This window comes from Bacillus sp. AFS055030, assembly GCF_002574545.1.
Classification (GTDB): domain Bacteria; phylum Bacillota; class Bacilli; order Bacillales; family Bacillaceae_G; genus Gottfriedia.
Genome location: NZ_NUGT01000023.1, coordinates 1 through 51,513 on the forward strand (window position 1 = coordinate 1; position 51,513 = coordinate 51,513).

At 33.6% G+C, this 51,513-nt stretch carries 47 protein-coding genes, 16 tRNA genes, 1 pseudogene and 1 riboswitch; of the genes and pseudogenes, 51 read left to right on the forward strand and 13 right to left on the reverse strand.

Annotated features, from left to right (window positions below; genetic code table 11):
* Positions 1-30 precede the first annotated feature (30 nt).
* From CN925_RS10725 to CN925_RS10795, 15 genes are all read left to right on the forward strand, one after another.
* A tRNA-Asn gene (locus CN925_RS10725) sits at positions 31-105 on the forward strand.
* A 13-nt stretch (positions 106-118) separates the two neighbouring features.
* A tRNA-Thr gene (locus CN925_RS10730) sits at positions 119-191 on the forward strand.
* Between the two features lie 16 nt (positions 192-207).
* Positions 208-282, forward strand: a tRNA-Glu gene (locus tag CN925_RS10735).
* 9 nt (positions 283-291) lie between these two features.
* Positions 292-367 (forward strand) — tRNA-Val (locus CN925_RS10740).
* Positions 368-385: 18 nt separating this feature from the next.
* Positions 386-470, forward strand: a tRNA-Tyr gene (locus CN925_RS10745).
* A gap of 8 nt (positions 471-478) precedes the next feature.
* Positions 479-553 (forward strand) — tRNA-Gln (locus CN925_RS10750).
* 27 nt (positions 554-580) lie between these two features.
* Positions 581-653: transfer RNA gene (locus CN925_RS10755), tRNA-Lys, on the forward strand.
* A gap of 16 nt (positions 654-669) precedes the next feature.
* Positions 670-744, forward strand: a tRNA-Gly gene (locus CN925_RS10760).
* A gap of 20 nt (positions 745-764) precedes the next feature.
* A tRNA-Ala gene (locus tag CN925_RS10765) sits at positions 765-840 on the forward strand.
* A gap of 240 nt (positions 841-1,080) precedes the next feature.
* Entirely contained in the window at positions 1,081-1,980 is a 900-nt protein-coding gene (gene rocF / locus CN925_RS10770; protein WP_098846246.1) for an arginase, read from the forward strand.
* Positions 1,981-2,312: 332 nt separating this feature from the next.
* Positions 2,313-3,131: a diadenylate cyclase CdaA gene (gene cdaA / locus CN925_RS10775; RefSeq protein ID WP_098846247.1), complete on the forward strand. Its 819-nt coding sequence runs from the start codon at positions 2,313-2,315 to the stop codon at positions 3,129-3,131.
* Entirely contained in the window at positions 3,124-4,419 is a 1,296-nt protein-coding gene (locus CN925_RS10780; RefSeq protein WP_098846248.1) for a CdaR family protein, read from the forward strand. Before cdaA ends, CN925_RS10780 begins: the two co-directional genes overlap by 8 nt.
* Before the next feature lie 13 nt (positions 4,420-4,432).
* Positions 4,433-5,776 (forward strand): phosphoglucosamine mutase, encoded by a 1,344-nt coding sequence (gene glmM / locus CN925_RS10785; protein WP_098846249.1) that lies wholly within the window; start codon positions 4,433-4,435, stop codon positions 5,774-5,776.
* Between the two features lie 536 nt (positions 5,777-6,312).
* Positions 6,313-8,115 carry a glutamine--fructose-6-phosphate transaminase (isomerizing) gene (gene glmS / locus CN925_RS10790; protein ID WP_098846250.1) on the forward strand — a complete coding sequence of 601 codons (1,803 nt, stop codon included), beginning with the start codon at positions 6,313-6,315 and terminating at the stop codon, positions 8,113-8,115.
* A gap of 411 nt (positions 8,116-8,526) precedes the next feature.
* Positions 8,527-9,105 (forward strand): TetR/AcrR family transcriptional regulator, encoded by a 579-nt coding sequence (locus CN925_RS10795; protein ID WP_098846251.1) that lies wholly within the window; start codon positions 8,527-8,529, stop codon positions 9,103-9,105.
* Between the two features lie 168 nt (positions 9,106-9,273).
* Here CN925_RS10795 and CN925_RS10800 read toward each other — a convergent pair whose 3' ends face one another.
* The 5 genes from CN925_RS10800 to CN925_RS10820 form a co-directional block, all read right to left on the reverse strand.
* Positions 9,274-10,374, reverse strand: coding sequence for a Ger(x)C family spore germination protein (locus CN925_RS10800; protein ID WP_098846252.1), 1,101 nt, complete (start codon positions 10,372-10,374; stop codon positions 9,274-9,276).
* Complete coding sequence (locus tag CN925_RS10805) at positions 10,364-11,488, reverse strand: GerAB/ArcD/ProY family transporter (protein WP_098846253.1); 1,125 nt, start codon at positions 11,486-11,488, stop codon at positions 10,364-10,366. Before CN925_RS10805 ends, CN925_RS10800 begins: the two co-directional genes overlap by 11 nt.
* The gene (locus tag CN925_RS10810; RefSeq protein WP_098846254.1) at positions 11,469-12,959 is read right to left on the reverse strand and encodes a spore germination protein; all 1,491 of its coding nucleotides are present in this window, start codon (positions 12,957-12,959) and stop codon (positions 11,469-11,471) included. The genes CN925_RS10805 and CN925_RS10810 overlap by 20 nt, the downstream gene beginning before the upstream one ends.
* Positions 12,960-13,122: 163 nt before the next feature.
* Entirely contained in the window at positions 13,123-13,671 is a 549-nt protein-coding gene (locus tag CN925_RS10815; protein ID WP_483295187.1) for a pyridoxamine 5'-phosphate oxidase family protein, read from the reverse strand.
* Between the two features lie 130 nt (positions 13,672-13,801).
* Positions 13,802-15,001: an epoxide hydrolase family protein gene (locus CN925_RS10820; protein ID WP_098846256.1), complete on the reverse strand. Its 1,200-nt coding sequence runs from the start codon at positions 14,999-15,001 to the stop codon at positions 13,802-13,804.
* 962 nt (positions 15,002-15,963) lie between these two features.
* Here CN925_RS10820 and CN925_RS10825 point away from each other — a divergent pair.
* The 4 genes from CN925_RS10825 (at position 15,964) to CN925_RS21310 (ending at position 18,328) form a co-directional block, all read left to right on the forward strand.
* Positions 15,964-16,863 carry a LysR family transcriptional regulator gene (locus tag CN925_RS10825; RefSeq protein ID WP_098846257.1) on the forward strand — a complete coding sequence of 300 codons (900 nt, stop codon included), beginning with the start codon at positions 15,964-15,966 and terminating at the stop codon, positions 16,861-16,863.
* Positions 16,864-17,009: 146 nt separating this feature from the next.
* Complete coding sequence (locus CN925_RS10830; RefSeq protein WP_098846258.1) at positions 17,010-17,174, forward strand: aspartyl-phosphate phosphatase Spo0E family protein; 165 nt, start codon at positions 17,010-17,012, stop codon at positions 17,172-17,174.
* A 483-nt stretch (positions 17,175-17,657) separates the two neighbouring features.
* On the forward strand, positions 17,658-18,110 hold the full coding sequence (mgsA, locus tag CN925_RS10835) for a methylglyoxal synthase (RefSeq protein WP_098846286.1): 453 nt from the start codon (positions 17,658-17,660) through the stop codon (positions 18,108-18,110).
* 53 nt (positions 18,111-18,163) lie between these two features.
* Complete coding sequence (locus tag CN925_RS21310) at positions 18,164-18,328, forward strand: hypothetical protein (protein WP_180232932.1); 165 nt, start codon at positions 18,164-18,166, stop codon at positions 18,326-18,328.
* A 46-nt stretch (positions 18,329-18,374) separates the two neighbouring features.
* On the opposite strand, the gene CN925_RS10840 is transcribed toward CN925_RS21310, so the two are convergent.
* Together CN925_RS10840 and CN925_RS10845 are read right to left on the reverse strand one after the other, a co-directional pair.
* Positions 18,375-19,457: a copper resistance D family protein gene (locus CN925_RS10840; protein ID WP_098846259.1), complete on the reverse strand. Its 1,083-nt coding sequence runs from the start codon at positions 19,455-19,457 to the stop codon at positions 18,375-18,377.
* Positions 19,454-19,996 (reverse strand): copper resistance CopC family protein, encoded by a 543-nt coding sequence (locus CN925_RS10845; RefSeq protein ID WP_098846260.1) that lies wholly within the window; start codon positions 19,994-19,996, stop codon positions 19,454-19,456. The genes CN925_RS10840 and CN925_RS10845 overlap by 4 nt, the downstream gene beginning before the upstream one ends.
* Positions 19,997-20,288: 292 nt before the next feature.
* On the opposite strand from CN925_RS10845, the gene CN925_RS10850 reads away from it, so the two are divergent.
* On the forward strand, positions 20,289-21,677 hold the full coding sequence (locus tag CN925_RS10850) for an alkaline phosphatase (RefSeq protein ID WP_098846261.1): 1,389 nt from the start codon (positions 20,289-20,291) through the stop codon (positions 21,675-21,677).
* A 28-nt stretch (positions 21,678-21,705) separates the two neighbouring features.
* Positions 21,706-22,377: a DUF4352 domain-containing protein gene (locus CN925_RS10855; RefSeq protein WP_098846262.1), complete on the forward strand. Its 672-nt coding sequence runs from the start codon at positions 21,706-21,708 to the stop codon at positions 22,375-22,377.
* A gap of 51 nt (positions 22,378-22,428) precedes the next feature.
* Here CN925_RS10855 and CN925_RS10860 read toward each other — a convergent pair whose 3' ends face one another.
* Positions 22,429-22,794 (reverse strand): winged helix-turn-helix transcriptional regulator, encoded by a 366-nt coding sequence (locus CN925_RS10860; RefSeq protein WP_098846263.1) that lies wholly within the window; start codon positions 22,792-22,794, stop codon positions 22,429-22,431.
* A 398-nt stretch (positions 22,795-23,192) separates the two neighbouring features.
* Here CN925_RS10860 and CN925_RS10865 point away from each other — a divergent pair, with 398 nt between their 5' ends.
* From CN925_RS10865 to CN925_RS10875, 3 genes are all read left to right on the forward strand, one after another.
* Positions 23,193-24,395: an MFS transporter gene (locus CN925_RS10865; RefSeq protein WP_353616069.1), complete on the forward strand. Its 1,203-nt coding sequence runs from the start codon at positions 23,193-23,195 to the stop codon at positions 24,393-24,395.
* A gap of 44 nt (positions 24,396-24,439) precedes the next feature.
* A complete protein-coding gene (locus CN925_RS10870; RefSeq protein WP_098846265.1) occupies positions 24,440-25,270 on the forward strand; it encodes an aldo/keto reductase in 831 nt (276 codons plus the stop codon).
* A gap of 293 nt (positions 25,271-25,563) precedes the next feature.
* The gene (locus tag CN925_RS10875) at positions 25,564-26,445 is read left to right on the forward strand and encodes a TVP38/TMEM64 family protein (RefSeq protein WP_286138325.1); all 882 of its coding nucleotides are present in this window, start codon (positions 25,564-25,566) and stop codon (positions 26,443-26,445) included.
* A 112-nt stretch (positions 26,446-26,557) separates the two neighbouring features.
* On the opposite strand, the gene CN925_RS10880 is transcribed toward CN925_RS10875, so the two are convergent.
* Together CN925_RS10880 and CN925_RS10885 are read right to left on the reverse strand one after the other, a co-directional pair.
* Positions 26,558-26,866, reverse strand: coding sequence for a magnetosome magnetite crystal formation protein family (locus tag CN925_RS10880; RefSeq protein WP_098846266.1), 309 nt, complete (start codon positions 26,864-26,866; stop codon positions 26,558-26,560).
* Between the two features lie 110 nt (positions 26,867-26,976).
* Positions 26,977-27,621 (reverse strand): TVP38/TMEM64 family protein, encoded by a 645-nt coding sequence (locus CN925_RS10885; protein ID WP_098846267.1) that lies wholly within the window; start codon positions 27,619-27,621, stop codon positions 26,977-26,979.
* Positions 27,622-27,798: 177 nt separating this feature from the next.
* Here CN925_RS10885 and CN925_RS10890 point away from each other — a divergent pair, with 177 nt between their 5' ends.
* From CN925_RS10890 to CN925_RS10900, 3 genes are all read left to right on the forward strand, one after another.
* Positions 27,799-28,185 carry a DoxX family protein gene (locus CN925_RS10890; protein ID WP_098846268.1) on the forward strand — a complete coding sequence of 129 codons (387 nt, stop codon included), beginning with the start codon at positions 27,799-27,801 and terminating at the stop codon, positions 28,183-28,185.
* A 129-nt stretch (positions 28,186-28,314) separates the two neighbouring features.
* Positions 28,315-28,782: a DinB family protein gene (locus CN925_RS10895; protein WP_098846269.1), complete on the forward strand. Its 468-nt coding sequence runs from the start codon at positions 28,315-28,317 to the stop codon at positions 28,780-28,782.
* Between the two features lie 206 nt (positions 28,783-28,988).
* A complete protein-coding gene (locus CN925_RS10900; protein ID WP_098846270.1) occupies positions 28,989-29,645 on the forward strand; it encodes a VC0807 family protein in 657 nt (218 codons plus the stop codon).
* Positions 29,646-29,717: 72 nt separating this feature from the next.
* On the opposite strand, the gene CN925_RS10905 is transcribed toward CN925_RS10900, so the two are convergent.
* Positions 29,718-30,656, reverse strand: a complete 939-nt coding sequence (locus CN925_RS10905) for a cation diffusion facilitator family transporter (RefSeq protein ID WP_098846271.1) — start codon at positions 30,654-30,656, stop codon at positions 29,718-29,720.
* A gap of 306 nt (positions 30,657-30,962) precedes the next feature.
* Positions 30,963-31,136: riboswitch (Lysine riboswitch) on the forward strand.
* A 134-nt stretch (positions 31,137-31,270) separates the two neighbouring features.
* Here CN925_RS10905 and lysA point away from each other — a divergent pair.
* Positions 31,271-32,590, forward strand: a complete 1,320-nt coding sequence (gene lysA, locus CN925_RS10910; RefSeq protein WP_098846272.1) for a diaminopimelate decarboxylase — start codon at positions 31,271-31,273, stop codon at positions 32,588-32,590.
* A gap of 207 nt (positions 32,591-32,797) precedes the next feature.
* The gene (locus tag CN925_RS10915) at positions 32,798-34,006 is read left to right on the forward strand and encodes a C40 family peptidase (protein WP_098846273.1); all 1,209 of its coding nucleotides are present in this window, start codon (positions 32,798-32,800) and stop codon (positions 34,004-34,006) included.
* Positions 34,007-34,088: 82 nt separating this feature from the next.
* On the opposite strand, the gene mscL is transcribed toward CN925_RS10915, so the two are convergent.
* Entirely contained in the window at positions 34,089-34,490 is a 402-nt protein-coding gene (mscL, locus tag CN925_RS10920) for a large conductance mechanosensitive channel protein MscL (protein ID WP_098846274.1), read from the reverse strand.
* A 150-nt stretch (positions 34,491-34,640) separates the two neighbouring features.
* On the opposite strand from mscL, the pseudogene msrA reads away from it, so the two are divergent.
* The 14 genes and pseudogenes from msrA to CN925_RS10985 form a co-directional block, all read left to right on the forward strand.
* Positions 34,641-35,156, forward strand: a pseudogene (gene msrA, locus CN925_RS21570) (peptide-methionine (S)-S-oxide reductase MsrA); the annotation flags it as partial.
* Entirely contained in the window at positions 35,142-35,588 is a 447-nt protein-coding gene (gene msrB, locus CN925_RS21575; protein WP_483295188.1) for a peptide-methionine (R)-S-oxide reductase MsrB, read from the forward strand. The pseudogene msrA and the gene msrB, both read left to right, overlap by 15 nt.
* 264 nt (positions 35,589-35,852) lie before the next feature.
* Entirely contained in the window at positions 35,853-36,080 is a 228-nt protein-coding gene (locus tag CN925_RS10930; RefSeq protein ID WP_098846276.1) for a hypothetical protein, read from the forward strand.
* A gap of 168 nt (positions 36,081-36,248) precedes the next feature.
* The gene (locus CN925_RS10935) at positions 36,249-37,520 is read left to right on the forward strand and encodes an MDR family MFS transporter (protein WP_098846277.1); all 1,272 of its coding nucleotides are present in this window, start codon (positions 36,249-36,251) and stop codon (positions 37,518-37,520) included.
* 225 nt (positions 37,521-37,745) lie between these two features.
* Positions 37,746-38,846, forward strand: coding sequence for a D-alanine--D-alanine ligase (locus CN925_RS10940; protein ID WP_142339220.1), 1,101 nt, complete (start codon positions 37,746-37,748; stop codon positions 38,844-38,846).
* 79 nt (positions 38,847-38,925) lie between these two features.
* Positions 38,926-40,308, forward strand: a complete 1,383-nt coding sequence (locus tag CN925_RS10945) for a UDP-N-acetylmuramoyl-tripeptide--D-alanyl-D-alanine ligase (RefSeq protein ID WP_098846279.1) — start codon at positions 38,926-38,928, stop codon at positions 40,306-40,308.
* A 419-nt stretch (positions 40,309-40,727) separates the two neighbouring features.
* Positions 40,728-42,269, forward strand: coding sequence for a degradosome RNA helicase CshA (gene cshA, locus CN925_RS10950; RefSeq protein ID WP_098846280.1), 1,542 nt, complete (start codon positions 40,728-40,730; stop codon positions 42,267-42,269).
* A gap of 111 nt (positions 42,270-42,380) precedes the next feature.
* Positions 42,381-43,346, forward strand: a complete 966-nt coding sequence (uvsE, locus tag CN925_RS10955; RefSeq protein ID WP_098846281.1) for a UV DNA damage repair endonuclease UvsE — start codon at positions 42,381-42,383, stop codon at positions 43,344-43,346.
* 26 nt (positions 43,347-43,372) lie between these two features.
* Positions 43,373-43,726, forward strand: coding sequence for a holo-ACP synthase (gene acpS, locus CN925_RS10960; protein WP_097978941.1), 354 nt, complete (start codon positions 43,373-43,375; stop codon positions 43,724-43,726).
* A 339-nt stretch (positions 43,727-44,065) separates the two neighbouring features.
* Positions 44,066-45,085: a LolA family protein gene (locus CN925_RS10965; protein ID WP_098846282.1), complete on the forward strand. Its 1,020-nt coding sequence runs from the start codon at positions 44,066-44,068 to the stop codon at positions 45,083-45,085.
* A gap of 167 nt (positions 45,086-45,252) precedes the next feature.
* The gene (gene alr, locus CN925_RS10970; RefSeq protein WP_098846283.1) at positions 45,253-46,419 is read left to right on the forward strand and encodes an alanine racemase; all 1,167 of its coding nucleotides are present in this window, start codon (positions 45,253-45,255) and stop codon (positions 46,417-46,419) included.
* Between the two features lie 144 nt (positions 46,420-46,563).
* A complete protein-coding gene (locus CN925_RS10975; RefSeq protein ID WP_069033898.1) occupies positions 46,564-46,845 on the forward strand; it encodes a CopG family ribbon-helix-helix protein in 282 nt (93 codons plus the stop codon).
* A gap of 4 nt (positions 46,846-46,849) precedes the next feature.
* Positions 46,850-47,200 (forward strand): type II toxin-antitoxin system endoribonuclease NdoA, encoded by a 351-nt coding sequence (gene ndoA, locus CN925_RS10980; protein WP_056476047.1) that lies wholly within the window; start codon positions 46,850-46,852, stop codon positions 47,198-47,200.
* Positions 47,201-47,317: 117 nt separating this feature from the next.
* The gene (locus tag CN925_RS10985; protein ID WP_098846284.1) at positions 47,318-49,516 is read left to right on the forward strand and encodes a Tex family protein; all 2,199 of its coding nucleotides are present in this window, start codon (positions 47,318-47,320) and stop codon (positions 49,514-49,516) included.
* Here the strand turns inward: CN925_RS10985 and cmpA are convergent.
* Positions 49,506-49,616, reverse strand: coding sequence for a cortex morphogenetic protein CmpA (cmpA, locus tag CN925_RS10990; protein WP_088014579.1), 111 nt, complete (start codon positions 49,614-49,616; stop codon positions 49,506-49,508). The two genes, CN925_RS10985 and cmpA, sit on opposite strands and share 11 nt — an antisense overlap.
* Positions 49,617-49,918: 302 nt before the next feature.
* On the opposite strand from cmpA, the gene CN925_RS10995 reads away from it, so the two are divergent.
* The 8 genes from CN925_RS10995 (at position 49,919) to CN925_RS11030 (ending at position 51,374) form a co-directional block, all read left to right on the forward strand.
* Entirely contained in the window at positions 49,919-50,371 is a 453-nt protein-coding gene (locus tag CN925_RS10995; RefSeq protein ID WP_098846285.1) for a SprT family protein, read from the forward strand.
* A gap of 84 nt (positions 50,372-50,455) precedes the next feature.
* Positions 50,456-50,530 (forward strand) — tRNA-Asn (locus tag CN925_RS11000).
* A gap of 7 nt (positions 50,531-50,537) precedes the next feature.
* Positions 50,538-50,628: transfer RNA gene (locus tag CN925_RS11005), tRNA-Ser, on the forward strand.
* Positions 50,629-50,638: 10 nt separating this feature from the next.
* A tRNA-Glu gene (locus tag CN925_RS11010) sits at positions 50,639-50,713 on the forward strand.
* A 10-nt stretch (positions 50,714-50,723) separates the two neighbouring features.
* Positions 50,724-50,799, forward strand: a tRNA-Val gene (locus CN925_RS11015).
* 12 nt (positions 50,800-50,811) lie between these two features.
* Positions 50,812-50,887 (forward strand) — tRNA-Asp (locus CN925_RS11020).
* A 195-nt stretch (positions 50,888-51,082) separates the two neighbouring features.
* Positions 51,083-51,157, forward strand: a tRNA-Gln gene (locus CN925_RS11025).
* A 142-nt stretch (positions 51,158-51,299) separates the two neighbouring features.
* Positions 51,300-51,374, forward strand: a tRNA-Gln gene (locus tag CN925_RS11030).
* Positions 51,375-51,513: the final 139 nt, after the last annotated feature.

Genomic DNA, 51,513 nt, shown 5'->3' on the forward strand with positions numbered 1-51,513 from the left:
GAGTAGAACGTCGCTTGGTTCTAAGATTATTCCGCAGTAGCTCAGTGGTAGAGCACTCGGCTGTTAACCGAGTGGTCGTAGGTTCGAACCCTACCTGCGGAGCCATTTTTAACTTAATGCTTCCATAGCTCAGCAGGCAGAGTACTTCCATGGTAAGGAAGAGGTCACCGGTTCGAGCCCGGTTGGAAGCTTAGGAAAAGTTGTACTGGCCCGTTGGTCAAGCGGTTAAGACACCGCCCTTTCACGGCGGTAACACGGGTTCGAGTCCCGTACGGGTCACCATTTTATTACGGAGGATTAGCTCAGCTGGGAGAGCACCTGCCTTACAAGCAGGGGGTCGGCGGTTCGAGCCCGTCATCCTCCACCATCTAATTTAATAAATACCGGAGGGGTAGCGAAGTGGCTAAACGCGGCGGACTGTAAATCCGCTCCCTGTGGGTTCGGCGGTTCGAATCCGTCCCCCTCCACCATTTATTGTTGGGCTATAGCCAAGCGGTAAGGCAACGGATTTTGATTCCGTCATGCCCTGGTTCGAATCCAGGTAGCCCAGCCATTTTTTTATTTTATCGTAATTTATTACGAGCCATTAGCTCAGTAGGTAGAGCATCTGACTTTTAATCAGAGGGTCGAAGGTTCGAATCCTTCATGGCTCACTCTTTTTTTTTATGTGCGGAAGTAGTTCAGTGGTAGAATACAACCTTGCCAAGGCTGGGGTCGCGGGTTCGAGCCCCGTCTTCCGCTCCATTCGCATATACTTAAATAGTGGGGCCTTAGCTCAGCTGGGAGAGCGCCTGCCTTGCACGCAGGAGGTCAGCGGTTCGATCCCGCTAGGCTCCACCAATATACATAAAGTTAAACCTTAGTCATTTGACTAAGGTTTTTTGTTGTATATAATCATATAATATAGCAATTTAAAAGCTAAAAATGCATATGTATACAAAAAAATGTTGAGTTGACCCATTTGATTCAAAAGATTTAAACTATTAATATAATTAATAACTTTAATAGTCGAAAAGTTATATTTTTTCAAACTAAAGTAAGCGTTTACTTTTATGAATTTAGTTGATGGGGGAAATAAAAATGTTAAAAGATATTTCAATTATTGGGGTACCATTAGATTTAGGACAAACTAGACGTGGAGTAGACATGGGGCCAAGTGCAATTAGATATGCACAACTACACGAACGTATTGAAAGAATGTCTTATCAAGTAGAAGACTTAGGCGACATCTTAGTAGAACGTACACCAGTTAAAGAAGATAATTCAGAACATAACTTAAAAAACTTAAAATCAGTAAAAGAAACATGTGAAAAGCTTGCAGTAGAAGTGGATGAAGTTATTAAAAGAAACAGAATGCCACTAGTACTTGGTGGAGATCATAGTATTGCGATTGGTACACTAGCAGGTGTATCAAAACATTATAATAATTTAGGATTAATCTGGTTTGATGCACATGGTGATTTAAATACTGCTGAAACATCTCCTTCTGGTAATATTCATGGTATGTCTTTAGCTGTTTCTTTAGGACATGGTCACGATTTATTAACGAAAATAGGTGGTTACTTCCCTAAAGTAAAACCTGAGAACGTAATCATTATTGGAGCACGTGATCTTGATGAAGGCGAAAGAGCAATTATTAAAGAATTAGGAATTAAAGTTTATACAATGCATGAAATTGATAAATTAGGAATGACGAAAGTAATGGAAGAAAGCATTGACCACTTGAAAGAGTGTGATGGTGTACACTTATCATTAGATCTTGATGGTCTAGATCCAATTCACGTTCCTGGAGTTGGTACACCTGTTCCTGGAGGAATTACTTATAGAGAAGGTCATTTAGCGATGGAAATGTTATCTGATGCTGATATTATTACTTCAATTGAATTCGTAGAAGTTAATCCAATATTAGATGAAAGAAATAGAACAGCTATCGTAGCTGTTGCATTGATCGGCTCATTATTAGGAGAAAAGTTACTATAAAATAAAATTCACTTTAAGAGAGTAAATTTAAGTCGTTTAGTTGAAATCCTTTTTTTCATCTACTGAAGCTAGCATGTGCTAGCTTCTTTTTTTATCAATAAACTTTGAAGAATTGTCATTGAGAAAACTTCAAAATCACATAAAAATTTAGGTCATTCCTTCTATTATTATAGAGAGTCAACGTAAATAGTACTGTAATGATGTTTAATCTAACTAAAATAGACGTTAAAGTATTGTTAATATATTTAATAACTCATAAATTTTGTGTATTGCAAAAATATGGTATAATACTCAAGATACAGTTTTATTCTATAGAATTTGGAGGGTAAAAGATGCCTTCTTTAAATATAAATTTTTTACAGTATTTACAGAATGGATTAGATATACTAATAGTTTGGTTTGTTATATATAGATTAATTATCATTATTCAAGGGACGAAGGCTGTCCAACTTTTAAAGGGTGTCACAATCATTATTGTCGTAAAAGTATTAAGTAGCCTATTTGGACTGCATACTTTACAATTTTTAATGGATCAAGCACTAACATGGGGATTCTTAGCGGTTATTATTATCTTTCAACCAGAATTAAGGAGAGCACTAGAACAACTTGGACGTGGTCGATTCTTCTCTAGAACAACAGGTAACGGGTTTAATGACCGAAATGATATTGTTGAGAATATTGCAAAAGCCACTGAATACATGGCTAAACGAAGAATCGGTGCACTTATTTCATTTGAGAGACAAACAGGTATGGGTGACTATATAGAGTCCGGTATTAGAATGAATGCTAATTTATCATCAGAATTATTGATTAATATTTTTATTCCAAATACACCTTTACATGACGGGGCGGTAATTATACAAGGTGAAAAGATTACGGCAGCAGCCTGTTATTTACCTTTGTCTGAGAGTGCATTTATTTCAAAGGAATTAGGAACGAGGCATCGAGCTGCAGTTGGTATTAGTGAAGTTACTGACAGTATTACAATTGTAGTTTCCGAGGAAACAGGTGCGGTTTCAGTAGCGAGGAATGGAAATCTATACAGAGAATTATCAAAAGACGAGCTTATAAATTTATTAAATACTGAGCTGAAATCACCAGAAGAGTCCACTACATCTAAATGGAATTGGAAGGTGAAGCGTAATGGATAACTTTATGGATAATCGTTGGATTTTAAGAGGGATCGCTTTATTAGTAACATTATTACTTTTTATGTCTGTCAATCTTGTTCCACAATCAAGTACTTCGGGATTAGGAGACATACCGTTTGTTAATAATAAAGAATTAGTAAAAGAAGTACCTGTAACACCTATTTATGATCAGCGCAATCTAATTGTAACTGGTGTTCCAAAAGATGTTTCTGTGCAATTAGATGGACCTAATAGTATTGTAAAATCTGCTGAAATGAAGAAGGATTTCGAAGTGTATTTGGATCTAACTTCTTACGCTTTAGGTACATATGAAGTTCCTTTAAAAATTAGAAATATTTCAGATAAAATAAAAGCAACGATTAAACCAAGAACAGTTAGGGTCACAATTAATGAAAAAATTGAAAAATCAGTTTCAGTTAAAGTTGCTTATTTAAATGAAAAAGAGATTAAACATGGATATAAAGCAGAGAATGCTATTGTTAAACCAGGTTTAGTTACAATAGTAGGATCCAGAGATGAAGTATCACAAGTGTCATATGCAAGCGTTGGTGTGGATGTTACTGATGCAAATCAGACATTTAGTCAGGTGTTACCTGTTAAATTATTCAATAAAAAAGGTGTTCAACTTCCGTTTGTTACAAATCCAAGAAAAGTTGAAGTAACTGTCCCAATTGTTTCCGAAAGTGCTAGCTTCCCGATTAAGTTAGTGCAAACAGGAACACTTAAGGATGGTTTAAAGCTAAGTAGTCTTACTAGTAAAGTTGATTCACTTAGAATTTATGCATCTAAAGATTGGTTGGACAAGTTTAGTGGACCTATAGTAGTGCCAGTAGACGTATCTTCATTTGATAAAAGTGGCACATATGAAGTTAATGTACCTACTCCAAATGGAGCATTTAGAGTTGAATCAAGCACGATTAATGTAGACGTAAATTTTGATGAAGAAATAGAAAAGAAATTTAGTAATATCCCTATTAAATTAGTGGGTGAAAATAATCAATATGAGTATAAGTTTATAAAGCCCTCTTTAGGTAAAGTAGAAGTTACAGCTAAAGGATTTAAAGAAGACTTGGATGCAATTGATCCAAGTGACTTGAACATTACTGCAAAAGTGAATGGACTGGATCCAGGAACCAGAGATGTAGCGCTTACTATTACCGGTCCAAAGGGAGTTAAATATAGTTTAGAGTTTGATACAATAACGATTGAAATTACTGATAAAAAATCTGCTCAAGCTGATGAAAATGAAAATGAGAATTCAGGCGATGTAGGACAGTCATCGAATTAGAAGGAGAGTTAAAATGGGTAAATATTTTGGTACAGATGGTGTACGAGGAGTTGCAAATAAAGAGTTAACTCCTGAATTAGCATATAAAATTGGACGCTGTGGCGGTTATGTTTTAACAAAAAATAATGTCAAACCTAAAATTATTGTTGGGCGTGACACACGTGTTTCAGGACATATGCTTGAAGGAGCACTAGTTGCAGGTTTATTATCAATTGGTGCTGAAGTTATGAGATTAGGTGTAATTTCTACTCCAGGTGTTGCCTATTTAACAAGAGCTCTTGGAGCACAAGCTGGTGTTATGATTTCAGCTTCACATAATCCTGTTGCAGATAATGGGATTAAGTTTTTTGGTCCAGACGGTTTTAAATTGTTGGATGAGCAAGAAGATGAAATTGAAGAACTAATGGATGCAGAAGTAGATCGTCTACCAAGACCAACTGGAAATGATTTATGTCAAGTTAGTGATTATTTTGAAGGTGGGCAAAAATACCTACAATTCCTGAAAAATACAATTGATGAAGATTTCTCAGGTCTATTAGTAGCTCTAGATTGTGCACACGGTGCCACTTCTTCATTAGCGCCATATTTATTCGCAGATTTAGAAGCAGATATTGTTACAATGGGAACGAATCCTAATGGATTTAATATAAATGATGGTGTAGGTTCTACACACCCAGAAGCTTTAGCAGCTCTTGTAAAAGAAAAAGGTGCTGACATCGGTTTATCATTTGATGGAGACGGAGATCGTCTAATTGCAATTGATGAAAATGGTGAAATCGTTGACGGTGACCAAATAATGTATATTTGTGCAAAATACTTAAATGAAAAAGGCCGTTTAAAACAAAATACAATCGTATCAACTGTTATGAGTAACTTAGGCTTCTATAAAGCAGTAGAAATGAATGGGATGAAAAGTGCAGTTACAGGTGTTGGGGACCGTTACGTAATGGAAGAGATGAGAAAAAATGGCTTCAATCTTGGCGGCGAGCAATCTGGACACATCATCTTTTTAGATCATATTACGACTGGTGACGGCATGTTAAGTGCTATTCAGCTTGTAAGCATTGTTAAAGAATCAGGTAAAACTTTATCACAATTAGCTGGAGAAATGAAAAAGTATCCACAATTATTAATTAATGTTCGCGTTACAGATAAAAATGAAGCACTAAATAACGAGCGCATTAAAGCAACCATTTCAGAAGTAGAGGAAGAAATGAACGGCAATGGTCGTATTTTAGTTCGTCCTTCTGGTACTGAGCCTCTTATTCGTGTAATGGCTGAGGCTCCTTCTGAGGCAGAATGTAAACAATATGTAGAACGTATTGTTGCTGTTGTAAAAGAAGAAGTTGGCGAATAAAATAAATTAAAAAAATATGCATTGATGAGCACTTTTGTGTAAGTCTATGCATATTTTTGTTATATACAGCTATTCTATATTTTTTTTCATCATATTCTTGTTGACCATTTTTAATACAGTATAGTATAGTTGTTTTATTGTTTTCCTAACAGGAAAGGAGTATAGAAATAATAAAGTATTAAAAAAGCGCCAGAACTACACTAGACGTGAATGTGTAGTTGACGAGGTGGAGTTTTATCGAAGTTTCGGCGGATGACTCCCGGTTGCTGTATCACAACCGAAATTATTTATGAAAAACACATGGGTGACTGTGTGCACAAACGTAAATAATCTGATACACCGTTTAAAACAAAAAAATGAACTCGCTAATGAGCGGAATATGAAAGGTAGGTGGATATTGCTTGTAAGTCCTCTACCATTATGAAACATGACGAGGGAATAGAAAATTAAATAGTAGTTAAACGGTTAGGAAAACAGCGTTCCATTCCTATACATTTTGTATGTCTTGTTTTTGGACTTACTAAGCAATAGTAATTATGTGTGGAATCGTTGGATATATTGGAAATGATAATGCGAAAGAAATTTTATTAAAAGGTTTAGAGAAATTAGAGTATCGTGGTTACGATTCTGCTGGGATTTCTCTTTTAACTGACAATGGTGTAGAAGTTTATAAAGAAAAAGGTAGAATTGCTGTATTACGTAAGTCAATTCCTTCAAAAGCGGACGGAAATGTTGGTATTGGTCATACTAGATGGGCGACGCATGGTGCGCCAAGTAAACGTAATGCACATCCTCATCAGAGCTCTACTGAACGTTTTACACTTGTTCACAATGGCGTTATCGAGAACGATGTACAATTAAAAAACGATTATTTAAATGATATTGAATTTACAAGTGATACAGATACTGAAGTTATTGTTCAGTTAGTTGAACTTAATATTAAAAAAGGATTATCTGTACTTGATGCTTTCAGAGAAACACTTAAGCTTCTTAAAGGTTCTTATGCAATTGCATTATTAGATAAACAAAACGATGACGTAATTTATGTAGCAAAAAACAAAAGTCCATTACTAGTTGGTGTTGGTGAAGAGTTTAATGTTATTGCATCGGATGCAATGGCAATGTTACAAATTACTGATCAATTTATTGAATTAATGGATAAAGAGGTTATTGTCGTTACGAAAGATCATGTTCAATTAATGGACCTTAACGGAAATATTAAAGAACGTTCTCCATATACAGCAGAAATTGATGCTAGCGATATCGAAAAAGGAACTTATCCTCATTTCATGTTAAAAGAAACAGATGAGCAACCTTTAGTAATCCGTAATATTATCCAAAAGTACCAAGATGAAAACGGAGAGCTTGTAATCAACTCAGAAATTAAAGCAGCATTAGCAGAAGCTGACAGATTATATATTGTTGCTTGTGGAACTAGTTATCATGCTGGCCTTGTAGGAAAACAGTTTATTGAAAAAATGGCGGGAGTTCCTGTAGAAGTACATGTTGCAAGTGAATTCTCTTACAATATGCCATTACTTTCAGAAAAACCATTATTTATTTATATTTCACAAAGTGGTGAAACTGCTGATAGCCGAGCTTGTTTAGTTCAAACAAATAAATTAGGTCATAAAGCAATTACAATTACAAACGTTCCTGGATCAACATTATCACGTGAGGCTGAGTTCACTCTTGCTTTACACGCAGGTCCTGAAATCGCTGTTGCATCAACGAAAGCTTACACTGCACAATTAGCAGTACTTGCAATTGTTGCAAATGCTCTTGCAAAAGAAAAAGGAAAAACAGTTAACTTTAACCTAGTTAAAGAACTTGGAATTGTAGCAAATGCAATGGAATCAATTACAAACCAAAAAGACGAGTTTGAAAAAATTGCTACAGAATATTTAGCTACAACTCGCAATGCATTCTTCATCGGCCGTAACGTAGATTACTTCGTTTGCCTAGAAGGCGCATTAAAACTAAAAGAAATTTCTTACATCCAAGCAGAAGGATTTGCTGGTGGAGAGTTAAAACATGGTACAATTGCTCTAATCGAAGAAGGAACTCCAATCTTCGCATTAGCAACACAAGAATCAGTAAACTTAAACATTCGTGGAAATGTGAAAGAGGTTGTTGCTCGCGGTGCTAACCCTTGTATCATTTCAATGGAAGGATTAAACATGGAAGGCGATCGCTTCATTTTACCAAGAGTACAAGAAGAATTATCTCCAATCCTTTCAGTAGTACCATTACAATTAATTTCTTACTATGCTGCACTACATCGTGGTTGTGATGTTGATAAACCTCGTAATCTTGCAAAATCAGTTACAGTTGAATAATCAAATTAGTAATCTATTAAATACTAAAATAAAGATTTGAAAATAAACTGAGCAGGGAGTGTAAAACGGTGATCAAATTTAACGATGAAAATAGGATTCCTACAAAAGATGATTTTCATGTAAGTGAAATTGATGAACGTGTTGTAATAAGAAAGCCGATTAAATAAACTAATTTAAAAATAATTAAGGGCTGATGGATTCCATTAGTCCTTTTCTTTTATTTATAGCTACTGTATTTTATCCATATATATGAAATAATTACAAATATTGGGTATAATACTAGATGGATTTAGAAATGGCAAAATAAGAATAGTCCAATCTTAAGTAGTTTTAAATCAACACACTTATAATAAAGAAATTATCGATTCTCATATTTAGTTTATTTTTAAATTAAGGAGGTTGAATAGTAAAATGGCAAGGTCAAAGGAATTTGAAGTAGATGCTGTTCTACTTAAAGCTATGCGGTTATTTTGGGAACAAGGTTACGAAAAGACATCTATGCAAGATCTTGTCTCGCATATGGGCATACACAAAGGGAGTATGTATGACACTTTTGGCGATAAACAATCATTATATTTTAAATCATTAGAGCGTTATATTGAGTTTTCGCAGCAAACGCTTATAAAGGAGCTAGCTAATACCCGTTCGGCCAAAGAAGCGATCCAAGTATTTTTCGAATTGTCAATTGACAAACAGGAAGAATTACCTACTGGATGTTTAATAGTGAATACTGCGGTTGAGTTAGCAAAACATGATTTAGAAGCAAGAGATTGGGTTCTTCAAAGTTGGGGTTTTACAGAGCAGTTAATACATGACATTATACTAGAAGGTCAAAGAATGGGAGAACTTTCTAAGAAATTAGATGCAAAAGAATTATCTTATTATTTTATTAATGCAATAATTGGATTTCGTGTAATGGTTAAGACTGATCCTGACCGAGAAAAATTACGCAAAATAATGGAAATAAATTTGTCAGTACTTGATAATTAGTGTGGGACTTTTTGCTTGCCAAACCAATTTAGTGAGCACAGGTCTGTGTTTGAGAGCCAACAAAGACCTGACCAAAGTAATAAAATAAAAAGACTACCCAATCCGTCTAGCAGATCATAATTTCGAAGTCACAAAAAACCGGCCCCAAACTTCGGAGCCGTTTTTGTTTTATTTAGATTTCCCTGTATTCGTCATATCTACTTTTACATTTACTTTGTAATCTATGTTTTTGTATACCTTATTCCAATCCATCTTGTTCCATCTTTCATATGATACGTGATTACGTACTAATGTTCCCATTCCAATCGGGTCTGTCTGTTCTTTTTGTAATATTTTTAGAAGTTTTTTTGAATTGGTTTTTAAGTAATTTTCGACTTGTTTCTCCAATTTTTTTTGATTTTTTTCTTTACTCAAATCCATTGTTCCTGTGTATTCAAGGATACTTCCTTTTAAATATAAATTGATTACAACTGTTGTATTTGTAAATTTGTTGATGTTTACTTTTTTATCATTTTTAGAATTTATATTGCTTAACATTAACTGATCGATTTTTCCTGAATCTTTTATGTTAATCATTAAACTTCCATTATTAATATCGTCATTTATAAAATTTAGTATTTGTGCTTCACTTAATGGAAGTAACCTAACATATTGATCGCCTCTAAAAGTGCCTAATCCTTTTAATGCTATGTTTTCACCTTCATATGAAAAAACAGGTAAAACTGGATCGATTCCGTCATCGTAATAATCCCTTAAAAAACGATATTTATCAGTATTTAAAATTTTGTTTTGCTTACCTAATTTATCAATGAATGTATATAAATATTCAGACACATCTGGAACCGAAGCTATTTTCTTTTTTAGAAGTTCTTCTCCTTTGCCTTCCACAATAGCAAATTTAACTCGGGTTCCGAATTCAGGATCCCTTGTAAAGGATTTAACGATATTTATCAGTCCTTTTTTTGCCAATTTTTCTCCGAATATGATCGATCCTTGTCCTCCGACTAACTTCAAGTTCGTTAGATTTTGAAGTTTGATAAAAGTATCATGTGATGACTTTCCGGATACAGTTAGCGTTTGAGTACCGAATTTTCCTTCTTTTGAAACTGTAGGAAAAAGGACTGTTGTTATGATAGGATTTTCTTCGTTCTCCGACAAATCGTAAGCGCCAGCTTGTAGTATTGCTAAATCTTCAATAACGTTACTAGTTCCACAACTTGTTAAAAATAAACAGCATATTGCGATTAATACAGTAATTTTATTTTGCATTAGCTGTCTCCCGATTAATTAGGTTTCTAATAATCTCAATAAAAAGGATAAACAATACAATGATAGGTAAGAGCCATGCTATGCCAATTCCACAATAACTCAACCAATTTAACCACTGTTCAACATCTATTACTGAATCCGGCAACAACGCAAGTATAAAACCACTTGCTAAGATTACTAAAATCCAAATAGTGGGCTTCAATTTTTTGAACATATTTCCTAAAAATTGTTGTGAGCCCCAGTAATATATGACTACAGTTGATAATATTTTAAAGGCAAAAACAGAAAAGCATAGATTCTCGGCTCTTGAAAGAAAAGAAACCTCAGTATATTCAAACAGTGTCATTACAGGATAAATATCATTTAATATTTGATCAAAGCTAAAAAACCCAAAACTAACAAATAGGATAATGACATAGATTAACATCGACATAAAGTTTCCAATAAAAAGGGCCTTTGTCCATTTTTTTTCTACCATTGGAAAAAAAAGAATTGAAACTTCAATACCTAAAAACGCTGAGTAAACTTGAAGTGATCCTTTGAGAAAATCAGTCTGACCTTTAAAAAAGAAAGTAGTAAAACGTGAAAAATTAAATTCTGGAAAAAGGTAGAAAATTAAAAAAATCATCGGTATTACAAAGCAAAATAAAAGTGCTATGGCTTTAGTGAATTTGTAAATTCCACCCCGTAATAATTGAAAACTTAATAAAGTAAAAAGAATGATAAAGATCGAAACTGGTAAAGCGGGAAAGAACATCATTTTAAAAATATTGATATATAATCTCATCACCATGCTTGCTATTCCAACCCAAACGCCAATAATAAACAAATAGATGGGGAACATAATCCATTTTGGAACAGTTGCCTCAATGATTTCAAATACGGAACGACCTTTTCCTAGTTTATAAATCATCACAATCATAAAAATATTAAAATTTACGAGTATAAATATAAAAAAGATACTTATCCACCCGTTGGTCCCAAAGTATTCTGCCATTACTCGAGGTAAGCTATATAGGACAAGTCCATTTTGCATCATGTAAATTAAGATAGATAGTTGAAGTGGATGAAGTCGTTCCTTCATATGATCACCATCAATTCCTTTCTCGATCACCTTTGTAATGCATCTTTGTTTGAGCTTTCCTTATTTTGTAAAAAGGCCCTCTCACAATACTATCCATCCAATCTTTGACAAAGGTTGGTGAAATTGGCATAAAATAAGGCGACTTTAAATTTGTCAAACCTGTTAAATGAATGGTCAGTATTCCTAAAACGAAGAAAATTCCAATATTCCCTAAAAACCCAGCCATTAATATAAATAAAAACCTTACGATTCGTATCGAAGCACTCATAATATAACTAGGGACGATGAACGAAGCAATGGCTGATATAGCAACAACAATAATTAAGATATTACTTGTAATTCCAGCTTCTACAGCTGCTTGTCCAATAACAATACCGCCAACGATTCCAATTGTTTGCCCTATTTTTGTAGGAAGCCTTGCACCAGCCTCCCTAAGCAGTTCAATAACAATTTCTAGAAATATTGCTTCGACTAAAGGAGGAAAGGGAACTCTACTTCTAGATTGCATAATGCTCTGAAGTAGGGATTGTGGGATCATTTCGTAATGAAATGTACAGATTGAAACATAAAATGCTGTAAGAATTAATGTAATAAATAAAGCCATATATCGCAAAATCCTAACCATAGTCCCCATGATCCAACGCTGGTTATAGTCATCTGTTGATTCAAAAAAATCAAAGAATGTAGAAGGGGTGCAAAAAATATTCGGACTATCATCTACAAGTCCAATGATCTTCCCAGCATATAATTTTGATACGGCTACATCTGGTCTTTCAGTCGTATAAAATTGAGGAAATGGTGAATTTTGATAATCATCTATTATTTGAATTAATACATTAGAGTCAGTAATGGAATCAACTTTGAGCGATTTAATTCTTTCTTTAAGATGATTCACTTTATCTAAATCAGCAATACCATCTATATACATCAAAAGAACTTTCGTTTTAGAAATCTCTCCAACACATAGATTAATCATTTTCAAACGAGGACTTCTTACTCTTCTTCTTATTAATGATACATTCGTATTTAAAGCTTCATTAAACGAATCATGTGGCCCATTTATAACAGTTTCCGTTTCAGACTGGGCAATGGCACGTTCCTCTAGTCCGGATACATTGATTAGATATGTATCCTCTCCATTAAACAAGGCAACATTACCGTCTAAAATTCCATTGATTACTTCTTTCTGATTATTTTCTATTCTAAACAATGATTGTTGAAATAGTTTTTCATAATTATAAAATGCTATTTCTCTTAAAGGAGAAAGTACCTCTTTCTCTAGCGTATTGGAGTCAACTAGAGAGTTTAAATAAATAATTTTAATATCATTTTGATTAAATGAACGATGGACAAGATCAAAACTTTCATCAAAATAATTTAGTGTTGTTTCATAAGTAGCTTCTGAAATTGTATTCTCCTCAGAATCTAATTCAGTATTATGAGAACTAACAAAACCTTTTTGTAAGAAAATCTTTTTATCTTTTGTTCGAAAGCGACTCATTCAAGTACCTTCCTTTTAAACCAATATACCTTATAATATTTACCAAGAATTGTACAAGTATGTATTCAAATACTACATAGAACAGTGACCTAAATAGAAAAAACTGCCAGGAAACAAAACCATGGCAGTTTAGATATGATTTAAAAAGGTATGAACTTTACTTTTATGACCGTTGGGGAAGTACGGTCATTCCATCTTGGAACATACGATTTGTGATTTCTTCTTTTTCTTTAGCTGAAACTGAGCTAGCAACTAACTTATAGATACCCGTTTTACCACCTAATGGGGAAACATATCGCTCTACATGACTACTACTTAATGGGCGACTATAATAGCCTGGCACATATTTATCCAACATTACTTGCATAGCAGCCGTTGCCTCATTTAAATCATAGACGGGTTTTATTGATCCTTCTATGATTACACTCATATAAGCTGTGTCCGTCCCGGCTGGTATAGGACTAGTAATTGTACCATAGCTCGTTCCTATCGTGAAACAAGCTAAAGCATTGTTCTCCATGTAAGTGACTTTTCTTCCTTCAGATGCACCATGAAAATAAATGGCGTTATTCAGCCAAACGAAGTTAAGTGGAATGACATATGGAACGTTTTCGGAAGATAAACCTAAAAAACCAGTTTGTGCATCTTCTAGAAAGTGTTTAATTTTTACTGGGTCAGTACAAATACGGTCATAATTACGAAGTGAAAACAAAGAAACCATCTCCCTCTTAGTTGATTATTCATAGAGTGCAAAAAATATAGGCTGGAATGATTGATTTAATGTTTTTCATACTCGTCTTAAAATAGCTATTTATAAAGCAGCCCAAGGGGACTGCTTTAATTTAGCGTTGTGATTTGAAAGCTGTACGAAGTTCTGATGTTATATATTCTGGTTGTTCCCATGCTGCAAAATGTCCACCTTTTGGAAGTCTGTTATAGTGGAACAGGTTCGGGTATGCTTTTTCTGCCCAACTCTTTGGTGCTTCATATAATTCATCAGGAAAGACGCTTACAGCAACAGGGATTTTTACACCTTTCACTCCAAAGAATGAAATTCCAGCTTTACCGTTTTCCCAGTATAGACGTGAAGCAGATATAGCAGAGTTCGTTAACCAAAAAAGTGTGATATTGTCTAATACATCGTCACGCGTTAGACCTTCTTTAACCCCTTCAAAAGATCTAGTGATTAGGGCAAGGCTTTTCCAATCATGATCAAGCATAAATGCTGCCAAACCTACAGGGGAGTCCACTAATCCAGTAAGCGTTTGTGGGCGAGTACCCATCAGAGATGCGTATGCGAATTTATTTTCAAGAACTTGAGAGACTGCTTTTTTCTCCTCATCTGAAAGACCTGACGGCAGCGGGTTTCCAGACCAAATCGCCGCATCAACTTCAGGAGGAATTACGCCAGCCATGTTAGTGTGAATTGCAACTAAGCCATCTGGCTCCTGAGCACCCATGAAATCTACAACAATTGCACCCCAGTCGCCACCTTGTGCTACATACTTCTTATAACCTAAGCGAGTCATCAACTCTCCATATGCACGTGCAATACGTTTAGGATCCCATCCAGTTGAAGTTGGTTTTCCTGAGAATCCATATCCAGGCATTGATGGAATGATTACATGGAAAGCATCTGATGCACTACCACCGTGCGCTGTAGGATTAGTAAGTGGTTCTATTAGTTTCATTTGCTCAATAATTGAACCAGGCCAACCGTGTGCAATGATAATCGGCATAGCATCTTCATGCTTCGAACGAACGTGAATAAAGTGAATATCTAGTCCGTCAATTTCAGTAATATAATTCGGTACGGCATTTAACTTAGACTCAACCTTGCGCCAATCATACTCATTTGCCCAATATCGTGCAAGCTCTTGTATTGTTGCAAGTTGTGTACCTTGAGATTGATCAGAAACAGTTTCCTTCTCTGGCCATCTAGTAGCATTGATGCGTCTACGTAATTCAATTAATTCCTCTTCTGGTACATTCACATGAAATGGACGAATTGCATTTTTTTCTAAAGTTTTATTTTGAGTCATTTATATCTCTCCCTATTATTGATTTATTTGTCGTGCTTCAGGGTACTAAAATTAACATCTTGTTTATGAATATAATTCAAACATCAAAACTAAACTTTTATATTCTACAGTGTTATAGTCAGGGTTTATTTTTTATTTAAGCAGAAGACATCAATTCTATTTAATCCAACTATGCGAGACCAGTTCATAATGGACGCTTTTATGATAAAAAAACCATTGAATAAGCTACTAAAACGATTTTATTTTTCCTGCTTGCGATGTAACCTCCTTTCGAGAACAAATTTAGCACATTAAAGAACGTTCGGTCAAGAATTATTTTTGACCGTTCGTTCTTTAATAGGGATAATAAATGGAAAACCCATATAAAAAATTTATTTAGCCAGTTTTAGGACTTATAAAGATAGTTATAGTCATAACTTGAAACCATTTGCTCAATGAAGAAAAAGAAAAAATTGGAACCAACCTATTCTTGACCATTCGTTCTAAAAAATATATGGTTATATCAAGATAATAAGAAATATCAAAAAAGTGATTAAATTTTTACTTTAATTCATTTGTCCTATTTTTCAATAAAATAGTTAGTTTAAATGACATAGAAAAATTGTAGTTAATAAAGTTTTTTATCATTCAAAAATAATTATGATCAATAACAATGGATGATGAATCATTAGAACACTTTTGTATTTATAAGACTAAATTAATCAAGTGGAAAGTTTGAAAACCACTAATTCAAATGACCCAGATATTTATAAAAGGGCATTCGGATTGAGTTCATTTATTAATTAAATCATTTTAATTGAAAATCCTGTATTGTTAATAAAACACAATACTTTTAATATTAAGCCTAGTCTAATAAAAATGTTAAAGGCAATTAACTTAGAAAATGTTTAGTTATTTATTATGGTAGGCATCTTTAGACAAATGTTCTTTATGTTGAAATAAAATAAAAGGTGGTGAATAACATGGAGTTGAAACAATTAGAATATTTTGTGGCGATTTGTGAAGAGATGCATTTTACTAAGACTGCAGATAAACTTGGGATAGGACAACCTACCTTAAGCTATCAAATTAAAGGATTAGAAGATGAGCTTGGCGTCAGATTATTTGACAGATTAGGCAAAAAAATAGCTCTTACCGAAGCGGGTAAGATTTTATTAGAACACTCACATCAAATTTTTAATACAATCAAAGGTGCGAATGAACAATTACAAGAACTACAAAAACTAGATAGAGGTAAGTTAGTAATTGGTGCACCATCAGGAGAATTAAGCCAAATTGCGTTACTAGCATTACTTGAGTTTCATTCCATGTATCCCCATATACAGATACAGTTTTTTGTTTTAGATAATGTTGTCGAAAAAATAAGACAAAACGAATTCGATTTAGCATTAACAATAATGCCAATAGATGATGATGGACTAAAGATTATCCCATTATATGAAGAGGAATACTATCTAGTTGTCCATTCTGAACATATACTAGCTGATGTAAACTTACTCGAAATCACTAATCTTAAAGATATACCATTTATAATAAACCAAAAAGATCATTGCCTTAGAAAATGGATTGATTCTATATGTGGAAATTTGGGTATAATGATTCAACCAATTATTGAAACTTCTGATGCAACGTCGATTGTTAACTTAGTTAAGGAGGGGTTAGGAGCCACAATTTTATCAAAGACACTTTATAATCTAGTGGATAACGGCCAATTAATGGCAATAAAGTTAAACCCTTCGCTTCAAAGAAATGTAGTAATGATTCATCATAAGGAAAAGTTTATCGGTTCAGCAATGAATATTTTTAGAAATTTATTGAATTCACATGTAGAGAAATTTAGTAGAAAGAAAGTCATTGTGTAAAGATAAATAAAAAGTGAAGAAAGGAAACTAGGGTTCAAACCTGGCCGCCTTGGTATTTGTTAACTGTAGGGAACTAAACTGTTTTTTCATCAAGAATAGAATTTAATTTATTAATAAAAGTCCAGGGATAAAGAGGGATCTTGGGGATGTGTAAAGAAAATAAATTACTTGAAGAAATTGAAAATCTAAGAATGCGTATGGTTAAATTAACAATTCAAAAATCCTTTTCGTATCCAGAAGTATTAAAAATTAGTCAAAACTTAGATAGCTTATTAAATAGGTATGATAAAAGTGTAATGAAAAAGATATAAGAATGAATCACGCAAAAAGAGTCATCATAATATTAACAACCTTTAAAATAATGAAGATTGGGAGTGTTTCATGATGAGTAAAATTAATAATGAAAACTTCATTCCAACAAAGGATGATTTTTATGTTAGTGAAGTTGATGAGCGTGTTGTAATCAAAAAACCGAATCAGGATGAAATACAATAAGTAATGAGGCTATTTTCGTATATTAATTACGATAGCCTCTTTTTTATTAGTTAAGATTCTTCTCCCTATTTTATTAGGAAATGAGATAATGGAACTAAACGAGAAGACTATGCTAGAATATTTGACTTGTTTTTAGATCCAATAAAGCAAGATTAAGACGAATTGGAAGCCAAAGATTAGGCTTGGTAATTGCAAAATGGATTGTAGAAATACATAATAGTACTATTCAAGTATTCATATTAGGTGTTGTTTTTAGTACAAAAAATAATGTGTTTTCCAAAAAGAAAGGAATGTTGACCTTGAAAATTGCTTTCATTGCACATGATCAAAAGAAAAATGACTTAGTAAATTTTGCGATGGCATATGAATCTATTTTATCTAAACACGAATTATATTCTACAGGAACAACTGGAACAAGAATAATGGAAAATACAAATTTAAACATACATCGTTTTAATTCTGGACCACTGGGTGGAGATCAGGAAATCGGTGCTTTAATAGCGAAGAATTTGATGGATATTGTTATCTTCTTTCGGGATCCACTTACAGCACAACCACATGAACCGGATATTTTAGCTTTAATTCGTCTATGTGATGTTTACTCAATTCCTTTAGCCACAAACATGGGTACTGCAGAAATATTAATCCATGGTCTAGAGCGAGGGGATTTAAAGTGGAGAAACATTGTACATGGTAAACAAAATAAAGAAAATATAAGCAAAAATCTTAAAATAGATGAAGGAATCGAATAATAAACTTTGATGAAGGAAATAGTAATTCTAGTTCGTTTATAAGGAGGTTTATGATGGATAATCAAGGAATTGGACATACACATGATACAGGTGAAACAGTCAAGATTTCTGGCTATTATACTGACCAAGACGGAGAGCATATTGAATTACAAGCAGGACAAAAATTCCCTAACTGCCCTTCATCAGGAAAGCCAACGAAATGGAGACACGGACGTTAATAGCAGAAGTTCAGTAAAAAAAGATTGTACGATGTACAATCTTTTTTTACTGAATAGATACGCTATACATTACTCCAAGATACATTGTAATCACAAAGCATAGACTAAATGCAATTGATAGCATGATTTTTGTCTTTTTAATAAAACTGATGACTAATAACCCTAAGAAGATGATTGCCATGCTTATTAACATTGTACCTTCTACCGTAAAAGTAACAGCTATTCTAATAGGTAAGGTAAGGTCAATCCCCATAATCCATTCAATCCATTTAGACGGACCCTCGTTTTGCAAAGTTAAGTTAATATTATGCGGTGGAGATTTAGTGCCCATTATAGCCGTAAAACAGAATACTAGCGTAATTGTAATATACTCTGCCTTTAACCAACTACGAATAGTACTTGAAGGACCTTCAGTGGACTTTCGCATTAGTACACCATTGAAAAAAGCAAAAAACAATACTGGTATGATACTAATGTGCTTTAAAAGTAACATTTGTCCATAAGGAAGTAACCAAGCATTCGAATAGTCTTCTAATTTAACGACTTCTAGCATTAACACTAAACCACTTATGAAAATAATAACGACACATATGATGGCTAAAGGTGTAAACCATTTTAAGAATCTACCATAGTTTTTATAATCCTTAGCTAGCCATGTAACATTAAATAGAATTCCACTCCAGATAGAAACCATTAGAAAATGACTACTTTGAAAGATAAAACCCGTCCAAAAGTTCATAGAGGTAATATGACCTGCATAACCGATACTTAAGATCATCATGAATAACCAAAAGAAATTAAAAAACGTTTTACCATCGCTATAAATATTAATGACAAGCATAATGGCAAACATACTCAAGTAAATCCATGCATTACCTACAGCTGTTTTTATGAATACAGAATAAATGGCTGTTTTAAGATGAACATCATCTAGGAAAAAAGTAATAATTTGTAGAGCAGGAAATAGTGAAAAGAAAAGTATGCCGACAATAACTAAATAAACTGTACCTTTTGTAATGTTGATTGTTGGTTTTTTGTCTGACGGAACAAAATCTAATACAAACTTTCCTGCTAATATTGAATAAAGAATATATGTTATGAACTCAGTGATTGGAATGGTATAACTCATTTTCTATTCCAAAGAACAACTCCACCAACCATTAATGCGATTCCAAAAAGACCGATTGCAATTAGTGGAATAAAATATTTAGATCTTTCTTTTTTAGGAGTAGCTTCTTTTTGTTTTTGTTTAGTTGGGGTTTGATCCTTCACTGCTTTGTCAGTTGTTTTAGTATCTGCTGTCGTTTTAGTTTCAGCCTGCTTTAATTCTACTTTGAAAGGAATCTGACCTGTTATTGGATGGCCATCTTCACTTAATACTTTCCACTCAATCTTATAGTCGCCATTTTCTAACCCATTTGGTAGATCAGCAATTAATTTATTACCTTTAATAGAAACATTTGTGACTGTCGTAGCTTTTCCAGCTTTATATAATTTGATTGTACCTAATTGCTCAAGAGCTTCTTCAAATTCAAGTGTGATTTGTTTAATTGGTTCGGTGATAATTTGCCCATTTGATGGATTAGAAGAAACAAGCTTAGTATGCGCACTCGCCAAAGTAGGGAATAAAAATAGCATTAAAATAATGATTGATAAACCTTTTTTCATATAAATCTCCTTCTTATGTAAAAATTTGTGCTTAATTTAATATAATGTAAAAACTTGAAATTATGAAATTATATTATTTTAGTTAAATTAACCACTCTTCTCAATTACACATTTTAGCTCAAAAATGTGATGTATTTGTGAAGTAGATGTAACTAATTAAAGAATAGTATTGTTAGTTTTAATAAAGAAAATTAATTTATTATTTACAGAACCTCCAAAGTAAATTAATAAAATTTCATTAAAATTAAGAAGTGGAAAATAATGAAAATTTAATTTTTTAGGAGGTTATTTTATGTTTAAAAACAAACTTAAGAAAAAGTTAATTCCAGTGGCAGTGCTTTCAACTATGGCATTTGGTTCAATTATTGGCTCATTTGCTAACCATACAGTACAAGCTAAGGAAGCAAACAAGAACGAAATTAGGAATGTAATTTTTTTAATTGGTGACGGAATGGGTGTATCATATACTACTGCTTATCGTTATTTAAAAGATAATCCAAAAACAAAAGAAGTTGAACAAACAGAATTCGATCATTACTTAGTAGGGCAACAAATGACATATCCTGAGGACCCAAAACAAAATATTACTGACTCGGCAGCAGCTGCAACTGCAATGTCAGCGGGAGTTAAAACATATAATGCTGCAATTGGCGTAGATAATGATGGAGCAAGAGTAAAAACAGTACTAGAAGCTGCAAAGGAAAAAGGAAAAGCAACAGGGCTTGTAGCTACTTCAGAAATTACACATGCTACACCAGCGTCATATGGGGCGCATGATGTAAGTCGTAAAAATATGAATGCAATTGCTGATGATTATTATGATGAACTAATTAAAGGTGGACATAAAATAGATGTCATGCTTGGTGGCGGATTAAATAACTTTGTACGAGAAGATCGTGATTTAACAAAGCAGTTTAAAAAAGATGGCTACTCTTACGTAACGAATAAAAATCAACTGTTAAAGGATAAAAACAATAAAATATTAGGTTTATTTGCTCCTGGTGGAATGCCAAAGATGATCGACCGTGAGGCATCTACTCCGTCATTAAGTGAAATGACAAATACAGCGATTAATAAATTAAGTAGAGATAAAGACGGTTTCTTCTTAATGGTAGAAGGTAGTCAAATTGATTGGGCTGGACATGATAACGATATCGTTGCGGCAATGAGTGAAATGGAAGACTTTGAAAAAGCATTTAAAGCTGCTATTGCTTATGCTAAAAAGGACAAGCATACATTAGTCGTTGCAACTGCAGATCACTCAACTGGGGGCTATTCTATTGGTGCAAAAGGTGATTACAATTGGCACGGGGAACCGGTTGCTGCAGCAAAACGTACGCCAGATTTCATGGCTGAACAAATTAGTAAAGGCGCAGATGTAGAAAAAACATTGAAATCGAATATTAACTTAGAATTAAAGCCCGAAGAAATTCAATCTGTAAAAAAAGCAGCAGAATCAAAAAATATGGTAGAGATTGATAATGCAATCGAAGCAATTATTGATAACCGTTCAGTAACTGGATGGACTACTAGTGGTCACACAGGTGAAGACGTAAATGTTTATGCGTATGGACCTGGTAGCCAATTATTTGCAGGGAAAATTGATAATACTGATCAAGCAAAAAATATCTTTAGAATTTTAAAGAATGGTAAAGAAGTAAAAACAGATCCAGTTAAATGACGGGATTTAGTGATGAAAGGTGATTTAGATGAAAAAATTGATTCCATTTATTTTACTTTCATTCATGCTTACAGGATGTAGTTTAGTTGAGAAGGAGAAAACAACTGCTTCAGCAGAGAATATAAAAAACGTCTCAACGATCTCCAAAAGCCGGGCAAAGACTTTAGACGATGTATATGTAACAAATCCACAGGTTTCAGATGATACGAGGTTAATTCTTAAAGGTCAAACGCAAAAAGATGAGAAAGGTGAAGTTACTTTAGAAGACATTGCTTCATTAAATCAGTCTTACACAATTGGACCAATCGTTATGAAAATTAAACAGGTTAAGCTGATTAAAAACTTACCAACGTATTCTCTTATGGATTATTTTCATTATTATACAGAAAGCTATGAAAGTTTTCGATTCATTAAGGTTGAGGTAGAAATCATAAATCACTCGAATAAACAATTACACTTTGGTCCAGTTGCCCATTTGATGACAAGTAATCATGAAGTAAAGGAATTTAAAGATGACTTCTATATTGAATATTTAGGTGGAGAAATCAATCCAAATAGTTCAAAACAAGGCGCAATGGGATTTATTGTTGATCATACTGATCCTAGCTTGAAATGGATTGAGTTAACAACTAGTGATGTATTAGATGATCAACATAAAGTGATTGCTAAAGCACAAAAAATAAAAGTGGATTTTCATTAGATTACACAAAAAAAACTCCTTTCTAAAAAATAGAAAAAGGAGTTTTTTATTTTATAAGGTGATTTCATCCTCAACTGGTGGAAGGAGTACGTCATTTTTATCAGGATACATTGTTTCAATATGATTTTCTCCCCAAGAGCACAGTAGGTCTAATACTTCTTTTAATGACCATCCGTAATCCGTTAAGGAATATTCCACTTTTGGCGGAACTTGATTAAATACTTTTCGGTGAACGATATTGTCTTCCTGCAATTCTTTAAGCTGCTGAGTTAACATTTTTTGGGTAATGTTCGGCATCAATTTTTTCAACTGAGAAGTTCTTTTTGTACCTTTTGTCAAATGACATAGAATGACAACTTTCCACTTACCACCGATTACATCTAACGAAGCTTCAACCGGAATATTGTATTTTTTCATTTTCTCCTCTCCTTCATTATTAATGATTCAAATATCATAACATTCTCTTCGCAAACTGTGTAGTTTCTAGTTCGATAAAAAACTTTTTTGAGAATTTTTCACTGTTTTAAACCTTTATTCTCTTAAATGTTACTAAAAAGTAACTATATCACTTCAAAGTACATACTTCTTTTACTTAATCCTATCGGTCATAATGACAATAGTTAATTGATTAACACACACATTTACGAAAAGTATTTTTCCATTGTTCCTTAAATGTATAGAGGAATACGTTAATCTTTTACTATTTCTTTTCATTTATGTTTTGAATGATAATGAGACTTTATTCAGGCGCCATGTCTCTTTGTATTCAAACTAAAAATAAAACGCACAATAAAAATAACAAGGAGGATTTATATATGAGTTCAACTGCTGCTTCGATTAAGATACAAGAGAAAAAAAGTGGCACTCCTGCGTTAATGGCTCTTGCTATTAGTGCATTTGGGATTGGGACAACGGAATTTGTTCCTGTAGGTTTATTATCAACTCTTGCTGGTGATTTGAACATTTCAATCACATTAGCGGGATTATTAATTTCTGGATATGCGATGGGTGTTGCATTTGGAGCACCAATTTTAACTGCATTAACAAACAAAATTGGTCGAAAATCATTACTAATGCTATTAATGATTATTTTCATCATTGGGAATAGTGTTGCAGCCTTTTCAAGTAGTTTTGGTCTATTGTTAGTTGCGCGAATCATTACATCATTTTCGCATGGTGTGTTCTTTTCAATCGGTTCAACAATTGCAGCCGATGTAGTACCTGAAAATAAACGTGCAAGTGCGATTGCCTTTATGTTCACAGGCTTGACTGTTGCGACTGTAACGGGTGTTCCATTAGGTACATTTATTGGTCAACATTTCGGATGGAGATCAACTTTTGGAGCCGTAGCAATATTAGGTGTTATTGCAATCATTGCAATTGCGTTATTAGTTCCAAAAACAATTAAACAGCCACCAGCATCAAAGTTTAGTGATAACCTGAAAGTTTTAAAAAATGGACCATTACTTTTAGCCTTTGCTATTACAGCTTTAGGGTATGGAGGTACGTTTGTAGCTTTCACATACTTGTCACCAATTCTTGAAAAAATTACCGGCTTTGCTCCAAACTCTGTAAGTATTATCTTACTTGTTTATGGTATTGCAGTAGCACTTGGTAACACGATCGGTGGAAAAGCGGCTAATAAAAATCCTTTAAAAGCACTAACATGGATGTTTGCTGTTCAAGCTATTGTTCTTATTATTCTTTCGTTTACAGCTCCATTTAAACTAGTAGGAATTGTAACGATTTTCTTCTTAGGCTTGCTTGCTTTTATGAATGTACCTGGTCTACAAATTTATGTTGTGAAATTAGCTGAGAAGTATGTCCCATCTGCTGTAGATATTGCATCAGCGCTAAATATAGCAGCGTTCAACGTAGGTATTGCAATTGGAGCATTTATTGGTGGTTTAGTTGTAGATACTATCGGCCTGATTCATACACCATGGATTGGTGGGATCATGGTATTAGGAGCTGTTGGGTTAAGCATCTGGAGCGCTTCTTTAGAAAAGAATAAGTAAATTTTTAAAATAATAAATAAATAATTTAAAGGGAGAAATAAAAAATGAATAATTTAGTTAAATTAAATAATGGTTTAGAAATGCCAGTAATTGGGTTAGGAGTTTTCCAAGTAGAAGACGGACAAGTGGTAATTGATTCTGTAAAAGCTGCAATAAGAAATGGCTACCGTAGTATCGATACTGCAGCGATTTATCAAAACGAAGAAGGTGTAGGGCAAGGTATTAGAGAAGCTCTTGAAGAAAATGGTCTAAAACGTGAAGACTTATTTATTACATCAAAGGTATGGAATGCTGATCTAGGCTACCAATCAACTTTAGATGCTTTTGAATTAAGTTTGAAAAAACTAGGTCTTGATTATTTAGATCTATATTTAATTCACTGGCCAGTTGAAGGTAAATATGTTGAATCATGGAAAGCACTTGAAACACTTTACAAAAACGGGAAAGTAAAAGCAATTGGAATGAGTAACTTCCAAATTCACCACTTGAAAGAAGTAATGGCAAATGCTGAAATAATGCCTATGATCAACCAAGTTGAATTACATCCAATGCTAAGTCAAGTTGAACTAAGAGAATTTTTAAAAGAAAATTCAATTCAAGTAGAAGCATGGGCGCCATTAATGCAAGGGCAATTATTTGACAATGAAACTTTATTACAAATAGCAAACAAACATAATAAATCAATTGCTCAAGTTGTATTACGTTGGCATTTACAAAATGGTGTTGTCATCATACCAAAATCAATCAAAGAACATCGTATTCAAGAAAACGCAAATATTTTCGATTTTGAACTAACAGAAGAAGATATGAACCAAATCAACTCACTGAACCAAAATCACCGTGTTGGTCCAGACCCTGACAATTTTGATTTTTAAATAAAATATAAACGTAAACGACTGCTAAATTCTTTGGCAGTCGTTTTTATTTCTTATAAAGTGAAGTGTTTGCACATTCTCAAAAAATTAATTAAATCATAGAGGCATTTTTTATTAAGAGTCGAATATTCGAATATAACAATTTCATTTACAAAAACTTCCGCACCATAAGACTTAAGACTTACTAAGTTTAATACTTAAGTTCGTTTCAAAGTATATATTGTTTCGTTACGATAAATAAGTAGTGAAAAATATTGGAGAACGGTCAAGTTGTAGTATAGGAGTTGATTACTTTGAAGAAAGAAACTAAGTTCAATACAATGAAAGAACTGACGTTACACATAGTATTAGCTACGATATCGATCGTAATATTAGTCACTAGTTTACCTACTGTCATAACGATCTATAAAATATCGATTATTTTAGCAATCATGGTAATTCTGCTTTTAGATTTTTATCTGGTAGTATCGAATCATAAAAGATTTTTAAAGGTTACAAAAATAGCGCTAATTTGTTTACTACTTTGTATAACGGTAGTTGGCATTTTATTTTATGCTAGTCAATTTCTAGTATTCGTAGATGCGTACGGAATTGAGCGAATATTAACCAATCATATAGCAACGGCAAAATTATTATTTTTCTTAATCTGTTTATCTCAACCGATTTTTTTACCTTTACCAGAAGCCCTTACTATTCCTGCAGGTAGTGCTGTAATCGGATCGTTTTCGGGAGCGTTATTAGGATTTTTAGGTTCAACTTTAGGTATTGTCATTATGTATTTCATAGCAAGAATAGGTGGACTTAAATTAGTTTCGAAGTTTGTTAAAGAAAGTCAGATAAAGAAATATCAGGAATATGTCAAAAAAAATGAAACAATTATTTTGACATTAATGTTTATTATTCCAATTTTACCGGATGAAATTATTTGTGTCGGGGCAGGGATTAGCAAAGTCTCTTTTAAAAAATTCCTTATAATTGCTTCGATTTCAAAATTAATTACATCATCTCTATTATCATACTCTGTGTATTTGGCTAAAATTTTCTCTTTAACAACATCACAAATAGTATTAACTAGTTCCATTTTAATTGCCTGCATCTTCTCTTTATCATTAATGATTAAGAAAACAATTAAACGAACCAATTCAAAAGAAGCTTACGTAACAGAAAGTGAATAATAAAAAAGGCAATGTAAGGTTAAACCATTACATTGCCTTTTTACTTAGTTCAAAAACTGCATTTGTCGAATTTGAAAATTTCCTGAGAAATAATGTAGAAAACATGACGAATTTACATCAATACTTTAATACCTTGAACGATATTCCATATAAAGACAATTAAATTAACGATTAGTACTAATACAAATCCACCAACTAAAGCAAAACCTGCTCCGTCACCCAAAGACATAAATGTGAAAAAGGAAATAAGCGCTAAAATAATAATCGTTAGAAATGGTAGAATATGTGAAAAAAAGGCTCGTTTAGAATGCGATTTTAGTTGTTGATCCTTTGCGACGAAATAAACAATTATTGGGAATAAGAAAGGCGCAAAGAATACACTAAAATAACATAATGAGGACAAAATCTTATTTGTTTCCATCTTTTTACCTCGATTTCTTAATAAATTTTAATTAATCTTAGTATAGTTTAATTTATATATAAAAATCGATTCTTTTATTAACAATTTTTTTGATACTTAATTAAAAAAGTTTAGGCTGAGAAATGTGTATCCTTTTTTTGTTTCTTTTTTAAAGAAATGTAAATGAAAAAACCGACTATGATAGTTGCGGTAATACAGATTGTAATCCATGGAGAGCCAAGCAAGAAATTTCCGTATAAGGTATAAAGAACTGCGATTGGAATATTACCAGCAAAAACAATTGCAATATAGGACAAGTATTTCATATTAGTGGAGGCGGCGATAAAGCAAGCACCATCTGTTGGAGCTAGAGGAGTTGCGACTGTTAGGAATAAGTATTTCCTTCGGTTCAAAATAATCTCTTCAAATAGAGAGGGATATTTATTTTCCATGAATTGTTGAATTGAATCACTTAAAATACTTCTACTTAATAAGTAAATAATTGTTTCTGTGATGGCCATTCCGATTAATGATAAGAAAATGGTTTCAAACGGGTGAAAAAACAAGCTACCTACTACAATTAATAAAGAGCTAGGAATGAAAAGAAAGATTCTGGCACAAAAAATAGCGACAAATAATAACATAGGATTGATGGAAGAGTTGGCAATATAGTGTTTTATATCTTGCAATGACAAATGAAATAAATGATATCGAATAGCGAGTAGTAGCATTAAAATCCAAAAGCCGATTACAGTTAGTGGAACGACTTTTTTCATGATGTATGCTCTCTCCTTTTAAGTTAGAAAATCTTCAGTTATAGTATTCTATTCCTCAAGTACAAGAAAACTGATTCATTTTTAAAAATTAATAATAAAGGTCATAAACATGTCAAAAAATGAATAAAAATAATTAAGCACTAAATATCTCAAATCAAAGAGAATTGAGGTGGAGATATGCTTGATGAAGGCCTATTAGTTATTCGACTTGTTTTAGGTATTATTTTATTAGGTCATGGGGTGCAGAAAGTATTTGGTTGGTTTGGTGGTTATGGTATTAAAGGAACTGGACAATGGTTAGAGTCGATTGGAATCAAACCTGGTGCATTTTTTGCTTTTATAACAGGAGTGGCAGAAATCGTAGGTGGATTCTTCGTAGCGGCTGGTGTATATACTGAAATAGGTGCATGGTTGATTATAGTAGTGATGGCAGTAGCGGTAATAAAGGTTCATATAAAGAACGGATTCTGGAATAGTTCAAATGGATTTGAGTTTAATCTATTAATTATTGCAGCTGCAGTTGGGTTATTACTCACTGGTCCAGGATCAATGGTTTTATTTTAAGGGATTGATAGGTTTAAGTCTGGAGGGAGTCTCATGTTTTGAGGCTTCTTTTTTGTTCATCTTTTTTATGAAAAATATTCCTCATTCGTGATACGATAAGGTCAGTAATGATAAGATGGAGGGATCAAGATGGCAGATGCTATTTTTGAACAACTTAGGTTTACAAGAGTTTATACTTTGAAAGTTCTTAGTACTGTTTCAACAGAAGTAGTAGATGTAATTCCAGGAGGATTCAATAATAATATTCTTTGGAATGCAGGTCACGTATTAGGGGCATATGAGCAATTACTTTATGCAAACACTGGTGATACTGGTCAACTTTCAACGGAATTCATTGATTTTTTTAAGGGTGGAACTAAACCAAGTGACTGGCAAGAGGAGCCGCCATCATTTAAGGAAATTATTACATTATTAGAACAGCAAGTTGAACAAATTATTTCTACATATGAAGGACGCTTAGATGAAATCATTCCAAAAGAGATGAAATTAGGTAGTTTTGAAATAAAGACTGTTCGAGACATGATTAGCTTTAACATTTTCCACGAAGGGCTACATGCGGGATTAATAAACGGTTTAAAAAGATCTCTTGGCCAATAGAGTTATTTTTACCTTTTGTCCACGCACTAAATCTAGGAGTTTATGCTCTTAGATTTTTTTGTTATAATCATGTTTAACAATTTGTTAATTTGATAGTTTGAAAATTGTGTTAATTCAAAATAAAATATGGCTCTTTCCAATTGATTTTTGTTTTTTAGTTAGCAGCAATTATGACGAAAACGGCCCAAAAAACGAGGTTATATATAATGAAGAAAGAAAGTAATTTAATTATTTACGATCTAATTTTGTATTTAGTATTTCCGCTTGTTTTATATAAAGTTTTACAGAACTATTTTAGTGACTATTGGGCGATGCTACTACCGACGATTCCAGGAATTTTATATACTTTATTTCGTTTTTGGTATACTAAACAGTTTAATGTTACTGGTCTTTTTATTATTTCAACATTAACTGTTAGTACTGCCGTTGATTTAATGGCATTAGGTTCTGCAAAAAACTTAATTTTGTACAATGTGTATTATCACTTTGGGGTTGTAGTTGTATTTTTAATTTTATTGGCTTTGAAAAAACCATTACCATATTATTTTATGATTGATATTGCTGCAATACAGGGGCAAGATCGTGAAGAAAGTAAAAAATTATATAAACATCCTTCACTATTTAAAGTGTTTCAGTACTTGTTTGTCGCATGGATTATTAAAGATATAGTATTTGCTGTTGCGCAATGGTGGATGGTAGATACGTATGGATTAAAAGCATACTACTCTCGTACAATTATCTTTACAATTGGTGGATATGTTTTTGGCATAATAATGGCAATTGGCTATGCAATGGTCACGATGAGAGCTCAAAAATTAAAAGGAGACGACTCAGATCAAAATTCCGATGAAATTATCATTTAGTAAAAGTCTTTTAAATAGAATGAATGCCACAAGGAATAAAATCCTTGTGGTTTTTTTATTTCTGATGTTCAATTATCCCCCTAATGAATTTCCTACTTCTTGTAATTCCTGCTCTTCTCTTAATCTTGCATTTAAACTATCAAGTTTTTGTATTCTTTCATTTTCGGGTTCGACATGAATTAATATTTTAGGATCTACTAAAACCTTTTTTATTTCATCTTCTATTTTGTCACATAGTAAATGAGCTTCTTCAATGCTCATGTGTGATGGTAATACTAAATGGAAATCGATATGCTCCTGTGCACCTGAACGCCTTGTACGTAAGTCATGGTATTCGATAAATTGGGATTTAAAAGAATTTAGTACATTTTCGATTTGTTTTAACTCATCTGTGGAAAGTCCTGTATCAAGTAGTGGGGTAAATGACTTACGTCCAAGTTCGATCGATTCCTTCATTATATAAATTGCGATTCCGATTCCGATCAATGCGTCGAGAAACTCCCAACCAGTAAGACTGACTAAAATTAAACTGACTGCTACTCCGATTGATGAATAAACATCCGTTAATAAATGCAAAGCGTTTGATTGCATTGCTACAGAATGAGTATCATTTCCTACTTTTTGAACGATTTTTCCTACTCTCCAATTGATTAACGCTCCAATTAACATGACGACTACACCGATTATTGGCATTTTAATTGAGGTAGGATGAAGTAGCTTTTCAACAGATTCAATGATAATCCAAATACCAGCTACAAATATTAAGATTGTTTCAACCGTACCTGAAATATTTTCAAACTTACCATGACCATAAGGATGCTCCTTATCTGGCGGTCTGTTTGAAATTCTTACTGAAAAAAATGCAATGACTGAAGCAACTAGATCCAATAAAGAATGAATTGCTTCAGAGATAATTGCTACGGAACCAGTAAAAATCCCGACTATTAATTTTAATATAACGATGAATGTGTTACTACAGATTGAAAGTACTGCTATTTTGCTTGAACGCAATCTATTCACCCCTGTCCAATTTTTTCTACTTAAGTTAAGAGTTTTGTAATAAGGCAACAAAAAAGAAAAACCACTAACAGTTTGTTAGTGGTTTGTTTTTTTTAAAGTTAAATTATATATTTTGAAATGATTTTTCATTTTTGAATCACCTTTTCTCTAGCATCAAACATATTCTATATTATAAATGCTATTTTTGGAAAGATAAAAATGTGTGTGAAAGTGAATATAAATCGACAAGTATTTTAAAAATGGTTTGACATCTATTTTTAGACTGTGTTATACATAGACTAATATAAAAAATAACAGTCTATTCGTAGAGGTTGCATTGTATATGAGTATCATTTTAGAGAACTGTGGGTTTGTTGACGAAATGAGAAAGGATCCTATGCCGAAGAAATAAATTGCCACACATTTTATTTCTGGGACTACATTTAATAAATGTAGTACTGTCACATGTGTTTGTGAAGAGCTATTGAAGAGATGTGATTGGCTAAGTCCTTTTTTAAAAGCGATGGGCACATGAACATATCCTTCATGTGTCTTTTTTAATACACTAATACATTGAAGGAAGCTTCTTAGAATGATCTTACATTTGACTTGAAGGGAGAATACGGATGTATTTACATGGTAATAGTCGAATTAATAATGAAGGACATTTAGAAATTGGAGGTTGTGATACTGTAGATTTAGTAAAAAATTACGGTACGCCTCTATACATTTATGACGAAGCGTTAATTGAATCAAAATGTAGGGAATTCCATGAAGCTTTAAGAAAAACTGGAATGAAATATCAAGTTGCATATGCGAGTAAAGCGTTCCTATGTGTTGAACAAGCCCGCTTAATAGAAAGAGAAGGCCTATGTTTAGACGTTGTTTCTGGTGGAGAGTTATATACAGCTCTGCAAGCAGGTTATCCAGCTGAGAAAATTCACTTTCACGGAAACAACAAAACAATTGAAGAAATTGAAGAAGCTTTAAATGCAAAAATCGGTTGTTTTGTAGTCGATAATTTCTTTGAGTTAGAAGTATTACAGGCATTAGCTGAACAACGTAATGAAGAAGTTTCGATATTATTACGTGTTACGCCAGGCGTTGAAGCACATACACATGAATATGTAATGACCGGCCAAGAAGACTCTAAATTTGGATTTGATATTATGTCTGGTCAAGCGAATGAAGCAGTGGAAGTTTCATTAAATTCAAATAACCTAAAATTATTAGGGGTACATTCACATATTGGATCTCAAATTTTCGAACCAGATGGTTTTGTTCATGCAATTAATGTATTAATGAGCTTTTTAAATGGAATTAAAAATGATTTAGGTTTTACAGCTGAAATATTAAATGTAGGTGGAGGCTTTGGTATTCGATATACTTCAGAAGATGAGCCTTTAGCTATTTCTAACCATATAGAAAAAATTACAACGATTATTAAACAACAATGTGAAGAGCTAGACTACAAATTACCAGAATTATGGTTAGAACCTGGACGTAGTATTGTTGGTGAAGCTGGAACAACACTTTATACGATTGGTTCTACAAAAACTCTTCCTTCAATTCGTAAATATGTATCTGTTGATGGGGGAATGACTGATAACATCCGTCCTGCACTATATGGATCAAAATACGAAGCGATGCTTGCAAATCGAGCAAATGATGTGAATAAAGAAGTTGTATCAATTGCTGGTAAATGCTGTGAAAGTGGCGATATGCTAATTTGGGATTGTAACTTACCAGTTGTAGAAAATAATGATATATTAGCTGTATCTTGCACTGGTGCTTATGGCTATTCAATGGCTAATAATTATAACCGTATCCGCCGCCCAGCTGTAGTATTTGTTAAAGATGGTGTTTCAAGAGAGGTAGTTCGTCGAGAAACATATGAAGATTTAGTTAGAAACGATAGAGTGTACATCGAAAACTCTAGTAGATAATTAACGGTTTTGTAATAGTTGTTTCAATTACTGACACTTCTATAAAGATAGAAGTGTTTTGTTTCGTTTTCTTTAATAGTAGATGATAATTTATCGACATATAAAGACATATTTATCATTTATATTACAATATTGTAACAATTGCGACTCTCTTCGGGAATCTATGGTATAAATATGTACGTAGATTAGCGAGAGGAGAACGCTGAAATGTTAAGAAAAAAACTAGCAGTGCTGGCAATGGCAAGTACAATAGTATTATCATTAGCGCCAAATGCTTCAGTTTTAGCTGATAGCAAAGTAGAAAAAAAGCAAGCTGAAGTAGATAAGTTCCAATCACAATTTAAAGAATTAAGCAACGAGATAGCGAAAATAGATAATCAAATTAAAACAACTAAGCAAAACATAGAAGCAAAAAAAGCAGAAATTTCTGAAACAGAAGAAGTTATTAAAGATAAAAATGCAAGAATTACATATTTACAAGACAGAATTCAAAAACGTAACGATTTATTAGAGGATCGTTTAGTTGCTATGCAAAAGCAACCGAAAGTTAATCTAGTAACTGATGTTTTATTTGATTCAGATTCAATCGTAGATTTCTTTAATCGAGTAAATTCAATTTCAACACTTTTTGAAGCTGATCAAAATATCATTAAAGAACAAAAGTCTGAACAAGCAGAAGTAGAAAAAGAAAAAAGACTTGTTGATGAAAAGAAACAATCTTTAGTAAAAGCAAAAGAAGATTTAGTTGCTCAACAAAGTGAGCTTTCTAAATCACAAGCAGAAAAACAAAAATCATTAAATACTGCTGAAGCTAACTTAAAGCTGGCTGTTAAAGAACTAGAGAATGCAAAAGAAGATGAGAGAGTTCAACGTCTTCAACGTATTGAGCAACAATCTCTTGAACTAGCTGCTTTATCTAGTGATGATGAAGATGACAGCGTTAGCACTACAGCTACTAAATCTAGTTCAAATTCTGATTCGAAACCAAGTACAAAATCTACTAGTACAAAACCAGATTCAAAACCTACTACAAGTTCAAATAATGATGGTCCAGCAGCAACTGGAAACTCAATTGTAGATTACGCTTTAAAATACCAAGGTGTACCTTATGTATTTGGCGGAACGTCTCCAAGCGGTTTTGATTGCAGTGGTTTCATCTGGTATGTATATTCACATAATGGATACGGCATCTCTCGTGGAAATGTAAAAACATATTGGAGCAATGCTACAAGAATCAGCTCTCCACAACCTGGTGACCTAGTATTCTTACAAAATACTTATATTAATGGTCCATCACATATGGGTATCTATATTGGTGGAAATAAAATGGTTCATGCTGGAAGCAAAGGAATCAGTGTAATCAGCTTAAGTAATAGCTGGGTTCGTTCTCACTTCTTAGGCTATGGAAAATTCTAATAGTTTATTAACCTCGTATTATAATTAGTATGGTACGAGGTTTTTTATATTGTCTTACGGAAAAATTAAAAAGGTATAAGCTTTAGCTTATACCTTTTTGATTTGAAACCTGTTCCTTTAGTAAATCACGTATCTCAATAAGTAAAGCTTCTTCTTTAGTAGGAACAACAGGTTTAGCTTCCTCTACTTCTTTCTTTTTAAATGAAAGTTTATTAATTAAACGAACAAAGAAAAATACTGAGATCGAGATGATAAGGAAGTCGACTACTGTTTGGATGAACATTCCGTATTTGATTTCAGTCTGATTGTATGTGTACATTAAATTCTTGAAATCTACGCCACCAGAGATCAATCCGATTAGAGGCATCATAATATCTCCCACTAATGAAGATACAATCTTACCGAAAGCACCACCAATAATTACCCCGACTGCTAAATCAAGCACATTTCCTTTTAAAGCAAACTTTTTAAATTCTTCTAACATTTTATTTCCTCCTGTATAATTATCGTATAAGTTTACATACAAATCTTAATTCTTTCAAGTTAGCAATTACTCTTTTTAAGCAAAAATATTTATACTGGCTTTTAGATATGGTAAATATAATTAATGACAATTTTTAGGAGGAGTATAGGTATGGGCACAGAATTAGCTACATTTGCTGGTGGATGTTTTTGGTGTATGGTAAAACCATTTGATCAACAGGACGGAATTATAAAAGTTGTTTCAGGCTATACAGGTGGGGATAAAGAAAATCCAACATACGAAGAAGTATGCACTCATTTAACGGGTCATTATGAAGCTGTTCAAATTACATTTGATCCAGAAGTCTATCCGTATGAGAAGCTATTGGACTTATTTTGGCAACAAATTGACCCGACAGATGAAGGTGGGCAATTTAATGATCGAGGTAGTTCATACAAAACGGCAATTTTTTATCATAATGAAAATCAAAAAGAACAAGCTCTAGCTTCAAAAGATAAACTAGAGAAAAGTGGTGTTTTCAAGAAACCAATTGTAACTGAAATTTTACCTGCAAAACCATTTTATGAAGCAGAAGAATATCATCAGCATTATTATAAAAAGCACCCAGTTCGTTACCAGCTTTACTTTAAAGGGTCTGGTCGTCAAAAATTTATAAAGGAACACTGGAAAACGGGCCAAGAGGAGTTAAAGAAAAAACTTACACCAATTCAGTATGCTGTTACGCAGGAAGATGCAACTGAACCACCATTTAGAAATGAGTTCTGGAATCATAAAGAAAAAGGAATTTATGTTGATATTGTATCAGGACTCCCTTTGTTTAGTTCATTAGACAAGTTTGATTCAGGTTGTGGATGGCCAAGTTTTACAAAACCGATTTTAAAAGGTGAAATTGAAGAGAAGAAGGACTATAGCCATGGGATGTTGCGTATTGAAGTGAGAAGTGCGGAAGCTGACTCACATCTTGGGCATGTTTTTGATGATGGACCAGGACCTGATGGCCTTCGCTACTGCATAAACTCTGCAGCTTTAAGATTTGTCCCATATGAAAAAATGGATGAAGAGGGTTATGGTAATTATAAGAGTATCTTTCTTAAATAGTCTCTAAGGATATTTTTCATCTAATTGAAATAATTAAAATTAAACCGAGATGTTTATTCGTCTCGGTTTTTTTATTTGCTTATTAGTAGGGGGTATTTATCTAACATCAACATAAGTTATAAAATATTGTCCTAAATATTTCTAAAAAGTTTTCTGAAAATATTTACAATTGAGAAATAAGTGTGTTAATATAAAAGTGTCACAAAGTTGTCACAAATTGGGTATTGCAATTCGCAAAAAAGCCGAAACGGGAGGTTAATCATTATGAAGCGCACTGATTATGAAATCGTTGAAACATATACTCAATATTCTGGTATTGCCTTTTTTATTGGTCTTATTCTTTTTTTACTATATTTCACTGGAAGCGGTTTCTTACATACTGGCGTTAGCCTAACAGTGAGCATAGTATTGATGGGCTCTTGTTCAACCTTATTTCTATTAGGTACTTTTTTGGGATTGATGTTTTCAGTCTCTACTAAAGAACAAGTTTAAAAGTTAAAAAAAGAGTGGGTGTTCAATTGGCAAAAAGTCAATTTGAACGCCCTTTTGTTTTGTGTAACATATTTTACCAGAACTGTGTATAAAGTAATCTGTAACTTAAAATTCTTCCGATACGATTTAAATAAGGAAGTTTTGATGCACTAGGAGGTGTCGCTTAGGATGAATTTTTATAAAAAGTTAAAAGGTATGGATCGTAATGTGTGGATTCGAGTGATAGGAGAAACAATTACGAGTAGTGCGATGATGATGCTTATGCCATTTTTTGCTCTCTATCTAGAAGGAAAAGTTGATTCAATGCTAAAGGTTGGATTTATTATGTCAATTTCACCTATCGCATCGTTATTTGGTTCGATGGTAGGTGGTAGACTCGCTGATTTATATGGTCGAAAACGTATGATGGTTTTTTCGACCCTTGGAACATCGCTTATTTTAGTATCCTTTGCTTTAGTAGAAGGCTATATGGCATTTTTAATTTTATCGATTTTACTAGGTATTAGTAACTCATTCTTTAGTCCAGCAGCTTCTGCAATGGTGGCTGATGTAACTGAACCAGAAGAAAGAACTGAAGCGTATGGATTATTAAGGGTTGGAAGTAATGTAGGTACTGTGGTCGGTCCGTTATTAGGAAGTTCGGTTGTTTACTTTTCTAAGGATAGTTTATTTTATATTGCAGCAATCACTTTAGGACTTTATAGCATTGCGCAATTAATTCTATTAAAAGAAACACTTCCTGTAGATAAAAATGTTAAAGAAAAGAAAGAAGAAACAAAAATACCTTTTAAACAAGTTATGAAAATCATTAGTTCAGATAAATTATTACTTTTTTACGTAGCAACAGGTGTGATTATTTCAATGGGTTTCTCACAAATTGAGGGGATGCTACCTCTTTATTTTAAACAAAGCTTTCAATCGCATTTTGGTGTGTGGAATCCTTATCCATTTTTAATGTCGCTAAATGGATTGTTAGTTGTTCTTTTGCAATTTCCAATTTCAAGTTATTTATCGAATCGTTCAATTGGAAAAACGATGTTTTATGGAACAATCTTATTTGGCTTAGGCATTTTATCAATCGGTTTTGCACCTCCATTATTCATATCAATAGGATTAGGGAAATGGATGATTCTTTTTTTCTTAGCAATGATCTTCATATACTACACATTTGGGGAAATGGTCATGTCGCCAGTTCAAATGACATTTGTGGCAAATATTGCACCTGAAGATTTAAGAGCGACCTATATGGCGGTTGGTAGCATGAAATGGACGATAGGTGGATTTCTTGGACCTTTACTTGGGGGCTTTTTATTCGATTTAAAATTAGGGATATGGCTATTTATCATTCTAGGAACAGGAGTTGTACTTTCAGGTATAATGTATCGCTCGCTTGATGAAAAAGTAGCAATCAGAGAAAATCAACAGGGTATCGCGCAATAGTTCCAAAGGCACTCACTTTGATTGCTTAGTCAAAGGAACAGTGCTTTTTACTCTAATAGACAAAGTATAGTTCAAGTAGAGCTATGCTTTTTTTTAGTTGTAATGAAATCACAAAACAGATATCATTGCATATGTTGTAAAGAAATATAGGTTTCTACCCATAAAAGCTTATACACATTTGTATAAAGTGGTACAATAGGGAGAGCAAAAAATAGTAGGGGGAACATCATGAAGATTAAGTTAGGATTATTATATGGCGGTAAATCTGCGGAACACAAAGTATCATTACAAACAGCTTTTGCCGTTATTTCTGCTTTAGATCACACAAAATTTGATGTGTATCCAATTTATATAACAGAACAAGGCGAATGGTTACAAGGGAAACAAATTGAGGGGAAAGTAGAAAGTGTTGCAGCTTTAAAATTCTCAAATGAAGATCAACATGTAAATGAAATCGCTCCTGTTGCGTTAACTTCATCAATTATTCCTGCTGCTTCAAATCAAGATTCAACTGGCCCAGTTGATGTTATTTTCCCATTATTACATGGACCAAATGGTGAAGATGGAACAGTTCAAGGTTTACTTGAGCTATTAAATATTCCTTATGTAGGAAATGGTGTATTAGCTTCAGCGGCTGGGATGGATAAAGTAATTATGAAAAACTTGTTTGCTCAAGCTGGAATTCCTCAAGCTAAATATGTACATTTCTTAAAATCAGAGTGGAAATCAAATGCAGAATCCTGCTATGTAATGGTTGAGAAAGAATTAGGTTATCCTGTATTTGTTAAACCTGCAAACTTAGGTTCAAGCGTTGGTATTACAAAAGCTAAGAATCGTGAAGCACTAATAGCTTCGTTTGAAGAAGCATTCCAATTTGACCGTAAAATCATCATTGAAGAAAACATTGTTGGACGTGAAATTGAAATTGCTGTATTAGGTAATGATCAAGTTAAATGTTCTGTTGTTGGCGAAATCAAACCGTCAGTTGAATTCTATGATTATACTGCAAAATATGAGAGTGGCGACACTGGTTTAATTATCCCAGCTCCTGTAGAAACAGAAACATATGAAAAAATTAAGCATTATGCAGAACTTGCTTTCAAAGCAATCGATGGCTCAGGCTTAACTCGTGCTGATTTCTTTGTAACTGAAGATGGTGGCGTATTAATGAATGAAGTTAATACAATGCCTGGATTCACTCCGTTCAGTATGTATCCTCAATTATGGCAGGCAACTGGATTAACATATCCAAAATTAATTGAAAAATTAATAGACCTAGCAATTGAACGTTACGAGCAAAAACAACAAATTAAATATAATATTTAACAATTGAAAACACTATTCATGATTGAATAGTGTTTTCATGTGAATAAAAGAAAAATGGTTAGAAGAGGAGTTGGTGACAATGTCAATCATACGTACTTTATCTCAAATTGTTAATATGATCCCTGGTAGCCAATTACAAGGTGAAGATTTAACAATCAAAGGAGTTTCAACAGACTCTCGTGTAGATTTAAATGGGAAATTATTTATACCGCTGATCGGTGAAAAATTCGATGCACATCAATTTTTACCTCAAGCAATTGAAAATGGTGCAAGCGCAGTACTTTGTTCTAGAAAGTTTTCAAATATACCAACAAACACGTCTGTCATCTTAGTTGACGATACGTTAGAAGCTTTACAGAAACTATCTAAATCATATTTACGTGAGTGGAATGGAAAAATAGTTGGTATTACAGGAAGTAATGGGAAAACATCGACAAAAGACATTTTAACTAGCATTCTTTCAGCAAAATATAAAGTACATAAAACACAAGGGAACTTTAATAATCATATCGGACTTCCGTTAACAGTATTAGCGATGGAAGAAGATACAGAGGTCGCTGTCTTAGAAATGGGTATGAGCAATTTTGGAGAAATTGAATTTCTATCTAATTTAGCTGAGCCTGATGCAGCAATCATTACAAACATCGGTGAGTCTCATATGCAGGAACTAGGCTCAAGAGCTGGTATCGCAAAGGCGAAGCTTGAGATCGCTAGCGGGCTATCTAAAAATGGATTACTTGTCATTAATGGTGATGAACCACTATTAATCGAAGGTACAAAAGACAAAAATTTAATCTATACAATTGAAACTTTTGGTTTTAGTGAAAGTAATGATGTTTATCCAACATTTATTGAAATGAATGAATCTGGTAGTGAATTTGAAATAAATAAAGCTAAGGATGTCCGTTTCAAATTGGGCGTACTAGGCAAACATAATATTAGTAATACATTAGCAGCTATTGCAGTTGCGAGAAAGTTTTCGTTAACATGGGATGAAATTAGTTCGGGTATGCAGAATTTAGAAATGACTAAAATGCGCATGGAACTATTAAAGAATGAAAATGGAATAACAATTATTAATGATGCCTATAATGCAAGTGTTACATCTATGAAAGCGGCTCTTTTATTTGCTTCAGAACTAAAGGGTTATCATCGAAAATTTGTTGTATTTGGCGACATGTTAGAATTAGGTGATCAAGAAATTGCTTTTCACGAAGAAATTGGAGAAGAAGTTGTAAATCTTCATTTCGATTTTCTTTATACTTTTGGACCATTAAGTAAATTTGCAGCAACGTCAGCTTTTGAAAAAATGGACTCTTCAAGAGTAAAAAGCTTCGAAGATAAAAATAAGTTAATTGAAGATTTATTACAACAAGTTCAACCAAATGACCTAGTATTAGTTAAAGCTTCTAGGGGAATGAAATTAGAAGAAGTAGTAAATGCGTTAGTAAATCAGGGGTAATCATATAATCTAGGGAGTTGAAAACAAGGGAAATAGGAATAAAGATTCTCCTTATTCCCTTAGTTTTGCTCTTTGTTTGTTGCGTCCCTGAAATATACGAAGTGAAAACTTTATACGCGTAATTTAACATATGAAAACTGTTCGTAATAAAAGGGGTTAAGAAGGCTCTAAATATGATTTTATGGCGAATTTAACGTTAATAAAAGGGCAAAATATTGACTGGAAACCAAATTGTTAGAATATAACTTCATTTGCTTTTTAGTTAGAATGTCCGTATAATGGGTAGATATTGTTTCCTTTTCATGATACTTCGGACTATTGTTTTCCACTAAAAACGAACCTTCCATATGAACAGTCACGAAACATATAATTTTTTAAATTTTTATAGATCAATTGAGATACAAAGGAGATTAACCAAATTGACAACATTTCAAGAATTAGGATTAAGTAGTAAGATCCTGTTTGCGATTGAAAAATTAGGCTTCGAGGAAGCTACTCCAATTCAAGCGCAGACTATTCCATTAGCAAAACAAGGCCATGATGTAATTGGTCAAGCGCAAACTGGTACTGGTAAAACTGCCGCTTTTGGTATTCCATTACTAGAAAAAATTGATGTAGATAGTAACGATGTTCAAGGACTTGTTATCGCACCTACACGTGAGTTAGCTATTCAAGTTGGTGAAGAATTACACAAAATTGGTATGAATAAAGGTGTAAAAATCCTTCCAATATACGGTGGACAAGATATTAATCGTCAAATGCGTTCATTAAAAAAATTCCCACATATTATTGTTGGAACTCCTGGTCGTATTCAAGACCATATTAACCGCCGTACAATTCGCCTAAACAATGTAAATACAGTTGTTTTAGATGAAGCAGATGAAATGTTAAACATGGGATTCATTGAAGATATTGAAGCAATCCTAAAAGAAGTTCCAGAAAATAAACAAACACTTCTTTTCTCTGCAACAATGCCTGACCCAATTCGTCGTATTGCAGAAACTTTCATGACAAATCCACAAATCGTTAAAGTAAAAGCAAAAGAAGTTACAATGCCAAACATTGAACAACATTTTATTGAAGTTCAAGAAAAGAAAAAATTTGACGTTTTAACACGTTTATTAGATATTCAAACACCAGAATTAGCTATTATTTTCGGTCGTACAAAACGTCGTGTTGATGAATTATCTGAAGCATTAAATCTACGTGGTTATGCTGCTGAAGGTATTCATGGTGATTTATCACAAGCAAAGCGTGAACAAGTACTTCGTAAATTCAAAAATGGTTCAATCGACGTATTAGTAGCAACAGATGTAGCTGCTCGTGGATTAGATATTTCTGGCGTTACACATGTATATAACTTTGATATTCCTCAAGATCCTGAAAGCTATGTACACCGTATCGGTCGTACAGGTCGTGCAGGTAAATCAGGTATTGCAATGTTATTCATCACTCCACGTGAGTTCGGTCAATTAAAAAATATTGAGCGTACAACAAAAAAACGTATGGAGCGTATGACTGCACCGACATTAGATGAAGCAATTGAAAGCCAACAACGCATTATTGCTGAAAAATTAGCTTCAACTATGGAAAGTGATAACTTAGCGTTCTACAAACGTATTGCTGAAGAATTACTAGAAGAGCATGATTCAGTAAACGTAGTAGCTGCTGCATTAAAAATGTTAACAAAAGAACCAAATGAAACTCCAATTCGCCTAACTGATGAGCCACCTATGGTTTCAAAACGTGATCGTGGCGGACGTGGTGGAAACGGCGGCGGTTACCGTCGTGGTGAAAACAGACGTGGCGGTGGCGAAGGCCGTCGTGGAGATGGACGTCGCGGTGATGGACGTCGTGGAGATCGCGACAACCGCGGAGGAAACTTCCGTAACAAACGTAGTGAAGGTTCTCGCGATGGTAATCGTGGCGGACAACGTAGACATCAAGATAGCAACAAATAAGATAATTCAAGGTACATGGAATAATAATCCATGTACCTTTTTTAATGCAAACTGTGTGAATTTTGACAGATTCCATACACTAACTAAAAACGTATGAGAGTTGGAATAAATATGTTGGTTAGACTTGGATATGTCGCAATGAGTATGAATTTACAAAACGCCTCTCCCTCAAAGACAATGACGGTTGCTCAATTTTTAAAACAAAAAGATAAAGATGCGGCTATTCGTAAGCTAGAGCAAATTGCTAATACAAATATTAATAACTCCTTAAGACTACTTAAGCACAATAAGGCACATGATATATCTTTTTTTCGCCTAAGTAGTAAATTAATTCCATTAGCTAACCATGAAGAAGTAGCGGATTGGAATTACATAAAGCCTTTAAAGGAAAGTTTACTTGAGTTGGGTAAATTTGCGATTGCAAATGAAATGAGGATTGATTTTCATCCGGATCATTTCGTAATCTTAAATTCAACTAATGAAGAGTTATTAAAATCATCTGTAAAAACCTTAAAAATGCATTATCAGCTTTTAAAAGCGATGAAGATTAATACAGAACAACGATGTGTACTCCATATTGGTGGAGGGTATGATGATAAGGAAAAATCACTGGAACAATTAATAGAGAATTTTAGCCTTGTTCCAGCGCAAATTCAAAAAATGCTAATGTTTGAAAATGATGATACAACCTTTACGTTTGATGAAACATTATTTGCCTGTGAAAAATTAGGAGTTCCACTTGTATTTGACTATCATCATCATCTAGTTAATCATACGAATGATGACTGGATAAAAAATTGGAGTTATGCGGTCGATACTTGGAAAGCTTCGAGCTTACCGATGAAAATGCATATATCTAGTCCTAGAGATGAGAAAGACAAACGAGCTCATGCTGATTTTGTCGACCCTAACATGTTTATAACATTTTTAAATGATATTTATGGCTCGGTTAGGCAAATTGATTGTATGATTGAAGCAAAACAAAAAGATAATGCACTATTTCAATTAATGGATGATTTGAAAGCTCATCCGTCTATTGAGATTATTAATGATTCAAGCTTTTATTTTAAACCGTAGTACTTGAAAGTTAGGGTGAGGAAAATATGATCGTAGGTATTGGATTAGATTTAGTAGAAATTGAACGAATGAAAGAAATAATAAGCTCACAGCCAAGGTTTGCGAAAAGAATTTTAACAGAAGCAGAATATGAAATATACGAAAACCTATCAGAACGAAGAAAACTAGAATTTTTATCAGGAAGATTCGCCGCAAAAGAAGCTTGTTCTAAAGCTTTTGGTACCGGTATTGGGAAGGAATTAGGGTTTCATGATATTGAAATCTTAAATGATGAAAAAGGTAAGCCTGTTTTAACCGTTGATTTGCCGTTTATACCGTTTTTATCAATTACGCATACTGAACATTACGCGGCTGCTCAAGTTGTCTTACAGCAGGTATAACACACTTTTAAAAGTCACTCGTTTGAGTGGCTTTACTTTTTTGTACCGACCAAATTGCTAATTTTAAGGATTTTTAATATAAGTACCTGCACCATTGTCCTCACTTACAGCCCTCTGCAATCATAAAATCTTCTTAAATTTTTTAATTTAGCTTGTCATGCTAGTCTGCATATTTTAAAGCTTGACCTCATATAGTTCTATGAGGATATGAGAAGCAAGGTTGCAACGTGCATGAATAAATCTAGATTTTACTTCTAAGCTACTCGCGCACATTTATTCATAAGCCTTTGCATAAAATTCTCTTTTTTACAATTTAAGAGGAATAAAGGAGCTGGGGAGATGAAGAAAAAGCTTGTAGCGATGCTTTTGACAATCATGTTAGTACTATCATTAGCTGCATGTGGCAAGAAATCGAAAGATGATGTAGTAGGTTCTCTTAGTGATCAGATGGAGAAAATGAATGGTTATAAGGCTGATGCAACTTTAACAATTAACAACGGTAATGATCCTCAAAAGTATGAGGTAGTCATTTGGCATAAAAAGCCTTCTTTCTACCGAGTGCAATTAAAAAATGCAAAGAGTGATCAAAACCAAATTATTTTAAGAAACAAAGAAGGTGTGTTTGTTTTAACGCCAGCATTAAATAAAAGCTATCGCTTCCAGAGTGATTGGCCATCAAACAGCAGTCAGCCATATTTACCGGAATCCTTGGTTAATGACTTATTACAAGATAAGAATGCAACGTTTAAAACGACTAAAAAAGGATACGTATTTGAAACAAAAACAAATTACACAAATAGACAATTGCTCCCAACACAAGAAATTACTTTTAATAAAAAAGGTCTAACACCTGAATCAGTCAAACTACTAGATACAGATAAAAATGTTGTTTTGGATGTTAAGTTCGATAAAGTACAATACAATGCGAAATTTGATAATGATGCCTTTGATGTGAAGAAAAATATGACAAGCGCTCGTTTAAGTGTACCTACTTCTACAAATCCAGAAAATGATCCTGATTTATTAGTGACACTTTACCCGAATTATTTAATGAAGGGCGTTGTGTTAGATGATCAACAAGAAGTAAAAACAGACAATGGTGTTCAGGTTATACTTTCATATAAAGGTGATAAAAAATCATTTACTTTAATTGAGGAAAAAGCACGAATTTCAGAGTCTGGAACAACGATGGAAATCACTGGTGAACCAGTAGATTTAGGCAAAACGGTGGGAGCATTATCAGATAAAATGATCACATGGTCATATGGTGGAACAGATTTTACGATTGTTTCTAAAAACTTAACTCAAAGTGAGCTAATTCAAGTTGCCCAATCAGTCGGAGATACAGGCACAAAATAATATTTTTTTCAAACTTAAAAGGGCGTGATGATGCTTTATCACGCCTTTTTAAATTTTAAATAAACTATATTGTAGTAGTATAATGGTTGACATTTATAGTAAAATAAGCAAATAATTTTACACATATAAAAAAGAGTAATGGGTAAATCGATAAGGAAGTGTATGTCATGACAGAAACATCATTTTATCGCGAAACTTGGGTAGAAGTAGATTTAGATGCAATTGAGGAAAACATTAAAAATATTGTATCGCTTTACCCTAATCATCAAGAAATATATGTAGCTTTAAAAGCGAATGCATATGGACATGGTTACGTTGAAGTAGCGAAACAAGCATTAAAGTCTGGAGCAACAAGATTATTAGTTGCTTTTATTGATGAAGGAATTTTTCTGCGTAATGCGGGAATAGAAGCACCGATTTTAGTGTTAGGAGCAACTAAACCTGAGGATATTAATGTTGCAATAAAGAATAAATTAACTTTAACAGCATATAATGTTGATTGGTTAGAAGGTATTTCTAAAAATATAAAAAGCACAGATGGTACAATGATTCATATTAAATTTGATACTGGGATGGGTAGATTAGGCCTAAAAACAAAATCCGAATGGGAGCAAGCTGCATCAATCATACGAAAAAATCCATCAATTATATTGGAAGGGCTGTTTACACATTTCGCTACTGCTGATGAGTTAAATAGATCCTATTTTAATGAGCAACTAGACAAATTTTATGAATGTATAGAATGGGTTAAGAGCAGTGGGTTCTCTCCGGAGTTAATTCATTGTGCGAATAGTGCAGCGGCCGCATTAGAAACCAACTTATTTAATACTGTACGTGTTGGTATTATCATGTATGGTTTAACGCCATCTTTGGAAATAAAACCAATGCTACCATTTACATTAAAGCCAGCATTATCACTTTATACGAAAATCTCACATATTAAGCAATTACCCGCTAATAGTGGTATAAGTTATGGTGCAACGTATTTTACTTCTGATTCAGAGTGGATTGCGACGTTACCAATCGGGTATGCAGATGGCTGGCTAAGAGATATGCAAGGATTTTCTGTGTTGGTTGAAGGTGAAAAGGCAGAAATCGTCGGTAGAGTTTGTATGGATCAGTGTATGATCAAGCTTTCTAAACATTATCCCGTTGGTACAAAAGTGATTTTAATAGGAGAAAGTAAGGATGGATCAGTAACGGCTGAAGATGTCGCTACACATATGAATACAATCAATTATGAAGTAACATGCCTTATAAATCACAGGGTACCAAGAGTATATAAAAAGAATGGAAATATAAAGTCCATAAGTAATTATCTAGTATCAGATTAATTGTAATTTGATGTATTAAAGTATGAAACACTGTTATTTGGTTAAGATAAACGAAGATATGTGTCTTTCCAATCACTGAAAATAATGGTATGATGTAGTATAGGGAGATATATGGGTAATAGTTGATTCTGGAGGTGCTGAAACTTGTCCGAACTAAATGCGACAACTGAAATAACAGTACGTTTACCAAAACACGTAGTAAGCGAACTAGATGGATTAGTAAAGCAAGAAAACGGTAATCGAAATGAGTATATTTATCAAGCGACTAAGATGTTTTTAAAGGATCGTAAAAGACGCCAAAGTCGTGAGCAAATGCGACGTGGATACATGGAAATGGCTAAAATCAACTTATTAATATCTTCTGAGTCATTCTATGCTGAGTCTGAAGCGGATTCTAAAGTGGAGCGCTTAGTTAGCGGGGGGTAATCACTTGATAGTAAAACGTGGCGACGTATATTTTGCAGACCTTTCCCCTGTAGTTGGCTCAGAACAAGGTGGAGTTCGTCCGGTTCTCATAATACAAAATGATATCGGTAATCGTTTTAGTCCTACCGTTATAGTCGCTGCGATTACAGCACAAATCCAAAAAGCAAAGCTTCCAACACATGTTGAAATCGATGCTAAAAAATATGGATTTGAACGTGATTCGGTTATACTACTAGAACAAATTCGAACGATTGACAAACAACGATTAACCGATAAAATAACACATCTTGATGATGAGATGATGGATCAGGTTGACGAAGCGTTGCAAATCAGTTTAGGACTTGTTGACTTTTAAAGTTGCTATTATAGCAGCTTTACCTACATAGATTATAATAAATTGTTTTGTAACCCTTTCGTTTTGAAAGGGTTATTTTAGGTTCTTTGAAATTACCAAAAATTGGAGGCGGTAATAATGTCACAACAATTGATTAATAAAATTGCATCTGATTTATCGATTACTACAAAACAAGTAGCTACCGTAATTGAATTAAAGGAAGAAGGAAATACAATTCCCTTTATTGCCAGGTATCGAAAAGAAAAGACGGGTTCTCTTGATGAGGTACAAATTCATTCTATTTTAGAGAAATATGAGTACGCTGTAAATCTTCAAACGAGAAAAGATGAAGTGATCCGTTTAATTGAGGAAAAAGGGAAACTGACTGCTGACTTACGTAAAAGTATTACTTTAGCTACAAAGCTACAGGAAGTTGAAGATTTATATCGACCTTATAAAGAAAAAAGAAGAACTCGAGCTACAGTTGCAAAAGATAAAGGGTTAGAACCTTTTGCCCAATGGTTATATTCAATGCCAAATGAAGGTTCTCTTGCGGATGAAGCGTTAAAATACATAAACGCTGAACTGGAAGTTAATACAGTTGATGAAGTTATTCAAGGTGGAAAAGATATTATTGCCGAATGGATTGCTGACGATGCAACTTATCGAAAGTGGATTCGTGAAATTACCTTTAAAAAAGGAACGATGGACAGTGCGGTAAAAGATTCCGAAAAAGACGAGAAAAAAGTATACGAAATGTATTACGATTACTCAGAACCAATTTCAAAGATTGTTCCACATAGAATACTAGCCATGAATCGTGCTGAAAAGGAAGATATTTTAAAGGTTGCAATTCAACCTCCTTTTGATGAGATTATTTTATATTTAGAAAAAAGGATTATTACAAAGGACACTTTTGTACGACCAATCTTAATGGAAGTCGTTGAAGATGCATATAAAAGATTAATTCAGCCTTCAATTGAAAGAGAGATTCGTAAAGAGTTATCAGAAAAAGCTGATTCACATGCGATTAATATTTTCTCAGAAAACTTACGGTCATTATTACTGCAACCACCATTAAAAGGGAAAATCGTACTAGGAGTAGACCCGGCATTTCGTACAGGCTGTAAATTGGCAGTAGTAGATGAGACGGGTAAAGTACTCAAAATAGATGTGATTTACCCTCATCCTTTCAGAGGAGAAAGAGAAGAGGTTCAAAGAAATAAAAGAGAACAAGCAGTTACGAAAATTAAAGATATACTTATTCAATATAAAATAGAAATGATCGCAATTGGAAATGGTACAGCTTCGAGAGAAACAGAGCTTTTTATATCTGGAATTTTAAAAGAAATGAAAAATAATACTTACTATGTAATCGTAAATGAAGCGGGAGCAAGTGTTTATTCAGCATCTGAATTAGCAAGAGAAGAGTTCCCCGATTTACAAGTTGAAGAACGAAGCGCAGTTTCAATTGCCAGACGACTACAAGATCCGTTAGCAGAGCTAGTAAAAATTGATCCTAAATCGGTGGGGGTAGGATTATATCAACACGATGTATCTCAAAAAAGCTTAAATGAATCATTATCATTTGTTGTTGAAACATCTGTTAACCAAGTTGGCGTAAATGTAAATACAGCATCGGTCTCACTACTTCAATACGTATCAGGCTTGTCTAAAACAGTTGCGAAAAATATTGTTAATTACCGTGATGAAAAAGGGAAAATAACAAACCGAAAAGAGCTTAAAACAATTCCAAGACTAGGTGCTAAAACATATGAGCAATGTATTGGATTTTTACGTGTCCTTGAAGGAGATGAACCTTTAGACCGTACAAGTATTCACCCAGAGAGCTACGTACAAGTAAAAAAATTATTAAAGCAATTAAATTTCTCAACAAGTCAAATTGGTTCAAATGAACTGAAAGAAAAGCTAAAGACAATTAATATAAAAGAAGTGTCAGAGCAATTAGATATTGGTGAAATTACGCTAAAAGATATTCTAGCATCATTAATGCAACCTGAACGAGATCTACGAGATGAATTAGCAGCACCAATCCTTCGCCAAGATGTTCTTCAAATTGAAGATCTAAAAATAGGGATGGAACTTGAAGGGACAGTAAGAAATGTAGTCGATTTTGGTGCGTTTGTAGATATTGGACTAAAGAACGATGGTCTTGTTCATATTTCTAGAATGAGCAGCAAATTTATTAAGCATCCACTTGATGTTGTATCAGTTGGTCAAGTAGTAAAGGTCTGGATTGCTGAAGTAGACCAAAAGAAACAAAGAGTAGGTTTATCTATGCTACCAATTGAATCGAAAGAAATCATCAAAGCTTAATTTTTTGATAATAAAACCAACATTGATTCAATAATTTAATTTGATAACGGTTTTTTTCATAAAATGCTTTTTGAATTTGAGATTTAAGCCAACTAGGCATTGCCATGATGAAAACCTCCAACTTAAAAATCTTCGCCCATCTTTTTTTAGGATGGGCGATGAAATAAATGAGTGAGGGGTAACCTTCCGATACATTGTATAAAAAGGATAACTGTATTGTTCATTTTGATAGTAAAAATTACGCCGTTGTAGAGAGATTTACTAAGAGCAGCCTATTTAGCATAAATCGTACTAATAAGATCTTTTGAAATTCTCATTTGTAAGTTTAATGTATGCACATACCCAAGAATATGTGAGTTGTTCAGTTATAATAAAGAAGAAAAAAGGATGGAGAATCATAAAATGGATAATGAGGAGATACAAAAACTGGTTGAAGAACTATCAATCACATATTTCAATCGACCATTTCTCCACCAAGCTACTTTCAATACTAGATTGAGGACAACTGGTGGTAGGTATTTATTAAAAACAAGTAATATCGAATTAAATAAGTTTTATTTTGAAGAACACGGAATTGAAGAGTTAAAAGGGATCATATTACACGAGCTTTGTCATTATCATCTTCATATTATGAAGAGAGGATACAAACACGAAGATAAAGATTTTAAAGAACTATTAAAAAAAGTAGGAGCTCCTAGGTATTGTAAACCACTAAATTCGATAAAAAAAAGAACGCATTCATATAAGTATAAATATAGATGTTCAGGGTGTGGGCAAACCTTCTTAAGAAAAAGAAAAGTGGACATTAAACGCTATGTTTGTGGTTTATGCAAAAGTCCATTAAAACTATTATAAATAGTGTTGACATCTAATATGCATATAGTTTATATTAATACTTGTCATCACGTTTTAGCACTTGATGAAAAGATTATTAATTTTTCCGCAGTAGCTCAGTGGTAGAGCACTCGGCTGTTAACCGAGTGGTCGTAGGTTCGAACCCTACCTGCGGAGCCATTATAATAGAGAAGTACCCAAGTGGCTCAAGGGGCGCCCCTGCTAAGGGTGTAGATCGTTTACGCGGTGCGAGGGTTCGAATCCCTTCTTCTCTGCCATTTTTTTTTTGGCCCGTTGGTCAAGCGGTTAAGACACCGCCCTTTCACGGCGGTAACACGGGTTCGAGTCCCGTACGGGTCACCATTTTTATCCTGGAGGATTAGCTCAGCTGGGAGAGCACCTGCCTTACAAGCAGGGGGTCGGCGGTTCGAGCCCGTCATCCTCCACCATTAACTTCATATGGTCCCGTGGTGTAGCGGTTAACATGCCTGCCTGTCACGCAGGAGATCGCCGGTTCGATCCCGGTCGGGACCGCCACTATTTACTACAAATTGTAGTATTTTTTTCTTTATTTGGAGAAAAATAGTAAGAGTGGATTTGGAGTTAGATTGTCGGATTGTTTTTATCTTGAGGGGAAAATTCGAGAGGTAAGGAGCAATACAACATAAAAAAAATCTGCGGTGCAACTTCATGAAGGTTATTCTGAGAAGTTGATTCATGATGTTATATCAATGGGCTATAGCCAAGCGGTAAGGCAACGGATTTTGATTCCGTCATGCCCTGGTTCGAATCCAGGTAGCCCAGCCATTTTGTTTTTTGTAGAGATGTTTGATTGTTTTTTATCTTGAGGAGTAAAGTCGAGAGGTAGAGGCAGTACAACATAAAAAAAATCCTGCGGTGCAACTTCATGAAGGTTATTCTGAGAAGTTGATTCATGATGTTATATCAATGGGCTATAGCCAAGCGGTAAGGCAACGGATTTTGATTCCGTCATGCCCTGGTTCGAATCCAGGTAGCCCAGCCATTTTAGTTTTTTAATAATATGTTTAAGGTAAGGGATTTTCTTTTATCTTAGACGCGATCGTGTAGACAGTAAGTTGGTTTAAAAATATTTGGTATTTTGTTATACTTGTAATATCTTTATATTACGAGCCATTAGCTCA

Bases quoted from the DNA above. Each gene is read 5' to 3' on its own strand.
- cdaA (WP_098846247.1), top strand. From the start codon at position 2,313: ATGCCTTCTTTAAATATAAATTTTTTACAGTATTTACAGAATGGATTA.
- CN925_RS10810 (WP_098846254.1), bottom strand. From the start codon at position 12,959: ATGAGTCGCTTTCGAACAAAAGATAAAAAGATTTTCTTACAAAAAGGT.
- CN925_RS10995 (WP_098846285.1), top strand. From the start codon at position 49,919: ATGGATAATGAGGAGATACAAAAACTGGTTGAAGAACTATCAATCACA.
- alr (WP_098846283.1), top strand. From the start codon at position 45,253: ATGACAGAAACATCATTTTATCGCGAAACTTGGGTAGAAGTAGATTTA.
- CN925_RS10900 (WP_098846270.1), top strand. From the start codon at position 28,989: ATGAAGAAAGAAAGTAATTTAATTATTTACGATCTAATTTTGTATTTA.
- CN925_RS10895 (WP_098846269.1), top strand. From the start codon at position 28,315: ATGGCAGATGCTATTTTTGAACAACTTAGGTTTACAAGAGTTTATACT.
- CN925_RS10870 (WP_098846265.1), top strand. From the start codon at position 24,440: ATGAATAATTTAGTTAAATTAAATAATGGTTTAGAAATGCCAGTAATT.
- acpS (WP_097978941.1), top strand. From the start codon at position 43,373: ATGATCGTAGGTATTGGATTAGATTTAGTAGAAATTGAACGAATGAAA.
- CN925_RS21310 (WP_180232932.1), top strand. From the start codon at position 18,164: ATGGATAATCAAGGAATTGGACATACACATGATACAGGTGAAACAGTC.
- CN925_RS10985 (WP_098846284.1), top strand. From the start codon at position 47,318: ATGTCACAACAATTGATTAATAAAATTGCATCTGATTTATCGATTACT.
- CN925_RS10820 (WP_098846256.1), bottom strand. From the start codon at position 15,001: ATGACTCAAAATAAAACTTTAGAAAAAAATGCAATTCGTCCATTTCAT.
- CN925_RS10860 (WP_098846263.1), bottom strand. From the start codon at position 22,794: ATGAAAAAATACAATATTCCGGTTGAAGCTTCGTTAGATGTAATCGGT.
- CN925_RS10930 (WP_098846276.1), top strand. From the start codon at position 35,853: ATGAAGCGCACTGATTATGAAATCGTTGAAACATATACTCAATATTCT.
- mscL (WP_098846274.1), bottom strand. From the start codon at position 34,490: ATGTTAGAAGAATTTAAAAAGTTTGCTTTAAAAGGAAATGTGCTTGAT.
- CN925_RS10945 (WP_098846279.1), top strand. From the start codon at position 38,926: ATGTCAATCATACGTACTTTATCTCAAATTGTTAATATGATCCCTGGT.
- CN925_RS10850 (WP_098846261.1), top strand. From the start codon at position 20,289: ATGTTTAAAAACAAACTTAAGAAAAAGTTAATTCCAGTGGCAGTGCTT.
- CN925_RS10915 (WP_098846273.1), top strand. From the start codon at position 32,798: ATGTTAAGAAAAAAACTAGCAGTGCTGGCAATGGCAAGTACAATAGTA.
- CN925_RS10865 (WP_353616069.1), top strand. From the start codon at position 23,193: ATGAGTTCAACTGCTGCTTCGATTAAGATACAAGAGAAAAAAAGTGGC.
- glmS (WP_098846250.1), top strand. From the start codon at position 6,313: ATGTGTGGAATCGTTGGATATATTGGAAATGATAATGCGAAAGAAATT.
- CN925_RS10880 (WP_098846266.1), bottom strand. From the start codon at position 26,866: ATGGAAACAAATAAGATTTTGTCCTCATTATGTTATTTTAGTGTATTC.
- CN925_RS10965 (WP_098846282.1), top strand. From the start codon at position 44,066: ATGAAGAAAAAGCTTGTAGCGATGCTTTTGACAATCATGTTAGTACTA.
- glmM (WP_098846249.1), top strand. From the start codon at position 4,433: ATGGGTAAATATTTTGGTACAGATGGTGTACGAGGAGTTGCAAATAAA.
- cmpA (WP_088014579.1), bottom strand. From the start codon at position 49,616: ATGCCTAGTTGGCTTAAATCTCAAATTCAAAAAGCATTTTATGAAAAA.
- CN925_RS10935 (WP_098846277.1), top strand. From the start codon at position 36,249: ATGAATTTTTATAAAAAGTTAAAAGGTATGGATCGTAATGTGTGGATT.
- lysA (WP_098846272.1), top strand. From the start codon at position 31,271: ATGTATTTACATGGTAATAGTCGAATTAATAATGAAGGACATTTAGAA.
- CN925_RS10855 (WP_098846262.1), top strand. From the start codon at position 21,706: ATGAAAAAATTGATTCCATTTATTTTACTTTCATTCATGCTTACAGGA.
- uvsE (WP_098846281.1), top strand. From the start codon at position 42,381: ATGTTGGTTAGACTTGGATATGTCGCAATGAGTATGAATTTACAAAAC.
- CN925_RS10885 (WP_098846267.1), bottom strand. From the start codon at position 27,621: ATGAAAAAAGTCGTTCCACTAACTGTAATCGGCTTTTGGATTTTAATG.
- CN925_RS10795 (WP_098846251.1), top strand. From the start codon at position 8,527: ATGGCAAGGTCAAAGGAATTTGAAGTAGATGCTGTTCTACTTAAAGCT.
- CN925_RS10890 (WP_098846268.1), top strand. From the start codon at position 27,799: ATGCTTGATGAAGGCCTATTAGTTATTCGACTTGTTTTAGGTATTATT.
- CN925_RS10830 (WP_098846258.1), top strand. From the start codon at position 17,010: ATGTGTAAAGAAAATAAATTACTTGAAGAAATTGAAAATCTAAGAATG.
- CN925_RS10845 (WP_098846260.1), bottom strand. From the start codon at position 19,996: ATGAAAAAAGGTTTATCAATCATTATTTTAATGCTATTTTTATTCCCT.
- CN925_RS10840 (WP_098846259.1), bottom strand. From the start codon at position 19,457: ATGAGTTATACCATTCCAATCACTGAGTTCATAACATATATTCTTTAT.
- CN925_RS10780 (WP_098846248.1), top strand. From the start codon at position 3,124: ATGGATAACTTTATGGATAATCGTTGGATTTTAAGAGGGATCGCTTTA.
- rocF (WP_098846246.1), top strand. From the start codon at position 1,081: ATGTTAAAAGATATTTCAATTATTGGGGTACCATTAGATTTAGGACAA.
- CN925_RS10800 (WP_098846252.1), bottom strand. From the start codon at position 10,374: ATGCAAAATAAAATTACTGTATTAATCGCAATATGCTGTTTATTTTTA.
- CN925_RS10825 (WP_098846257.1), top strand. From the start codon at position 15,964: ATGGAGTTGAAACAATTAGAATATTTTGTGGCGATTTGTGAAGAGATG.